This window comes from Clostridium liquoris (assembly GCF_002995785.1).
GTDB classification, from domain to species: domain Bacteria; phylum Bacillota; class Clostridia; order Clostridiales; family Clostridiaceae; genus Clostridium_AO; species Clostridium_AO liquoris.
The window spans coordinates 1-57671 of the sequence record NZ_PVXO01000008.1 but is presented as its reverse complement, the minus strand read 5'-3'; the positions used below and the strand labels follow the sequence as shown (position 1 = coordinate 57671).

Annotated in this window: 58 protein-coding genes (1 of these 58 running past the window's edge); 56 read left to right on the top strand and 2 right to left on the bottom strand. The window is 30.5% G+C overall.

What is annotated here, in order from left to right; genetic code table 11:
* The 14 genes from CLLI_RS02260 to CLLI_RS02195 all read left to right on the top strand — a co-directional run.
* Window positions 1-627 carry the 3' portion of an elongator complex protein 3 gene (locus CLLI_RS02260; RefSeq protein WP_106062630.1) on the top strand. The gene continues 462 nt to the left of window position 1, outside the view, so the window shows 627 of its 1089 coding nt (coding positions 463-1089); its start codon lies beyond the left edge, outside the window; it ends in the stop codon at window positions 625-627.
* Between the two features lie 96 nt (window positions 628-723).
* Window positions 724-984 carry a stage V sporulation protein S gene (locus CLLI_RS02255; RefSeq protein ID WP_106062629.1) on the top strand — a complete coding sequence of 87 codons (261 nt, stop codon included), beginning with the start codon at window positions 724-726 and terminating at the stop codon, window positions 982-984.
* A 252-nt stretch (window positions 985-1236) separates the two neighbouring features.
* On the top strand, window positions 1237-4797 hold the full coding sequence (gene smc / locus CLLI_RS02250; protein ID WP_106062628.1) for a chromosome segregation protein SMC: 3561 nt from the start codon (window positions 1237-1239) through the stop codon (window positions 4795-4797).
* 12 nt (window positions 4798-4809) lie between these two features.
* Window positions 4810-5721, top strand: coding sequence for a signal recognition particle-docking protein FtsY (ftsY, locus tag CLLI_RS02245; RefSeq protein ID WP_106062627.1), 912 nt, complete (start codon window positions 4810-4812; stop codon window positions 5719-5721).
* Window positions 5722-5836: 115 nt separating this feature from the next.
* Window positions 5837-6184, top strand: coding sequence for a putative DNA-binding protein (locus tag CLLI_RS02240; RefSeq protein WP_106062626.1), 348 nt, complete (start codon window positions 5837-5839; stop codon window positions 6182-6184).
* A gap of 10 nt (window positions 6185-6194) precedes the next feature.
* Complete coding sequence (gene ffh, locus CLLI_RS02235; RefSeq protein ID WP_106062625.1) at window positions 6195-7550, top strand: signal recognition particle protein; 1356 nt, start codon at window positions 6195-6197, stop codon at window positions 7548-7550.
* Window positions 7551-7580: 30 nt separating this feature from the next.
* Complete coding sequence (gene rpsP / locus CLLI_RS02230) at window positions 7581-7838, top strand: 30S ribosomal protein S16 (RefSeq protein WP_106062624.1); 258 nt, start codon at window positions 7581-7583, stop codon at window positions 7836-7838.
* Window positions 7839-7854: 16 nt separating this feature from the next.
* Window positions 7855-8082, top strand: coding sequence for a KH domain-containing protein (locus CLLI_RS02225; protein WP_106062623.1), 228 nt, complete (start codon window positions 7855-7857; stop codon window positions 8080-8082).
* Window positions 8083-8131: 49 nt separating this feature from the next.
* Entirely contained in the window at window positions 8132-8626 is a 495-nt protein-coding gene (gene rimM / locus CLLI_RS02220; protein WP_106062622.1) for a ribosome maturation factor RimM, read from the top strand.
* On the top strand, window positions 8611-9339 hold the full coding sequence (trmD, locus tag CLLI_RS02215) for a tRNA (guanosine(37)-N1)-methyltransferase TrmD (protein ID WP_106062621.1): 729 nt from the start codon (window positions 8611-8613) through the stop codon (window positions 9337-9339). Before rimM ends, trmD begins: the two co-directional genes overlap by 16 nt.
* 118 nt (window positions 9340-9457) lie before the next feature.
* Window positions 9458-9805, top strand: a complete 348-nt coding sequence (rplS, locus tag CLLI_RS02210) for a 50S ribosomal protein L19 (protein ID WP_106062620.1) — start codon at window positions 9458-9460, stop codon at window positions 9803-9805.
* A 49-nt stretch (window positions 9806-9854) separates the two neighbouring features.
* Window positions 9855-10385, top strand: coding sequence for a signal peptidase I (gene lepB / locus CLLI_RS02205; RefSeq protein WP_106062619.1), 531 nt, complete (start codon window positions 9855-9857; stop codon window positions 10383-10385).
* Window positions 10386-10407: 22 nt separating this feature from the next.
* Window positions 10408-11271, top strand: a complete 864-nt coding sequence (gene ylqF / locus CLLI_RS02200; RefSeq protein WP_106062618.1) for a ribosome biogenesis GTPase YlqF — start codon at window positions 10408-10410, stop codon at window positions 11269-11271.
* Between the two features lie 19 nt (window positions 11272-11290).
* Window positions 11291-12121, top strand: a complete 831-nt coding sequence (locus CLLI_RS02195) for a ribonuclease HII (RefSeq protein WP_106062635.1) — start codon at window positions 11291-11293, stop codon at window positions 12119-12121.
* A gap of 3 nt (window positions 12122-12124) precedes the next feature.
* Here the strand turns inward: CLLI_RS02195 and CLLI_RS02190 are convergent, their stop codons facing one another.
* Complete coding sequence (locus CLLI_RS02190) at window positions 12125-12493, bottom strand: YraN family protein (protein WP_106062617.1); 369 nt, start codon at window positions 12491-12493, stop codon at window positions 12125-12127.
* A gap of 158 nt (window positions 12494-12651) precedes the next feature.
* Here CLLI_RS02190 and CLLI_RS02185 point away from each other — a divergent pair, with 158 nt between their 5' ends.
* The 40 genes from CLLI_RS02185 to CLLI_RS01990 all read left to right on the top strand — a co-directional run bounded on the left by CLLI_RS02185 (window position 12652) and on the right by CLLI_RS01990 (window position 54069).
* Window positions 12652-14157, top strand: coding sequence for a YifB family Mg chelatase-like AAA ATPase (locus tag CLLI_RS02185; RefSeq protein ID WP_106062616.1), 1506 nt, complete (start codon window positions 12652-12654; stop codon window positions 14155-14157).
* Between the two features lie 11 nt (window positions 14158-14168).
* A complete protein-coding gene (gene dprA / locus CLLI_RS02180) occupies window positions 14169-15257 on the top strand; it encodes a DNA-processing protein DprA (RefSeq protein ID WP_106062615.1) in 1089 nt (362 codons plus the stop codon).
* An 84-nt stretch (window positions 15258-15341) separates the two neighbouring features.
* Entirely contained in the window at window positions 15342-17444 is a 2103-nt protein-coding gene (gene topA, locus CLLI_RS02175; RefSeq protein ID WP_106062614.1) for a type I DNA topoisomerase, read from the top strand.
* Between the two features lie 325 nt (window positions 17445-17769).
* Entirely contained in the window at window positions 17770-18549 is a 780-nt protein-coding gene (codY, locus tag CLLI_RS02170; RefSeq protein ID WP_106062613.1) for a GTP-sensing pleiotropic transcriptional regulator CodY, read from the top strand.
* Window positions 18550-18796: 247 nt separating this feature from the next.
* A complete protein-coding gene (gene rpsB, locus CLLI_RS02165) occupies window positions 18797-19498 on the top strand; it encodes a 30S ribosomal protein S2 (protein WP_106062612.1) in 702 nt (233 codons plus the stop codon).
* A gap of 71 nt (window positions 19499-19569) precedes the next feature.
* Window positions 19570-20493 (top strand): translation elongation factor Ts, encoded by a 924-nt coding sequence (tsf, locus tag CLLI_RS02160; protein WP_106062611.1) that lies wholly within the window; start codon window positions 19570-19572, stop codon window positions 20491-20493.
* Window positions 20494-20592: 99 nt separating this feature from the next.
* Window positions 20593-21306, top strand: a complete 714-nt coding sequence (gene pyrH / locus CLLI_RS02155; protein WP_106062610.1) for a UMP kinase — start codon at window positions 20593-20595, stop codon at window positions 21304-21306.
* A gap of 13 nt (window positions 21307-21319) precedes the next feature.
* A complete protein-coding gene (frr, locus tag CLLI_RS02150; RefSeq protein WP_106062609.1) occupies window positions 21320-21877 on the top strand; it encodes a ribosome recycling factor in 558 nt (185 codons plus the stop codon).
* A 72-nt stretch (window positions 21878-21949) separates the two neighbouring features.
* Window positions 21950-22711, top strand: a complete 762-nt coding sequence (locus CLLI_RS02145) for an isoprenyl transferase (protein WP_106062608.1) — start codon at window positions 21950-21952, stop codon at window positions 22709-22711.
* Between the two features lie 24 nt (window positions 22712-22735).
* Window positions 22736-23533, top strand: coding sequence for a phosphatidate cytidylyltransferase (locus CLLI_RS02140; RefSeq protein ID WP_106062607.1), 798 nt, complete (start codon window positions 22736-22738; stop codon window positions 23531-23533).
* A 269-nt stretch (window positions 23534-23802) separates the two neighbouring features.
* The gene (locus tag CLLI_RS02135) at window positions 23803-24771 is read left to right on the top strand and encodes an AI-2E family transporter (protein WP_106062606.1); all 969 of its coding nucleotides are present in this window, start codon (window positions 23803-23805) and stop codon (window positions 24769-24771) included.
* A 36-nt stretch (window positions 24772-24807) separates the two neighbouring features.
* Window positions 24808-25965 carry a 1-deoxy-D-xylulose-5-phosphate reductoisomerase gene (dxr, locus tag CLLI_RS02130; RefSeq protein ID WP_106062605.1) on the top strand — a complete coding sequence of 386 codons (1158 nt, stop codon included), beginning with the start codon at window positions 24808-24810 and terminating at the stop codon, window positions 25963-25965.
* A gap of 29 nt (window positions 25966-25994) precedes the next feature.
* Window positions 25995-27008 carry an RIP metalloprotease RseP gene (rseP, locus tag CLLI_RS02125; protein ID WP_106062634.1) on the top strand — a complete coding sequence of 338 codons (1014 nt, stop codon included), beginning with the start codon at window positions 25995-25997 and terminating at the stop codon, window positions 27006-27008.
* Between the two features lie 11 nt (window positions 27009-27019).
* Window positions 27020-28069 carry a flavodoxin-dependent (E)-4-hydroxy-3-methylbut-2-enyl-diphosphate synthase gene (gene ispG / locus CLLI_RS02120; protein WP_106062604.1) on the top strand — a complete coding sequence of 350 codons (1050 nt, stop codon included), beginning with the start codon at window positions 27020-27022 and terminating at the stop codon, window positions 28067-28069.
* Between the two features lie 275 nt (window positions 28070-28344).
* On the top strand, window positions 28345-28806 hold the full coding sequence (rimP, locus tag CLLI_RS02115) for a ribosome maturation factor RimP (protein WP_106062603.1): 462 nt from the start codon (window positions 28345-28347) through the stop codon (window positions 28804-28806).
* A gap of 18 nt (window positions 28807-28824) precedes the next feature.
* Window positions 28825-29874, top strand: coding sequence for a transcription termination factor NusA (gene nusA, locus CLLI_RS02110; protein ID WP_106062602.1), 1050 nt, complete (start codon window positions 28825-28827; stop codon window positions 29872-29874).
* Between the two features lie 29 nt (window positions 29875-29903).
* On the top strand, window positions 29904-30173 hold the full coding sequence (gene rnpM, locus CLLI_RS02105) for an RNase P modulator RnpM (RefSeq protein WP_106062601.1): 270 nt from the start codon (window positions 29904-29906) through the stop codon (window positions 30171-30173).
* Window positions 30163-30462, top strand: a complete 300-nt coding sequence (locus CLLI_RS02100; RefSeq protein WP_106062600.1) for a ribosomal L7Ae/L30e/S12e/Gadd45 family protein — start codon at window positions 30163-30165, stop codon at window positions 30460-30462. Before rnpM ends, CLLI_RS02100 begins: the two co-directional genes overlap by 11 nt.
* A gap of 30 nt (window positions 30463-30492) precedes the next feature.
* The gene (gene infB / locus CLLI_RS02095) at window positions 30493-32598 is read left to right on the top strand and encodes a translation initiation factor IF-2 (RefSeq protein WP_106062599.1); all 2106 of its coding nucleotides are present in this window, start codon (window positions 30493-30495) and stop codon (window positions 32596-32598) included.
* A gap of 16 nt (window positions 32599-32614) precedes the next feature.
* A complete protein-coding gene (rbfA, locus tag CLLI_RS02090; protein ID WP_106062598.1) occupies window positions 32615-32980 on the top strand; it encodes a 30S ribosome-binding factor RbfA in 366 nt (121 codons plus the stop codon).
* Window positions 32967-33929 carry a DHH family phosphoesterase gene (locus CLLI_RS02085; protein WP_106062597.1) on the top strand — a complete coding sequence of 321 codons (963 nt, stop codon included), beginning with the start codon at window positions 32967-32969 and terminating at the stop codon, window positions 33927-33929. Before rbfA ends, CLLI_RS02085 begins: the two co-directional genes overlap by 14 nt.
* Entirely contained in the window at window positions 33930-34796 is an 867-nt protein-coding gene (truB, locus tag CLLI_RS02080; RefSeq protein ID WP_106062596.1) for a tRNA pseudouridine(55) synthase TruB, read from the top strand.
* An 11-nt stretch (window positions 34797-34807) separates the two neighbouring features.
* Complete coding sequence (locus CLLI_RS02075) at window positions 34808-35758, top strand: bifunctional riboflavin kinase/FAD synthetase (protein WP_106062595.1); 951 nt, start codon at window positions 34808-34810, stop codon at window positions 35756-35758.
* A 103-nt stretch (window positions 35759-35861) separates the two neighbouring features.
* Window positions 35862-36125, top strand: coding sequence for a 30S ribosomal protein S15 (gene rpsO, locus CLLI_RS02070; RefSeq protein WP_106062594.1), 264 nt, complete (start codon window positions 35862-35864; stop codon window positions 36123-36125).
* A 125-nt stretch (window positions 36126-36250) separates the two neighbouring features.
* Window positions 36251-38371, top strand: coding sequence for a polyribonucleotide nucleotidyltransferase (locus CLLI_RS02065; protein WP_106062593.1), 2121 nt, complete (start codon window positions 36251-36253; stop codon window positions 38369-38371).
* Window positions 38372-38424: 53 nt separating this feature from the next.
* Window positions 38425-39723 carry a M16 family metallopeptidase gene (locus CLLI_RS02060; protein ID WP_106062592.1) on the top strand — a complete coding sequence of 433 codons (1299 nt, stop codon included), beginning with the start codon at window positions 38425-38427 and terminating at the stop codon, window positions 39721-39723.
* Window positions 39724-39789: 66 nt separating this feature from the next.
* Entirely contained in the window at window positions 39790-40065 is a 276-nt protein-coding gene (locus CLLI_RS02055; protein WP_106062591.1) for a YlmC/YmxH family sporulation protein, read from the top strand.
* Window positions 40066-40080: 15 nt separating this feature from the next.
* Window positions 40081-41289 (top strand): aspartate kinase, encoded by a 1209-nt coding sequence (dapG, locus tag CLLI_RS02050; protein WP_106062590.1) that lies wholly within the window; start codon window positions 40081-40083, stop codon window positions 41287-41289.
* A 65-nt stretch (window positions 41290-41354) separates the two neighbouring features.
* A complete protein-coding gene (locus CLLI_RS02045; protein ID WP_106062589.1) occupies window positions 41355-42053 on the top strand; it encodes a ClpP family protease in 699 nt (232 codons plus the stop codon).
* 88 nt (window positions 42054-42141) lie between these two features.
* Entirely contained in the window at window positions 42142-44376 is a 2235-nt protein-coding gene (locus CLLI_RS02040; protein ID WP_106062588.1) for an FtsK/SpoIIIE family DNA translocase, read from the top strand.
* Window positions 44377-44388: 12 nt separating this feature from the next.
* Window positions 44389-45723, top strand: a complete 1335-nt coding sequence (gene rimO, locus CLLI_RS02035) for a 30S ribosomal protein S12 methylthiotransferase RimO (RefSeq protein WP_106062587.1) — start codon at window positions 44389-44391, stop codon at window positions 45721-45723.
* Window positions 45707-46288: a CDP-diacylglycerol--glycerol-3-phosphate 3-phosphatidyltransferase gene (gene pgsA, locus CLLI_RS02030; protein WP_106062586.1), complete on the top strand. Its 582-nt coding sequence runs from the start codon at window positions 45707-45709 to the stop codon at window positions 46286-46288. Before rimO ends, pgsA begins: the two co-directional genes overlap by 17 nt.
* Window positions 46289-46460: 172 nt before the next feature.
* Entirely contained in the window at window positions 46461-47519 is a 1059-nt protein-coding gene (gene recA, locus CLLI_RS02025) for a recombinase RecA (RefSeq protein WP_106062585.1), read from the top strand.
* Between the two features lie 188 nt (window positions 47520-47707).
* A complete protein-coding gene (gene rny / locus CLLI_RS02020) occupies window positions 47708-49243 on the top strand; it encodes a ribonuclease Y (RefSeq protein ID WP_423236793.1) in 1536 nt (511 codons plus the stop codon).
* 135 nt (window positions 49244-49378) lie between these two features.
* The gene (locus CLLI_RS02015; protein ID WP_027623485.1) at window positions 49379-49639 is read left to right on the top strand and encodes a stage V sporulation protein S; all 261 of its coding nucleotides are present in this window, start codon (window positions 49379-49381) and stop codon (window positions 49637-49639) included.
* 131 nt (window positions 49640-49770) lie between these two features.
* Window positions 49771-50631 carry a decaprenyl-phosphate phosphoribosyltransferase gene (locus CLLI_RS02010; protein ID WP_106062583.1) on the top strand — a complete coding sequence of 287 codons (861 nt, stop codon included), beginning with the start codon at window positions 49771-49773 and terminating at the stop codon, window positions 50629-50631.
* A gap of 26 nt (window positions 50632-50657) precedes the next feature.
* Window positions 50658-51911 (top strand): glycosyltransferase family 39 protein, encoded by a 1254-nt coding sequence (locus tag CLLI_RS02005; RefSeq protein ID WP_106062633.1) that lies wholly within the window; start codon window positions 50658-50660, stop codon window positions 51909-51911.
* A complete protein-coding gene (locus CLLI_RS02000) occupies window positions 51911-52267 on the top strand; it encodes an SMR family transporter (protein ID WP_106062582.1) in 357 nt (118 codons plus the stop codon). Before CLLI_RS02005 ends, CLLI_RS02000 begins: the two co-directional genes overlap by 1 nt.
* A 245-nt stretch (window positions 52268-52512) precedes the next feature.
* A complete protein-coding gene (locus CLLI_RS01995; RefSeq protein ID WP_106062581.1) occupies window positions 52513-53706 on the top strand; it encodes a pyridoxal phosphate-dependent aminotransferase in 1194 nt (397 codons plus the stop codon).
* 105 nt (window positions 53707-53811) lie between these two features.
* A complete protein-coding gene (locus tag CLLI_RS01990) occupies window positions 53812-54069 on the top strand; it encodes an HPr family phosphocarrier protein (RefSeq protein ID WP_106062580.1) in 258 nt (85 codons plus the stop codon).
* Window positions 54070-54105: 36 nt separating this feature from the next.
* On the opposite strand, the gene CLLI_RS01985 is transcribed toward CLLI_RS01990, so the two are convergent.
* Complete coding sequence (locus tag CLLI_RS01985) at window positions 54106-54324, bottom strand: DUF378 domain-containing protein (protein WP_106062579.1); 219 nt, start codon at window positions 54322-54324, stop codon at window positions 54106-54108.
* A 170-nt stretch (window positions 54325-54494) separates the two neighbouring features.
* Here CLLI_RS01985 and purB point away from each other — a divergent pair, with 170 nt between their 5' ends.
* On the top strand, window positions 54495-55925 hold the full coding sequence (purB, locus tag CLLI_RS01980) for an adenylosuccinate lyase (protein ID WP_106062578.1): 1431 nt from the start codon (window positions 54495-54497) through the stop codon (window positions 55923-55925).
* Window positions 55926-56511: 586 nt separating this feature from the next.
* The gene (locus CLLI_RS01975; RefSeq protein WP_106062577.1) at window positions 56512-57516 is read left to right on the top strand and encodes a tyrosine recombinase XerC; all 1005 of its coding nucleotides are present in this window, start codon (window positions 56512-56514) and stop codon (window positions 57514-57516) included.
* The last annotated feature ends 155 nt before the right edge of the window (window positions 57517-57671 follow it).

The window sequence follows — 57671 nt, the reverse complement described above, 5'->3', positions numbered from 1 at the left end:
GGATTTACCCTAGGACACCAAATAATGCTGGGACTTCCTGGTGATACTTTTTTAAAGGATATTGAGACTACTGAAAAGATTATATCTATGGAACCAGATATATGTAGGATATATCCTGCTTTAGTGGTTAAAAACACTCCCATGGAAATTATGTATAAGCAAGGCATATATAGTCCATATTCATTAAAGGAAGCTGTGACTATTTGCAAAATAGTATATGGGATGCTTATAGCAAATGGTATTAAGGTAATAAGGGTAGGGCTGCAGCCTACAGAGGAAATAAATGTAGGAAGGGAAGTAGTGGCTGGCCCCTTTCATCCTGCCTTTAGAGAATTAGTAGACAGTAGTATATTAAATGATATGATATATGAATTTTTTAATAGAGAAAATGCAGATAACTTATATATTGAGATAAATAGTAGAGATATTTCAAAACTCTATGCCAATAAAAAAGAATTTTTTTATGACACTGTAGGAAGATTAAAGACAAATAAGATTAATGTTATTCAAAATAATGCAATTGAATTGGGAAATGTATTATTAAAGGCAGATAAAAAATGTAGTGAAATGTCGATAGGTGAATATACTAGAAAGAAGTATAAAGAAGGATATTTTAATTTAATATAGAATAAATATATTAACTGTTAACTAATTGGTAACATTTATTAAAAATAATACAATAATAAAAATTAATATTTATGGTGTTATGGGGAGGAGTTATTTATGGAAATGTTAAAAGTATCAGCACAATCAGAACCAAAATCTGTAGCAGGTGCATTAGCAGCAGCAATTAAGGAAAAAAGTATGGCGGAAATTCAAGCTGTAGGAGCAGGAGCTGTTAATCAAGCTGTAAAAGCCATTGCAATTACCAGGGGCTTTGTGGCTCCAAATGGTATTGATCTAATTGTGGTTCCAGCCTTTTCAGAAGTAAACATAGAAGGGGAAGAAAGAACAGCAATTAAATTTATTGTAGAACCTAGATAATTTATAATGAGATACAAAATAAAAACCATGCAGCTGCATGGCTTTTATTTTTACAATTGATATTTTTAGCTATATAATATAAACTATTATGTTGTTAATATTTAAAAAATTACGAAGTACTTTTTATGGAGGGACTTAAGTTGAAAAAAAGAAAAAAAGAAAAAATTATGAGAATAATGGTGGGTGCTATTCTTTTAGCATTTATAGTTAGTCTATTGCCTATGTTATTTATCAGATAGGGAGTTGTAATATATGTATTTGAAGACTATTGAAATAAGAGGCTTTAAGTCTTTTGCAAATAAGACAGAATTACATTTTAAAAATGGTATTACAGCTATTGTAGGACCCAATGGCAGTGGAAAGAGTAATATATCTGATGCTATAAGATGGGTGCTGGGAGAACAAAGTGTAAAAAGTTTAAGGGGAGGAAAAATGGAGGATGTAATATTTGCAGGTACTCAATTTAGGAAGCCTGTAAGTTTAGCCCAAGTTTCCCTAACCTTAGATAATAGCAATTCAGAGTTGCCCATAGAATATTCGGACGTTACCATATCCAGAAGAATTTATCGTTCTGGGGATAGTGAATATTATATAAATAACACTCAATGCAGACTTAAGGATATTCAAGAGTTATTTATGGATACTGGTATAGGAAAAGAGGGCTACTCAATTATAGGACAAGGTAAAATAGAAGCTATACTTAGTGGTAAGCCAGAAGAAAGAAGAAGTATTTTGGAAGAGGCAGCTGGTATAGTTAAATTTAAAAAAAGAAAAGAGGAAGCAGAGAAAAAATTAGATAATACGGAAGTAAATTTAACCAGATTAAATGATATCTTAAGTACCTATGAAGAAAGATTAGAACCTTTAAGAATAGAAAGTGAAAAAACTAAGGAATTTTTAAATTTAAGCAATGAGTTGAAGAATAAAGAAGTTAATATAATTGTTCATTCTATAGAAAACATAGATAAGAGTATAAAAGAAATTCAAAATAATAGGGAGAATTTAAAGAAAGAAATAGCTTTTATTGAAAAAGAAGGTTCAGATTATAAGGATAAACTTAATATGTGGAATAAAAGATTGGAGGAGTTAGAACTAAAGATTTCCTCTGATAAAAAGGATTACTATGAGAAAAAAGAAGAATATAATCATATGATTGGAGAAATAAATATTTTTCAAGAGAGAATAAGTAATTTTGATAATTATATAAAAGATACTGAAAAATCCATAGAAGAATTAAAAATAAAAATTAATACCTTAAAAGGCATAAAAGATGAAGAAGAAGAAAAATTAAAGGAACAACAACTTAACCAAAAGGAATTGAATAATTCTATCAGTGGCTATGAAAAAGATGTTATTGGGCTAAGCTCATATATAGAAGATGAACTTAGCAAAATTAAAAAATACAAAGAAGATCAAATGGATTACTTAGGTAATATTTCAAATTTAAAAAATGAATTATCTCTTCTTATGAATAATATTGATGTATTAAATAAAAAATTAGATAGTATAAAATCCTCTTGTGATAGTTGTATTAATTCAATGAAAACAAATTCAAATACATCAGATGCTATTGAGAAAGAAACAAAAAAGCTGAAATTTAAGGTAAAGGAATATGAAGAGAATATTAAAAAGAATAAAAAGGAAATAGGTAATACTAACTCCTCTTTATTCAAAAAGGAAAATAAACTTAAAGAATTGAATAGCCTTCAAAATAAATTAGAGGCCAATCATCAGCTTCTTCAAAATTTAGATAAGCAATATGAAGGCTACAACAAATCTGTAAAAACATTAATGCAGCATATTCATAATAATAAAATAGAGAAGGCCTATGGGAATGCCTTTGTATTAGGTGAGATTATAGAGGTTAAAAAGGAATTTGAGACTGCTATGGAAATAGCTTTAGGTGGAGCTATTTCTGATATTATTACTTCAAATGAAGATATAGCAAAATTTCTTATAGGCTATTTAAAGTCAAATAATTTAGGAAGAGCCACATTTCTGCCCATTAATATTATAAAGTCTAGAAAAATATCCATTAAAGAAGACATTAAGAACACTCCAGGATATATAGGAATTGGCAGTGATTTACTTGCATATGATTCTAAGTTTTCTAATGCTATAGATTATGTTTTAGGAAGAACTATAATATGTAAGGATATGGATAGTGCTCTTGTAATAGCTAAAAAAATAGATTACAGATATAAGATAGTCACTCTTTTAGGCGAGGTGGTAAATGCTGGAGGCTCATTAACAGGAGGAAGCATATTTCATGGTAAAAATACCAGTATCATAGGAAGAAAAAGAGAAATAGAAGAGATTAGTGAAAAAATATTAAGTCTAAATAAGAATATAGAAAATATTTCAAAATCTATAGTCCTTGACAAGGATAATATAAAAAAATTGGATGATGAGTGTTTAAACTTAAAAGATAAAATATACTATGAGAATATTGAAATTACAAAATTACAGGAGAAACTTGGAACTATACAGGATGAAAATTTAAAGCTTAAAAGCAAGCTAAATGTGTGGGATAAGGAAATAGAAAATGTAAAAGAAGATTTAAATAATAATTTAAAGGAAAGAGATAATAAGAATAATCAATTAAATAAATTAAAATTAAATGAGGAAGATAATTCAAATAATATAGTAAGCTTGGAGAGCTTACTTGAAGGTAAACAAAAGGAAATTGATGAGCTTAGAGATAAGCTTACTGCTCAGAAGATTAAAAAGGCTCAAGTAGACGAAGTGGCCTCAAATCAATTAAAGGATCTAATTAGAATTGATAAAGAAGTAGAAGAATTGAATAAAAAATATGAAGATATGACTCACAGCATCCGTAAATCAAAAGAGGAAAAAGAAAAATGTGAGAAAAGCATTGCAAATAACAATGAGAAATGTAGTGACATTAATAAACTAGTTGAAAAGCTAGGGGAAAATTTTAAAGAGGGAGAAATCCAGATAATAAAAAATAAAGATGCTATAAAGGAAAATAAGGATAGAGTAGATGAAAATTATCTGTTAAAAAACAAAAAGGATAATGAACTTCATAAATTAGAAGTAAGCTTAGCCAAATTTGAAGCTGAAAAAGAAGGCCTTTGTAATAAGTTAAATGATGATTATAATTTTACTTATGCAGAGGGTCTAGCTTTTAAAGAGAATATAAGTAATATGACAGAATATAAAAACCATATTTTTCAATTAAAATCAAAAATAGCTTCTTTAGGTACAGTGAATGTAGGATCTATTGAAGAGTATAAAGAAATAAAAGAAAAATACACTTTTATGAATGATCAAAAAGAAGATTTAATAATGGCTAAGGGAGAATTGTTGGATTTAATATCAGAAATGACTGATAAAATGAGGTTGATATTTAATGAAAATTTTAATAAGTTAAGAAAGCTGTTTGATGAAACTTTTAAAGAATTATTTAAAGGTGGCACTGCGGATTTAATACTTTCTTCAGGGGACGAATTAAATGGAAATATTGATATTACTGTTCAACCTCCAGGTAAAAAATTACAAAATATAAATCTAATGTCTGGTGGAGAAAAGGTTTTATCAGCTATAGCATTGCTTTTCTCTATATTAAAAATGAAGCCTACTCCTTTCTGCGTATTGGATGAAATTGAAGCCGCATTAGATGATGCTAATGTAGCTAGGTATGCGGAATTTTTAAAAAAATATTCTAGTAATGTACAATTTATTGTAATTACTCATAGAAAAGGAACTATGGAAGTTAGTGATGTATTATATGGTGTAACCATGGAAGAAAAAGGTGTATCAAAAATAATTTCAGTGGATTTAACAAGTTAAGGAGTGATATATATGTTTGATGTTTTTTTTGATAAGTTAAAACAAGGGCTGACAAAAACAAAAGGTAATTTTACAGATAAGATAAGTGAAATGCTGAATTTATATGTAAATATTGATGATGATCTTTATGAAGAATTGGAGGAAATATTAATAACCTCTGATATAGGTGTGGAAACATCTTTAGAGATAATTGAAAAATTAAAGGAAAAGATAAAAGAAAAAAAGGTGAAGGATGCTGCACAGGTTAAACCTTGCTTAAAAGAAGTACTAATAGATATGTTGGGAACAGAAAAAGGTTCTATAGCTCCTGAAAAAACACCAGAAATAATTTTAGTAGTGGGAGTAAATGGAGTGGGTAAAACCACATCCATAGGCAAAATCTCTGCAAAGTTAAAGAAGGATGGTTATAAGGTTTTGATGGCTGCAGCTGATACTTTTAGAGCAGCTGCAATAGATCAATTAGAAGTATGGAGCGAAAGAGCCAATGTGGATTTAATTAAACATCAAGAGGGATCTGATCCCGCAGCAGTAGTTTTTGATGCTATTCAGGCTGCAAAGGCCAGGGGAACAGATGTGCTTATTTGTGATACTGCAGGAAGATTACACAACAAAAAGAATTTAATGGATGAATTGGGCAAAATAAATAGAATAATAGAGAGAGAATATAGCGAAGCTACAAAGCATACTTATTTAGTGCTTGATGCTACCACAGGACAAAATGCAGTTCAGCAGGCAAAACAATTTATGGAAGTGTGCAAAGTGGATGGTATTATACTGACAAAGTTAGATGGCACTGCAAAGGGCGGGATTGTAATATCTATAAAGCATGGATTGAATATTCCTGTTAAGTTAGTAGGAGTAGGTGAAGGCATAGATGATCTTCAGGAGTTTGACCCTGAAGAATTTGTAGAGGCTCTTTTCTAAAAAATTAAGCTGTTAAGTAAAAATACTTGACAGCCCTTTATATATTTGATATTATATAATTCGTCAGTAGATAAAGAAAAGAGAGTGAGTATGCAGGAATTGTTCTGCAGATCCCATGGAAGAAAGAATTGAGATTTCAATATTATTGGATTTTTATGGAACACTTTTAACAGAAAAGCAAAAATATATAATGAATTTATATTATAATGAAGACTTTTCATTAGCGGAAATAGCTGAACATACTAATACTAGCAGGCAGGCAATTTATGACTTAACAAAAAGATGTAATAAACTGTTATTTGAGTATGAAGATAAGTTAAAGCTTATGGAAAAGAATAATAAGATACAAAAGTTTAAAGAATATGCATTAAATAAGATGCAGTGCTTAGAAGAAAGTTGTAAAGATGAAAATTGTTTAAATATAGTTAGTGATTTAAAAAATGAATTAATTAATAATTTTTAGGAGGATAACTATGGCTTTTGAAGGATTAACCTCTAAGCTGCAAGAAACCCTTAAAAAACTTAAAGGAAAAGGCAAACTTTCAGAAAAAGATATTAAAGAAGCTATGAGAGAAGTGAAACTGGCACTTTTAGAAGCTGATGTAAACTTTAAGATAGTTAAGGAGTTTATAAAAAATGTAAGTGAAAAGTGCACTGGTAAAGAGGTTCTAGAAAGTCTTACTCCAGCACAACAAGTTATTAAGATAGTTAATGAGGAACTTGTACAGTTAATGGGAAGTAAGGAAAGTGAAATAAATTTTGCTCAGAATGGCATAACAGTTATAATGTTAGTTGGCCTTCAGGGAGCAGGAAAAACAACCATGGCAGGAAAATTAGCCTTACAGCTTAGAAAGAAAAATAAAAGACCTTTACTTGTAGCCTGTGATGTTTACAGACCTGCTGCTATAAAGCAATTACAGGTAGTTGGGAATCAAATTGAAATACCTGTATTTAGTTTAGGTGATAAGGTAAATCCTGTGGATATTTCAAAGGCTGCTATTAAACATGCAAAGGATAATGACAATAATGTAGTAATAATAGATACAGCGGGAAGACTTCATATAGATGAAGAGCTGATGAATGAATTGATAAACATAAAAAATAGTGTAAATCCCAATGAAATACTGTTAGTTGTGGATTCTATGACAGGACAAGATGCAGTGAATGTGGCAGAAAGCTTCAATTCACAACTTGATATTACTGGAGTTATATTGACAAAATTAGACGGTGATACAAGGGGTGGAGCTGCATTATCAATAAAAGCTATGACTGGAAAGCCAATAAAGTTTGCCGGTATAGGGGAAAAGATGAATGATTTCGAAGTTTTCCATCCAGACAGAATGGCTTCTAGAATACTTGGCATGGGAGATGTGCTTACCCTTATAGAAAAAGCACAACAAGCCATTGATGAAAAGGAAGCAGAAAAACTTGGCTCCCGTATGATGAATCAAGAATTTAACTTTGAAGATTTCCTGGCAGCCATGCAGCAAATGAAAAAGTTAGGCCCATTAAATAAGGTTATGGAAATGCTTCCTGGAGTTAATTCAAAGGAGCTTCAAGGTGTTGATTTAAGTCAAAGTGAAAAAGAATTGGGAAGAATTGAAGCAATAATTAATTCCATGACATTAAAGGAACGAAAAAATTCAACTTTAGTAAGCAGCTCTCCTTCAAGAAAGAAGAGAATTGCTAATGGTTCAGGAACAAGCATACAGCAGGTTAACAAAGTTTTAAAAGATTTTGAAGCAATGAAAAAAATGATGAAACAGATGAAGGGTATGCAAAAGAACTTCTCAAAGAAAAAAGGTTTATTTGGTAAATTACCATTTTAATACACATGATTTTTAAAGGAGGTGAAAATAATGGCAGTAAAGATAAGATTAAGAAGAATGGGTGCTAAAAAAGCTCCTTTCTACAGAATAATAGTAGCAGATTCAAGATCTCCAAGAGACGGAAGATTCATTGATGAAATAGGTTACTACAACCCAACAACTGAACCAACTACAATTAAAATCGATGAAGAAAAGGCAGCTACTTGGGTAAAAAATGGTGCTCAACCTACAGATATAGTTAAAAAGCTTTTTGTAAAAACTGGATTAAATGAAAAGCTTGCTAAATAATTTGGGGGTGTAGTACATGAAAGAATTAGTGGAAATTATAGCTAAATCGCTAGTGGATAACCCAGATATGGTTCAAGTTAATGAAATTGCTGGGGAGCAATCCATTATACTTGAATTAAAGGTTGCGTCAGAAGACATGGGAAAAGTAATTGGAAAACAGGGAAGAATAGCAAAAGCTATCAGAACTGTAGTAAAGGCAGCAGCAATCAAAGAAAATAAGAGAGTTGTTGTGGAAATAATATAAGAGAAGAGTTAGGCTCAGCCTAACTCTTTTTTGAAAAGGAGAATTAATAATGAATGAATTTTTAACTATAGGACAGATTATTAATACCCATGGACTAAAAGGTGAACTTAAAATACATTCATTAACTGATGACATAAGAAGATTTAGACAACTAAAGAAGGTATATATTGATGGTGAGGAAAGAATTATTAGTTGGTGTAAACTCCAAAATGATAAAGTAATTCTTAAAATAGAAGGAATAGATTCCATAGAAGCAGCTATGAAATATAGAAATAAATATTTAGAGGTATCCAGAGAAGATGCGGTAAAACTTCCAGAAGGAAGATACTTTATAGCCGATTTAATAGGCTGTACGGTTTTTGACGAAACCGGTGAAGAAATAGGGAAACTGTATGATGTAATACAAACAAAAAATAATGATGTGTACTGTGTTAAGGGAGAAAAAGAGATATTAATTCCAGTATTAAAAACTATTGTAATCAGCGTTAATATAGAAGAAAGAAAAATAGTAATAAAGCCGGTAAAACAATGGATGTTAGAATAGATATTCTTACTCTTTTTCCCGAAATGTTTGATATATTTAACTACAGTATTATTGGCAGAGCTATAAAAAAGAATATAATACATATTAATACAGTTGATATTAGAGATTTTACCTTAGATAAACATAGGAAGGTAGATGACTATCCATATGGTGGAGGCGCTGGTATGGTAATGGCAGCCCAACCTATTGTAGATGCAATAGAACATGTTAAGAAGAATAACAATGGCAAGGTAATCTTTTTAGGACCTAGAGGAAAGACATTTAATCAAGAAATAGCTAAAGAACTGTCTAAAGAAGAACATCTAATTTTTTTATGTGGACATTATGAAGGAATAGATGAAAGAGCATATAAACAAATTGATTTAGAAATATCTTTAGGAGATTTTGTTCTAACTGGGGGAGAGATGGCCTGTATACCAGTTATAGATAGTATATGTAGGCTTATTCCTGGAGTTTTGGGGAAAAGTGAAAGTTTTATGGAAGAATCCTTTTATAAAGGAGTTTTAGAATATCCCCAATATACAAGGCCAGAAGATTTCAGGGGAGATAAAGTGCCAGAAGTACTTATATCTGGGCATCATGAAAACATAAGAAAGTGGAGAAGAATGCAATCTTTAAGCATCACCATGGAAAGACGACCAGATCTATTTCAAAGGTTAAATTTAAGCCAAGAAGATAAGAAATTATTGAAAGAAATTAATAAAAAATTGTAAGTTGTATATTGAAAAATATATATACATATGATAGAATTAATTTCGTGCTAGTACGCGCGTTCCTCTGTCACTGCTTATGGGGCATGAACGTGAAAAAAGATGAGGAGGGAATGCACAAATGTTAGATGTAATTAAAGCTATAGAAGCAGAACAAATTAGAACAGATTTACCAGATTTCAATGTTGGTGATACTCTTAAGGTTTATGTAAGAATCAAAGAAGGAACAAGAGAAAGAGTTCAGATGTTCGAAGGAGTAGTTATAAAAAGACAAAATGGCGGACTAAGAGAAACATTTACTGTAAGAAGAGTAGCTTTAGGTGTAGGTGTTGAAAGAACATTCCCAGTGAATGCTCCAACAATTGAAAAGATTGAGGTAGCAAGAAGAGGTAAAGTAAGAAGAGCTAAGTTATTCTATTTAAGAGATAGAGTAGGTAAAGCTGCAAAAGTTAAAGAAATATTAAGATAAAAATGGGGCTTTTATAGTCCCTTTTTTGTATATTGGGATGGTGATTATATTGGTAAAAGAATTAATAGAATTAGGTAAATCAATTCTTATTGCAATTGTAGCAGCATTTTTGATTATAACATTTGTTTTTGAAACTGTTAGTGTTGATGGACTTTCTATGTATCCAACACTTCACAATAAGGATAGATTAATTGTAGAAAAAGTTTCCTACTATTTTAGAAAACCAACTCCTGGAGAAATTGTAGTAATAAAATATCCTGCAGACCCTAGAGAAAAGTTTATAAAAAGGGTAATTGCTGTAGAAGGAGATAAGGTTAAAGTAGAAGATAATAAAGTATATGTTAACAATAAACCACTAGATGAAAATTATATATTTGAACAAAGGATGCAGGATTTTAATGAAGTAACAGTACCAGAGAATACTATATTTGTTATGGGAGATAATAGAAATAACAGTTTAGATAGTAGAGATCCGAGAGTAGGCTTTGTTAATTATAATATGGTAGTGGGAAGGGCTGCACTTAGAATATATCCATTTGATAGAGCAGGAAGACTTAATGCAGCATTACAAAATAGATAACCATTAGAAAGGGTAGATAATTATGGCAATAAATTGGTTTCCAGGTCACATGGCAAAAACAAGACGAGAGATAAAGGAAAACTTAAAGTTAGTAGATGCAGTAATAGAAATAAGAGATGCAAGAATTGTAAAGTCCAGTGCTAATCCAGAAATAGAAGAAATATGTGCTGGAAAACCAAGGATAATCTTATTGAATAAAAGTGATCTTAGTGAAAAACCCATTACCAATCAATGGATAAGGTATTTAACAAAGGAAAATATAAAGGTTTTATCTGTTAACTGTGTAAATGGTGATGGTATAAAAAACATAAAGCCAGTTTTAGATGAATTATTAAAAGAAAAACATGAAAGATTAAAAAATAAGGGATTAGTAAAAATTACTGATAGAGTGATGGTAGTTGGAATTCCTAATGTAGGAAAGTCATCTTTTATAAATAAAATGGCAAAAAATAATATTGCTAAAATTGGAGATAGGCCAGGAGTAACAAAGAGTAAACAATGGATAAAGACTAAAATAGGTATTGAGCTTATGGATACTCCTGGTGTGTTATGGCCTAAGTTTGAGGATGAAACTGTTGGATTAAATTTAGCCTTTACAGGAGCTATAAAGGATGAGATTATGGATATAGAGACTTTAGCTTTAAGGCTTATAGAAAGATTACAAAATGATTATGCTGAAAAATTAAAAGAAAGATATAAACTTACAGAACTAGATGAAAATCCACTTGTGAATATGGATAACATAGCCAGAAAAAGAGGCGCTGTAATATCAGGTGGAGAAATAGACTACAATAGGGTTGCTATTATGCTTATGGACGAATTTAGAGGGGGAAAGTTAGGTAAAATATCCCTTGAAAGGCCAATATCTATTAATGATGCTGAATAAAGAGAATGGAGCATTGCAAATGAGCTTAGAAATATTTAAGGATAATACACAATTATCTGATATGAAGTTTTCGGATATTAAGGATATTATTCTTGCCTTAGAAAAAGAATATTCTATTGAAAATAAGGATTATTTACTTAATATAGGAAGTATTTTAAAAAAAGATAAAAGAAAAACTGTGCAAAATTTATCAGATAGAATTTTAAGATTTATAAAAAAAAATGAAGAAGAAATAAATAGAGTTATGGATATGTATAATTTCGATAAATCCTTTGGGAAGTATACTTACATAGCTGGAGTAGATGAGGTAGGAAGAGGTCCTTTAGCTGGGCCTATAGTGGCTGCCTCTGTGGTGCTAAATTTAAATTATAATAGCGATAAGGATTTAATACTTGGAATAAAGGATTCAAAAAAACTTTCAGCTAAATCCAGGGAAGAATTATCAGAAATAATTAAGGATAGGGCCTTATATTATAATATTGCAGAGATAGATAATGATCTAATTGATTCTAGGGGCATAGGCTGGTGCAATAATGAAGTTTTAAAGATGGCTGCAATTGATTTGGCTATAAAGCCTGAAATAGTGTTATCCGATGGGTATGCTGTAAAAAATATAGGTTTGAAAAATGAGTTTATTATAAAAGGCGATAACAAAAGTGCCTCTATAGCAAGTGCTTCAATTATAGCAAAGGTATATAGAGATAAAAAAATGAAAGGATATTCAAAAAAATATCCTTATTATGGTTTCGAAAAAAATGTAGGTTATGGAACCCCAGAACACATAGATGGACTAAAAAAATATGGTCCATGCCCCTTACATAGATTTAGTTTTCTTAAAAATATACTTTAACAATTATATCTGAAAGGCATCCTTAATTAGTTTGATGGAGAAATCATCATTTTTATGATTTAATACTATCTCTATTACATCAAATCTAAAATTAAACTTATGAAGTTTCTTTTTTAAAATATACATTTCAGCAGTTTTATATATTTTATACTGTTTTACGAAGTTAACTGCTTCTCCAGGGGTGCCGTATAAATTCCCGTACCTAGATTTTACTTCTATAAAGCTTATATATTCTCCGTCTTTTCCTATAATATCTATTTCACCCTGCTTACATCTGAAGTTTTTATCTAGTATAATATAGCCATTTTGAATTAAATAACTTTCAGCTAAACTTTCACCTAGATTTCCTACTTCCTTTTTATAGGAATGCATAAATATTCCCCTCTCATTTTAAATAAATAATAGTTAGCATATATAGTATATACTATTACCTTGTAAAATAATAGTAAAACCATAAAAGTTTTACTATATTCTCCTTTTGTTCTTATAAAAAAAATTATTTTGTCAAGAATCTAAAGGAGGTGATTTTATTGGCTATTAAAATTAATACTGCTACCTTTACAGGAATAGAGGGTGTAATGGTGAATGTAGAGGTAGATATTAGTAGAGGGTTACCTTCCTTTAATATAGTTGGTATGGGTAATATTGCGGTAAAAGAATCAAAAGAAAGGGTAAGAGCAGCTATAATAAACTCAGGTTTTCAATTTCCCATTGGAAGAATTATTGTTAATTTAGCTCCTGCTGATTTGAAAAAAGAGGGATCTTTATTTGATTTACCTATAGCAATTGGCATATTATTAGATACAAATCAAATTGGGACTGATGATGTAGAAAAGTATATTTTTATGGGGGAACTTTCTTTACTTGGAGAACTGAGGAGAAGCAAAGGGGCTCTGCCTATAGTTTTGGAAGGAGTAAAAAGGGGAATATATGATTTTATAGTTCCAATAGATAACAAAGATGAATGTTCAATAATTAAAGAAGCAAACATATATCCATTAAGTAACTTAAAAGAGGTTGCCTGCTATTTGCAATATAGGGACTTGGCCCCTTATAAAAGTAAACAAAAAATAAATAATAAAAACAAATATGCTATGGACTTTTCTGAAATTATTAGTCAAGAAAGTGCTAAAAGAGCCGTAGAAGTTGCTGCAGCAGGAAATCACAATATAATATTATTTGGACCGCCAGGCACTGGTAAAACCATGATTGCTAAAAGAATCCCAACTATATTGCCAGATATAACCTATAAAGAGGCCTTGGAATGTACTAAGATATATAGTGTTTTTGGCACTTTAAAAGAAAAAGAAGGATTGATTACAAGCCGTCCATTTATAGATCCACACCATACTATATCGAAAATAGCCCTTGTAGGAGGAGGTATAAATTTAATACCTGGGGAAATAACTTTGGCTCATAATGGAGTATTATTTTTAGATGAGATACTAGAATTTAATAAAGGTGTTCTTGAAGCTTTAAGACAGCCTTTAGAAGATAGAAAGATAAAGATAAGTAAAGTTTCTGGTACCGTTGAATACCCATGCAATTTTATGTTGGTTGGTGCTTTAAATCCTTGTCATTGCAGCAAAATACCATGTGAATGCTCAGAACAGGACAAAAAAAGATATATTAATAAATTGTCAGGACCACTTTTAGATAGAATGGATATTTATACTTCTGTTGGAAAACTGGAGTATAACAATATAAAATCAAGTAAAAGGGGAGAAAGTTCTAAGAGTATAAAGAAAAGAATTAACTTTGCAAGAAACATTCAAAAGGAAAGATTTAAAGATTATCACATATTGACCAATGGTGAAATGAATGGAAGTATGATAATAAATTACTGTAAGTTAACAAGTAAAGCTACAGGGTTTATGGAGAAAGTTTATGATAAGTTTCATTTCAGCACTAGGGTTTATACAAGAATATTAAAGGTTTCAAGAACAATTGCAGATTTAGAGGGAAGAGAAGAAATAGAAGAAGCTGACTTAATTGAGGCTATTCAATATAGAAGGTTTCTGAATAATATAGTTTAAGGAGAATTGCTGTGAATAATTATGATATATGGTTTTCCATGGTAAAGCTTTCTTATAAAATAAAATTAGAGTTGTTAAAGAAATTAAAAAATACTGAGGCTATTTGGTATTATTCTATGACAAAAAGCACATATATTAATGAAGAAATAGGAGAAGATAAATTAAAAGCTTTATTAAAAAGTTTTTGGAATGTAGAAAAGATAAATAGTATAAAAAGCATAATGGAAAGGGAAAATATAGCTATGATAACCTACAATGATAAGTTATATCCTGAGAATCTTAGAAATTATGAGGATTCTCCTGCTATACTATTTTATAAAGGTAATTTAGAGAAGTTAAATAAAAATAAATCTGTAGCTATAGTAGGTTCTAGAGGTTACAGCTATTATGGTGAAAATGTTACAAGAATAGTGGCTGCCAAATTGGCAGAGAAAAATGTAAATGTAATAAGTGGCATGGCTAAAGGTATTGATTCATTTGCTCATACTACTTCATTAAAAGAAGGCGGTTACACCTGCGCTGTGCTAGGATCAGGGGTTGACGTTATATATCCTAAAAGCAATACTTCCCTTTACCATGAGATTACAAAAAATGGATGTATAATATCTGAATTTTTGCCTGGTACCCCGCCCTATGCATATAATTTTCCCTTAAGAAACAGAATAATAAGCGGAATTAGTGATTTAGTTATCATAGTGGAAGCTTCAAATAAAAGTGGCTCATTGATAACCGCCTCTTGTGCATTAGAACAGGGGAAAGAAGTAATGGCTGTGCCAGGATCTATATTTTCGGAAAACAGTAAGGGAACAAATAAATTAATAAAAGATGGGGCATATCCTTTAACTTCAGTTGAAGATATTTTCCATATTTTAAATATTTCATATGTTCACAAAAATGAAAGAAAATATTATTTTGGCAATGCAATGGAAGAAAAAATATTTAGCATTGTAAAGTATAGCCCTATACATATAGATGATATATTGAAAGGAACTAATATTGACATTAAACAATTGTATGAGGTATTATTTGAATTGCAACTTAAAAATCAAATAACTTGCCTTTCTGGCAATTATTATGTTAGAATTGCAAATAGTGTTTAATAGATTATCAGCAATGTTAATCAAAATAAAAAATAAACTATCATATAGGGGGTGTAACTCTGATATTTTTTATCGGAGAATAAGATGGGACAAAAACTTGTTATTGTGGAATCACCAGCAAAAGCAAAAACTATAGGAAAATATTTAGGTAAAAATTATGTAGTAGAAGCATCTATGGGTCATGTAAGAGATCTTCCTAAGAGTCAATTAGGTGTTGACATAGATAATAACTATACACCAAAGTATATTACTATAAGAGGTAAGGGAGAATTACTGGAAAAGATAAAAAAAGAAGCAAAGAAATGTGACGAAGTTTATCTGGCAACTGACCCTGATAGAGAGGGCGAAGCAATATCCTGGCATCTTTCCAAGGCATTGAAATTGGATGAAAAAAAGAAATGTAGAATAGAATTTCATGAAATAACTAAAAGTGCTATAAAAAGTGCTATAAAGGAGCCTAGAGAAATAGATATAGATTTAGTTAATGCCCAGCAAGCTAGAAGGGTATTAGATAGATTAGTTGGTTATGAGATAAGCCCTATATTGTGGAAAAAGGTAAAGTGGGGATTAAGTGCAGGAAGGGTTCAGTCTGTGGCTTTAAAAATGATATGCGATAGGGAAAGAGATATTGAGAAATTTATTCCTAAAGAATACTGGACTATAGAATGTAATCTTCATAAAGAAAGAAATAAGAGCAGTTTTCTTGTTAAATTATCATCTAAAGGAAAGAAAAAAATTGAAATAAATAGTAATGAGGAAAGTAATTCTATAATAGGGGAAATAGAAAAAGGGGAATTCATTGTAAAGAATGTGAAAAGATCACAGAAGACTAAAAACCCTCTACCTCCTTTTACCACAAGTACTTTACAACAGGATGCTTATAAAAAAATAAATTTTTCAACTAAAAGAACTATGTCCATAGCTCAACAATTATATGAGGGAGTTGATGTAAAGGGACATGGAACCATTGGATTAATAACTTATATGAGAACAGACTCTGTAAGAATCTCAAAAGAAGCTCAGGGAACTGCAGGCAAATTTTTAGCAGATAGATTTGGTGAACAGTATATTCCTAAAGTACCAAAGGAATTTAAAAGTAAGAAGAATATTCAAGATGCACATGAAGCAATTAGACCAACTAATGTGGAGATTACTCCAGAGGTAGCAAAGGAAAGCCTAAGCAATGAACAATATAAATTATATTCTTTAATATGGAAGAGATTTATGGCTAGCCAAATGTCACCTTGTGTATTAAATATTACTACCATAGAAATAATAAATGGTGAATATGGATTTAAAGCTACAGGTTCAGCTATAGACTTTGATGGATTTATGAAGGTATATGAATATTCTATAGAAGAAGAAAAAGAAGTTGTAAATTTGCCACAGTTAGAAATAGGTGAAAAATTAATTAAAAAATCCATAGAAGGGAAACAGCATTTTACACAGCCTCCAGCAAGATTTTCTGAAGCTTCATTAGTTAAAACCTTAGAAGAAAATGGTATAGGAAGGCCAAGTACTTATGCTCCTATAATTTCTACATTATTAGAAAGAAAATATATTGAGAGAGAAAAAAGGACATTAAAAACCACTGAATTAGGTTTTATAGTAAATGATATATTATCTGATTATTTTAAACCTATTGTAGATGTAGAATTTACTGCAGAAATGGAAAATAAATTAGATAGTGTAGAAGAGGGAAAAGAAAACTGGACTAATGTTGTGGATGAGTTTTTTAGCCCTCTTAAGGTTTTAATAGATAAAGCGGAAAAAGAAGTAGCTAAAGTAACCATAGAAGATAAAGTAACAGATGTAATCTGTGAAAAGTGTGGAAGAAATATGGTTATAAAACATGGTAGGTTTGGAGATTTTTTAGCATGCCCTGGCTATCCAGATTGTAAAAATACAAAACCTATTGTGGAAGAAATTGATGTTAAATGTCCAAAGTGCGGTGGGAACATATTAGTAAAGAAAAGTAAAAAGGGAAGAAAATTTTATGGCTGTAGTAATTACCCAAATTGTGATTTTGTAAGCTGGTTTGAACCGGTTAAAGATAAGTGTGCTTTATGCGGAAGTCATATGGTGAAAAAATATAACAAAGTAAAAGGAAATTACTTTGAGTGCGTAGATGCAGATTGTAAGAATAAGGTATATCAAAATGACACAAATTCATCGAGTGATTCTTAAAGAGGGTAGCCATGTGATAAAAATTAATATTGTTTAACAGAAATATAGTGTAGATAGCAATTAAAATATATTATTATGTCGAAATTATATAATAAAATAATAAATATAGCATAACATGGTTGTATTTTGTTATATGGTATGTTATTATTATTAATGTCAAAAGAACAATTCTAAATATTAAAAAAAATCACAATTATTTAACAAATACTATATAAAATATTATATTTATGATATAATAATATTAAAAATATGTGATAAACATTTTTGTAAATAGCTGCAGTTAAAATAATATAGTGGTTTATAAAATAGAGGAGGAATACATAAAATGTCATCACTTTTAAATAAGACAAGAAGATTAAATAAGATACTTCAGAAATCAGGAACAGAACCAGTTGTTTTTGACGATATATGCAAACTATTAAGCGATGTTTTAACATGCAATGTTTATATTTTAAGCAAAAAAGGTAAGATTCTTGGTTATGACTTTTCCACAGGATTTGAATGCGATGTAGTAAAAGAAAAAGTAATTCCAGAAATGAGATTTCCAGAGTTCTACAATAATAAGCTGCTAAATATTCATGAAACCTTAGCTAATTTAACTAACAATGGAAAATGTGTTTTTGAGGAAGATGGAGAAAAATGTGGAATAGACAATAAGCTTACCACAATTGTGCCTATAAATGGTAATAGGGAAAGATTAGGCACTTTATTAATTGCTAGGTTTGATGATCCTTTCACAGATGATGATATTGTACTAGGTGAGTATAGTGCTACTATTATTGGACTTGAAATTCTTAGAGCAAAACATGATGAAATAGAGGAAGAGGCAAGAAAGAAAGCAGTAGTACAACTTGCTATAGGAACTCTTTCATATTCTGAATTAGAAGCTGTTGAACATATATTTAGCGAATTAGATGGAAACGAAGGACTTTTAGTTGCTTCAAAAATAGCTGATAAGGTCGGAATAACAAGATCAGTAATTGTCAATGCTTTAAGAAAGTTTGAAAGTGCAGGAGTTATTGAATCTAGATCACTAGGCATGAAGGGTACTCATATAAAAATTCTTAATGATAAATTACTAGACGAATTAAAGAAAATAAAGTAATATAAAAAACAGGATGTGAAAGCATCCTGTTTTTTAATGAATAGCCAAGAAGAAATAGTGGATAATAAATAAAAGCTTTTTAGTTGAGTTATATAAAATTTAAAAATTATTATTGAACATGACAACTTCATGTGATATACTACTTGAGGTAAGAAAAATACACACATTGCCTAATTTGTAAATGGTGCCTTAGGGTAATTTATAAATATGAAGGTAATGGAGGTAAAAACCAAGGAGGTATAAATTTATGTCAGTTATTTCAATGAAACAATTATTAGAAGCAGGTGTTCACTTTGGACATCAAACAAGAAGATGGAATCCTAAAATGGCTCCATACATCTTTACAGAAAGAAATGGAATCTATATTATAGATTTACAGAAAACTGTAAAGAAAGTAGAAGAAGCTTATAACTTCATAAAAGAAGTTGCAGGAGAAGGAAAAGATATTCTTTTCGTAGGAACTAAAAAACAAGCTCAAGAAGCTATTAAAGAAGAAGCAGTAAGATGTAATATGTACTTTGTTAACAACAGATGGTTAGGTGGTATGTTAACAAATTTCCAAACTATAAAAGGAAGAATTAAGACATTAGAAGAATTAGAGCAAATGGAACAGGATGGAACTTTTGAAGTTCTCCCAAAGAAAGAAGTTATAAAGCTTAAGTTAGAAGAAGAAAAATTAGAAAAGAACTTAGGTGGAATAAAGAGCATGGATGCACACAATGTTGGAGCTATATTTGTAGTAGATCCAAGAAAAGAAAAGAATGCTATTTCAGAAGCTAAAATATTAGGTATACCTGTAGTAGCTATAGTAGATACTAATTGTGATCCAGATGAAGTTGATTATGTAATTCCAGGAAACGATGATGCTATAAGAGCAGTAAAATTAATAACTGGGAAAATAGCTGATGCTGTTATAGAAGCAAGACAGGGAGAACAATTATCTGAATAAAAATTAAAGGTAGATGAAGATTTTCTTCATTTACCTTTTAAAAAATCGTAAAGCACGGGAGGGTATAGATTATGATAACTGCGCAGATGGTAAAGGATTTAAGAGAAAGAACTGGAGCAGGTATGATGGACTGCAAAAAGGCCTTATCAGAAACTAATGGAGATGTAGAGAAGGCTATAGAACTTTTAAGAGAAAAAGGATTAGCTGCAGCAGCTAAAAAGGCTGGCAGAATAGCATCAGAAGGCTTAGTTAAAACATATATATCCGAAGATAAAAAATCAGGTTCTATAGTAGAAGTTAACTGTGAAACTGACTTCGTTGCAGCAAATGATGACTTTAAAACATTGGTTGCAAATGTTGCTAAGATGGCAGCAACTACTACAGAAACCACTACAGAAGGATTTATTGAAGAAAAATACATAACCGATGAAAATATATCAATTAAAGATGCTGTTACAGCATTAATTGCTAAACTTGGCGAAAATATGTCTGTAAGAAGATTCAGTAATTTCACAGTTGAGAATGGAGTAGTTGAAAGCTATATTCATGGTGGCGGAAGAATTGGAGTTTTAGTAAAAATTGAATGTGAAAAAGAAAGTGAAGTATTATCTGAAGTTGCTAAGGATATAGCAATGCAGGTTGCAGCTACAAATCCTCTATGCTTAAATAGAGATGAAATTGATACAGATGCTTTAAATAAAGAAAAAGAAATATACAGAGTACAGGCATTAAATGAAGGGAAACCAGAAAAAATCGTTGATAAAATAGTTGAAGGAAGGATTCAAAAATATTATAAGGAAAACTGCTTAATTGAACAGGTTTGGGTAAAGAATTCTGATTTAACTATAACAAAGTACCTTCAGGAAAAATCCAAGGAAGTTGGAGCAGAAATTAAGGTTACTGGATATGTAAGATATGAAAGAGGAGAAGGAATCGAAAAGAAACAAGAAGATTTTGCTGAAGAAGTTAGAAAACAAATGCAGCAAGGGAAATAACTTAAAAGAGAACACTGCGTGTTCTCTTTTTTTAAAATGAAAATTCGGTAAATTTTAAAATTACTATGTAATTTTTAACAATTTGGAGGTATAATATATATGAATAATATTAAATATAAAAGAATAATGTTGAAGCTTTCAGGAGAAGCTTTGTCAGGTAAAAATGGATATGGAATAGATTTTGAAGTAGTTAAAACAATATCAAAAGAAATAAAAGAACTTGTGGATATAGGAGTAGAAATTGGCGCAGTAGTTGGCGGAGGAAATATCTGGAGGGGTAGAAATGGTGAGGATATGGATAGAACCACCGCTGATTATATGGGTATGCTTGCTACTTGTATAAATGCATTGGCATTACAGGATTCTTTAGAGCAGTTAGGTGTTAACACAAGGGTTCAAACAGCCATAGAGATGAAAGAAATAGCAGAACCTTTTATAAGAAGACGTGCCATGAGACATTTAGAAAAGGGAAGAGTAGTAATTTTTGCTGCAGGAACTGGGAATCCATATTTTTCAACAGATACTACAGCAGCATTAAGAGCAGCTGAAATAGAAGCAGATGTAATACTGCTTGCCAAAAAGGTTGATGGAGTATATGACAAAGATCCACATAAATATTCAGATGCTAAAAAATTTGAAAAACTTTCATACATAGATGTATTAGATAGAGGTTTACAGGTTATGGATTCTACTGCTACTTCATTATGTATGGACAATAATATTCCTATATTAGTTTTTGGACTTGATTCTCCAGAGAATATCAAGAAAGCAGTTACTGGAGAAAAAATTGGAACTATAGTGTCTAAAGAATAAGGAGGTATTTTTAATGATAAAGGAAATAATATCTATAGCTGATGAGAAAATGGAAAAGACAATTAATGTGTTACAAAAGGAATTGGCTTCCATGAAGGCTGGAAGAGCTACCCCTGCTATGTTGGATAAAATAGAAGTTGAATACTATGGCTCTATAACTCCAATAAGTCAGATAGCTAGTATATCTGTACCAGAATCAAGAATTCTACAAATCCAACCTTGGGATAAAACTGCAATAAAAGCAATAGAAAAGGCTATATTAAAATCAGATTTAGGATTAAATCCAAATAACGATGGAACAGTTATTAGATTATTAATACCAGAACTTACTGAAGAAACAAGAAAAAATATAGTTAAAACCATAAAGAAAACTGGAGAAGAAACTAAAATAGCTATAAGATCTATAAGAAGAGATTGCAATGATAAGATAAAAGCTCTTAAAAAAGAATCAGATATATCAGAAGATGAAATTAAGAAGGCAGAAGAAGATATTCAAAAGAGAACTGATAACTTTATTAAGGAAGTTGACAAAATATTAGAGGTAAAAGAAAAAGAAGTTATGACTGTATAATAAATTTAATTTATAAACCTGCGGTTACGCAGGTTTTATTAGTAAAATAGAGATTGAAATGGAGAGAGCTGTATGTGGAAGTTTTTTAATGATAAAGCTAAGGATAAAAAGCCTTATATATCATTAGATATGAATAATATACCAAAACATATTGGAATAATAATGGATGGAAATGGCAGATGGGCAAAGGAAAGAAAACTTCCTAGAACCATGGGACATAGAGCTGGAGTTGAAGCTATCAGGGGAATAGTAAAGGAATGCGATAAAATAGGGGTTAAATATTTAACTTTGTATGCTTTTTCTACGGAGAATTGGAAAAGACCTAAAGATGAAATAAATGCTCTTATGAGGCTATTAGTTGAGTATTTAAAAAAGGAAATAGCAGAATTACATGAAAACAATGTAGTGGTAAATACTATTGGAGATATATCAAAATTGCCAAGGATATGCCAAAACGAATTAAAAAATGCCTATGAAAAAACAAAAAACAATAGTGGGCTTATATTAAATTTAGCTTTAAACTATGGCGGCAGAGATGAAATTGTAAGAGCTGTAAAATTATTATATAAGGATATTAAAGAGGGTAAGGTTTTGGAAGAGGATATAGATGAGGATACAATTTCTAATTATCTTTATACAGCAGGAATGCCGGATCCAGATTTAATAATTAGACCAAGTGGAGAAAAAAGGCTTAGTAATTTTCTCATATGGCAGTGTGCCTATTCAGAATTTTGGTATTCGGATATAAAATGGCCTGATTTTAACGGTGAGTGCTTACATGAAGCAATTTATGACTTTCAAAATAGGGATAGAAGATATGGCGGTATAAAATAAAAACAACATTTAGGAGCTGATAAAGTGAATAAGAGATATTTAGGAGCCATTATATTATCACCTCTTTTAATTTTTTTATTTATTGGAGGGGTATTCTTAAAATCTTTAGTTCTTATTCTTTCATTAGGTGGAATGTATGAATTCTATAAGGTATTAAAAGAAAAGAATATACATGCTTTTAGCATGGTTGGATATATATTATGTATAATATACTATTTAACCTTGGGGGAAAAAATAAATACGGATTTATTTTTTTATATAATTATTTTGTCAACTTTAATATGCTTAACTATACCAGTTATAAATATAAAATATACTTTTATTGATGTGGCTACTACTTTATTGGGATTTTTGTATATACCAGTATTTTTTAGCTTTATAGTATTAGTAAATAATAAAGATTATGGCAATTATCTAGTATGGCTTATATTCCTATCCTCCTGGGTATGCGATACTTCCGCTTACTATGCAGGAAAATACTTTGGTAAGCATAAGCTGTGCCCAAATGTAAGCCCTAAGAAAACTATTGAGGGATCTATAGGAGGATTTTTTGGAAGTACATTATCCTGCGGTTTATTTGGAGTGTTTATAGTTAATAAAGGTGTAAATATACCTATAATACATTTCTTTATACTAGGAGCATTATGTGGAATACTAGTTCAATTTGGAGATTTGGTGGCATCCTCCATAAAAAGATACACAGGAGTAAAAGACTATAGCAATTTAATTCCAGGTCACGGTGGAATATTAGACAGATTTGATAGTATACTATTTTCTTCAGTAGTGGTATTTTATTACTTAAGTTTTATAGTAGGAATTTAATAAATATATAAGTAAAACACCTAGAGTATATAAAAACTCTAGGTGTTTTACTTATTTTAAATAATAGATAAAAAATAATAAAGAATAAATAACGGAACCTTCCCATAAGGTAAGCTGAAATTTAATTTGAAATTTTTCGTAATGTTAATGGGGAAAAATTATCTGTAACTGTCAATTGTCAATTATAAAAGTGCATTGCACTTTTATATTAATATATACATATATTTCAGAATATAATATTATATAGTATTTGTGTGGAGAAATGATATTTGTTATATAGTAAAAATAGAAATAAGAAACTAATATATTGTTTTTTTGCCCTTGTGATATTTGTAATGCTGACTTTATTTATAAAAATATATTTTAAACCTTTTTTTATAATTATGTTTTTGCTTTTCCTTTGCAGTCCAATATACAACCTTTTAAATGAATTGCACATAATTAATAAAAAAGCTATGGGAATTATAAGCATAGTATTTGTGAATATACTTTTATTAATTTTTATAATTTATATTGGCAATTGGATATATAGCGTTAAGGATATAATTATTGACAGTATAGTAAAGGTAGTAAATAGTTTAGATAAATTGAGTAAGAGCTTAAACATAAATTTTGCAGGACTAAATAAGGAATTGGAAAAATATTATTATAACATTCTTAATAGTAATTTTTTAAGAAAAGGGGCAGTTTATACTACAGATAGCATAGTAAATTATTTTGTAGGTAATATAGTTGCTTACTTTATTTTGGTAGATAAATATGTTATATTTAACTGGGTTAAAAATTTTATTCCACCAAAACAAGTAAATTTCATAGAAGAGAAATTTAAAGATATTAAAAATATATTTAAGGTAGAAATACTTTTAATTTTAGTAACTATGATAGAAACAATATTTGGCTTCATGGCTTTGAATATAGAAAACTATATTATATTAGGTATAATCTGTGGTACACTGGATTTATTGCCTTATGTTGGAACAATAATTGTATTTATGCCTTTAATATTTTATAAGATTTCCACAGGGGATTTTATTATTGCCTTTGGATTGATTTGTCTTTATATAATGCTGTTTATTATTAGGCAGATTATGGAGGCGAAATTCATGAGCAGTAAATTAGAGGTGCATCCCATATTTACCATACTAGCCTTGTATATTGGACTAAAGGTCTTTGGTATAATTGGAATTATCACTGCACCACTATACATAATAGTATGTAAAAGTATATTGGAAATGTAACTTTACTAAAGCTAAGCCGATAAAGGAGATGTTATATTGAAAAATATATGTATACTTGGGGCCACAGGCTCTATAGGAACCCAAGCTTTAGATGTGATTAGAAGAGAAAGAGATAGTTTTTCATTGAGTGCTATTTCTGCAAATAAAAGCTGGAAAAAGATAATTGATATTATTAATGAATTCAATCCAAGGTTTGCAACTTTAATGGATAGCATTGCTTACGAAAAAGTAAAGATTTATTGTAAAGAAAATAATAAAAATACGGAAGTACTTTTAGGAATAGAGGGTTTAAATACTATAGCGTCATTAGATGAGGTAGATATGGTTTTAACTTCTGTAGTTGGAATGATAGGATTATATCCAACTCTAAAAGCTATACAGTCAGGAAAGGACATAGCCTTAGCTAATAAAGAAACTTTAGTTGTGGCAGGAGAAATAATAATGGAAGAAGCCCTTAAGAACAATGTTAAAATACTTCCGGTTGACTCTGAGCATGGGGCTATATTTCAGTGTCTAAGAGGAAATTCTTATAAGGATGTAAATAAGATACTATTGACTGCTTCAGGAGGCCCTTTTAGGGGAAAGAGTAGGGAGGAGCTAAAAAATGTAACTGTAGATGAAGCGTTAAAGCATCCAAAATGGAATATGGGTAAAAAGATATCTATAGATTCAGCTACTCTTATGAACAAAGGATTAGAGGTTATTGAAGCTCATTTTCTATTTGATGTAGATTACGATGATATTCAAGTGGTTGTGCATCCAGAAAGTATAGTACATTCCATGGTAGAGTATAAGGACGGAAGTATTATTGCTCAGCTGGCTGCTGCAGATATGAGACTGCCTATTCAATATGCTTTTAATTATCCAGAAAGAAAAGAAGCTATTATAGAAAAGCTAGATTTTTATACTATAAAAAGTCTAACCTTTGAGAAACCAGATATGAAGACCTTTAGACCATTAAAGCTTGCCTATGAGGCAGGTAAAGCAAAAGGATTAATGCCTGCAATTTTAAATGCAGCTAATGAAGCAGCGGTAGAACTATTTTTAAATAAAAGAATAAAATTTCTCACTATAGGAGATATTTTAGAAGATGCTATGGAAAAATTCTGCTCAAAAGAGAAATTTACTATAGAAGAAATAATAGAAACAGATAAAAGGGTAAAAGAATATGTAAACAGTAAGTATTTAACATAAATATTTAAGGAGGAATATATGTGAATATAATAAATATAATTGGTGCAATCTTCGCCTTTGGCTTATTGGTAATTGTTCATGAACTTGGGCATTTTACTTTATCAAAACTAAATGGAGTTAAAGTAGAGGAATTTTCTATAGGTATGGGGCCTAAATTATTTGGTTTAAAAAAGGGAGAGACTCAGTATAATGTTAAAGCATTGCCAATAGGTGGATATGTAAGAATGTTAGGCGAGGATGGAGAAACAACCAATGATGAAGGAGCATTTTCTAATAAATCTTCATTACAAAAATTAAGTATAGTTGCGGCAGGTCCTTTTATGAATTTAATATTAGCAATAGTATTATTTGCAATTATTGCAGCTAATAGAGGATATATGGCTCCTATAGTGGATAAGGTAGAACCTAATAATCCAGCACAAATTGCAGGTATGCAAAAGGGAGATAAAATATTAAAGGTAAATGATAAGAAAATACTTACTTGGGAGGATTTTGTAACGGAGGTTTACACTAATAATGGTAATTCTTTAAACATTACTTACAAAAGAGCTAATGAAACAAAATCTGTAAAATTAACTCCAGTAAAGAATGAAAAAGAAAACAGATATATGGTAGGTATTTATCCATCGATTATAAAGAATCCAACTATGAGTGAATCCATTTCTTATGGTTTCGTGGAAACAAATTCCCTCATATCACAAACCTTTGGATTTTTAGGCACTATTTTTAAGGGAAAGGTTTCTCTAAATGATTTTGGAGGACCTATAACTATTATAAAGGTATCAGGAGAAGCAGCTAAGGCAGGACTTTTCAGCTTATTATCCTTTGCAGCATATTTAAGCGTACAATTAGCTATATTTAACATAATTCCATTTCCAGCTTTAGATGGAGGTTGGATTATTTTATTCTTAGTAGAAATCATAACCAAGAGAAAGTTTGACAGCAATAAAGTTGGAATTATAAACTACATTGGCTTTGCTTTACTTATGACATTAATGGTGTTAGTCACTATAAAAGATATACTATACCCCGTTAAGTTCTAGGAGATGATTAAATGGAAAGAGTAAGAACAAAAAAAGTAAAAGTGGGAAACCTGTATGTGGGAGGAGATGCCCCAATATCCCTTCAATCAATGACAAATACTGATACTAGAAATGTAGATGCAACAGTAGAACAAATTTTAGAATTAGAAAGTGCTGGCTGTGAAATAATAAGATGTGCAGTGCCTGATGAACAGGCTGCTGATGCAATAAAACATATAGTAAAAAGAATAAATATACCTTTAGTAGCAGATATTCATTTTGACTATAGATTAGCTTTAAAGTCTATAGAAAATGGAGTATCAGCTCTTAGAATTAATCCTGGGAATATTGGAAATCAAAATAGAGTAAAGGAAGTAGCAGAGCGGGCTAAGGAGAAAAATATTCCAATAAGGATAGGGGTGAATTCTGGGTCTTTGGATAAAGAATTGCTGAGAAAATATGGAGGTGTGAGCTCAGAAGCCTTAGTGGAGAGTGCCTTACAGCATGTAAAAATATTAGAACAGGTTAATTTTTCTGATATAGTAATATCTATTAAATCTTCTAATGTTATGCAGATGATAGATAGTTATAGATTGATTTCTGGGAAAGTAGATTATCCACTTCATCTTGGAGTAACAGAAGCCGGGACTTTATGGAGAGGAGCTATAAAGTCAAGTATTGGTATAGGCACACTTTTAGCTGAAGGCATAGGTGATACCATAAGGGTATCTCTTACTGGAGACCCAATAGAAGAAATTAAAACTGGTAAGGAAATATTAAAGTCTTTAGGGCTTTCCCATAAGGGACTAGAATTTATATCTTGTCCTACCTGTGGCAGAACTGAAATAAATCTAATAAAGATCGCCCAAGAAGTGGAAAAAGGATTAGAAGGAATGAATAAAAATATTAAAGTTGCTGTAATGGGCTGTGTAGTAAATGGACCAGGTGAGGCAAGGGAAGCCGATATAGGAATTGCTGGAGGTAAAGGAGAGGGACTTATATTTAAAAAAGGCAAGATAATTAAAAAGGTTAAGGAAAATGAACTTGTAGAAGAATTATTAAAAGAAATAAAAGATATGTAAGGTAAAAAATAAAAGTATGTATCTGGTCAATTATTGCTGTTTAATTTATAATAAATGGATATACTATAAATATAAATGTTAACTTTTTCTTGAAATAACCTATTCGTTATGTTACAATTAAAACTAGTAAGATTACTGATAATTATTTGACGGAGAAGAGTGGGTATAAGCCCGCTCTTTCTATTTGTATAAAACGCAACTTTTGTTGCGTTTTTAAATTAATGTGGTATGTAAGTTATAATTTGCTGCAAAATAATAAATAAGGAGGGATTGCTATGATGAATGAAGATTTAATCAAAAAACTTATTATATTAATAGAGCCTATAGTTACTAAGTTAAATTATGAATTATATCATTTAGAATTTGTAAAAGAAAGCGGAGAAAATTATTTAAGAGTATATATAGATAATGAAGCTGGAGTAAAACTTGACGATTGCGAAAAAGTAAGCAGAGCTGTAAGCGAAATGTTAGATGAAGTTGATCCAATAGAAAAGAGTTATTATCTAGAAGTATCATCGCCAGGAATTGAGAGGGAATTACACAACGATAAACATTTTGAAAGATATTTAAATAGCTATGTTACTATAAAATTATCATCCATATTCAATGGAAGTAGGAAATATGAAGGTAAATTAATAGGCTTCGATAGTGCTTGTATAAAGATAGAAGATGCAGGAAAAGAGATAGATATCCCAAGAGAAAAATTGCATAAAGTTAAATTGAAAGTAGAATTTTAAAAGGAGGTTTAGTAAAAGATGAATGAGGAGTTTGTAGAAGCACTTAAGGAAATTGTTAAAGAAAAGGGAGTTAGTGAAGATTTAATATTTAGCACTTTAGAAGATGCTTTAGTTGCGGCATATAAAAAGAATTATGCAAAACAAGGTGCTACAACACAAAATGTAGTAGTTAATATGAATAGGGAAACTGGAGAGATACATGTTTATTCAAGAAAAACTGTTGTAGAAGAAGTTTTAGATGAAGTAAATGAAATATCTATTGAAGATGCAAAAGAAATAGATCCAAGATATGAATTAGGAGAAGTAGTAAATGTTGAAGTAACTCCTAAGAAGTTTGGAAGAGTAGCTGCTCAAGCAGCAAAGCAAGTAGTTATTCAAAGGATAAAAGAGGAAGAAAGAAGAATTGTCTATAATGAGTTCATGGAAAAAGAATGTGATATAATAAGTGGTACTGTTATAAGAAAGGATAAATCTAATGTATTTGTAGATTTGGGGAAAATAGAAGCTGTACTTGGACCTAATGAGCAGATGCAAGGAGAAACATATAGCTTTAATGAAAGATTAAAGTTATATATAGTTGAAGTAAAGAATACTACAAAAGGTGCCCAGGTTATAGTATCAAGAACTCATCCCGGCTTAGTTAAGAGATTATTTGAACTTGAAGTACCAGAAATATATAATGGTATTGTAGAAATAAAAAGTATAGCTAGAGAAGCAGGTTCTAGAACTAAAATATCTGTTTATTCCAATGATGAAAATGTTGATGCTATGGGAGCTTGCGTAGGACCTAAGGGTATAAGAGTTCAGAATATAGTAAATGAACTTAAAAATGAAAAAATAGATATAATAAAATGGAGCAAACTTCCAGAAGAATATATTGCAAATGCTTTAAGTCCAGCTAAGGTTTTAGATGTTCACGTCGATGAAGATAATAAATCGGCAAGGGTAATAGTAGAAGATAATCAACTTTCATTAGCTATAGGCAAGGAAGGTCAAAATGTAAGACTTGCTGCAAAACTTACAGGCTGGAAGATTGACATAAAAAGTTCTTCTCAGGTTTCTGATTAATAAGGCTTTAGAAGGAAGGTGGTTAATCTATGAAAGTTAAAAAGATACCTCAAAGAATGTGCACTGGCTGTGCAGAAATGAAACCCAAAAAAGACCTTATAAGAGTAGTTAAGAATAAAGAAGGAGAGGTTTCTATAGACTTAACTGGTAAAAAGCCTGGAAGAGGTGCTTATATCTGTAAAAGTGTAAGTTGTCTTCAAAAAGCCTTTAAAAGTAAGAAATTAGAGAGAAATCTCGAAACCACCATAAGTGAAGAGATTTACAGTAAATTAAAGGAAGAGATTGAGAATGAAGGATAAGTTTATTTCCTTTCTAGGAATATCTAAAAAAGCTGGTAAGTGTATAGAGGGATATAATAAATGTGAAGAAGCTTTAAGAGGTGGTAAATGTTATTTAATAATTGTATCAGCAGAAGTTTCTGAAAATACCAGGGAAAAGTTTGAAAGAATGGCCCATAGTAGAAATATCCCTATTATCAGTGGGTGTAGCGGAGAAGATTTATCTCACATATTGGGAAGGGATAAAATAAATGTAGTTGGGATATCAGATACGTCTATGGCTGCGAAATTGTTAGAACTATGGAAATAGAAAATGAAAATAGTTTCGGGGGTGAATGTTTTGTCAAAAATAAGAGTATATGAATTAGCTAAAGAACTAGGAATATCCAGCAAGAACTTAATAAGTTTGTTAAAAGATGAGTTTAATATAGAAGTAAAAAATCATATGAGTGTAATAGAAGACGAAGATGCTCAATTGATAAAAGAATTGTATGCAGAGGCTCCAAAAGATGACACAGCTATGGATATTTCAAAAGATAACAAAGATAACATTGAAGAAAAGTATGGAGAATTACAAGAAGAAGTTATAAAAAATAAAACTAAAACTAAAAAAATTAAAGGAAAGAATGAGGATGAAGAAATAGAAACTTATAATGAGCAAACAGAAGAAAAAGCCAAACCAGATATATTAATAGAAATGAATGAAACTATAACCGTTAAAGAATTTGCAGATAAACTTGGAAAACCTTATACAGAAGTAATCAAACAGCTTATATTCATGGGAGTTATGGCAGGAATGAATCAGGAAATTGATTTTCAAACTGCAAAAAAATTAGGTGAAAAATTTGAAGCTGTTGTGGTAAAAAAGGAGCAAAATTTAGAGCTAGAAGTAGTAGAAGCGGAAGAAGAAGATGAAGATAATGACAAAGGCAGCGTAAAAAGACCTCCAGTAGTAACTGTTATGGGTCACGTTGACCATGGTAAGACTTCTCTTTTAGATGCTATAAGAAAGTCCAAAGTAGCTTCAACTGAAGCTGGTGGAATAACTCAGCACATAGGTGCTTATACAGTAAATATAAATGGTGAAAAAATAACATTTTTAGATACACCTGGTCATGAAGCTTTCACATCTATGAGAGCAAGAGGAGCACAGATAACGGATATAGTTGTATTAGTAGTAGCAGCAGATGATGGCATTATGCCACAGACAGAAGAGGCTATAAATCACTGTAGAGCAGCTAATGTTCCTATGATAGTTGCAATAAATAAGATGGATAGACCTGGTGCAAATCCTGATAGAGTAAAGCAGCAGTTATCTGAAAAAGGACTTATAGCTGAAGACTGGGGTGGAGATACTATAGTAGTTCCAGTATCAGCTCATACTAGAGAAGGAATAGATTCCTTACTTGAAATGATACTTTTAACAGCAGAAATGGAAGAGCTTAAAGCAAATCCTAAAAGAAAAGCAAAGGGTACTGTAATAGAAGCAAAACTTGATAAAGGAAGAGGTTCTGTAGCCTCATTACTTGTACAGAATGGTACTTTACGTGTAGGGGATTCTATAATAGTAGGATCAACTTATGGCAGAATAAGAGCCATGTTTGATGATAAAGGAAAGAAAATTAAATCAGCAGGTCCATCAATTCCTGTGGAGATATTAGGATTATCGGAAGTACCTTCAGCAGGAGATAGATTCCATGTAGTTAAAGATGAAAAAACTGCAAGGGATATGGCAGATAAGAGAAAAGATAAGGAAAGAAGTGAGTATTTGCAATCAACTCACAAGGTATCCTTGGAAGACTTATATAGTCAAATTAAAGAAGGTAAAATAAAAGAATTAAACATCATTGTGAAAGCCGATGTACAGGGATCTGTAGAAGCCGTAAGACAGTCCCTTGAAAAACTTTCAACAGAAGAGATAAAGGTAAGAGTTATTCATGGTGGAGTGGGCGCTATTACTGAGACAGATGTTACTTTAGCCAATGCTTCTAATGCAATAATAATAGGTTTTAATGTAAGACCAGATACAAATGCCATTGCTGCTGCTGAAAAAGAAAATGTAGATGTAAAAACTTATAGAGTTATATACAATGCTATAGAGGATATCAAAGCAGCTATGATAGGTATGCTTGAACCAGATTATAAAGAAGTAATATTAGGAAGAGCAGAAGTTAGGAAAACTTATAAAATTTCCAACGTGGGAACAGTAGCAGGCTGTTATGTTTTAGATGGAAAAATTACAAGAAATTCTAGTGTAAGAGTTATAAGGGATGGAATAGTAATAAATGAATCTATTTTATCATCTTTAAAGAGATTTAAGGATGATATTAAGGAAGCTGCTGCAGGATATGAATGTGGAATAATGATTGAAAAGTTTAACGATATTAAAGAAGGCGACATAATAGAAGCTTATACTATGGAAGAAATAAAAAAAGTTAAGCTATGATTAGGAGTGAGTTTTTATGGCTAAGTATAGAGGTGGAAGAATAAACGAAGAAGTAAAAAAAGAAGTCTCAAATATAATTCAACATGAAATTAAAGATCCAAGAATGAGTGCCATGGTAAGTGTAACTAAGGTAGATGTTACCAAGGACTTAAGATATGCTAAAGTCTATGTAAGCATTTTTGGCAATGAAGAGACAAAGAACAATACATTGGCTGTCTTAAAAAATTCCAGCGGATTTATTAGAAGAGAAATTGGTCATAGGATAAATTTAAGATATACACCAGAAATAATTATAGAATTGGATGAAACCATAGAACATGGTATGCATATAGACGCTCTGCTTGCCGAAATAAAGGAGAGAGAAAGCCATGATAATGAATAAAATTTTAGACCATATAAAGGAAAGTGATACAATAGGTATAACCTTCCATACTTCTGCAGATGGTGACTCTATTGGCAGTTCCTTAAGTCTTTTACAGGGAATTAGAAAGCTTAATAAAAATGTATATATAATCTGTAAAGAAAGTATGCCTAAAAATTTCAGCTTTTTACCTTTTGGTGAAGAAATAGATGGAAATACATCAGAAGTTAAAGAAGGAACAAATTGCGTAATTGTTTTAGATTGTGGCAATTTTGAAAGAGTAAATGCAAATATAGATTTGAATAATAAAAATTATACCCTAATTAATATAGATCATCATATTTCCAATAATTTATATGGAGATTTAAATTTTGTAGATGCTAATGCATCTTGTATGGCGGAAATAGTATATCAAATGCTGAGATCTTTAGGTGTAACTGTTGATAAAAATATGGCTTCTTGCCTGTATACATCAATATTGACAGATACAGGCTCCTTTAGACACTCAAATACCACATCTATTACCCATAGCATTGCCGGAGATTTAATAAATACAGGCATTGATTTTAGTAGCATACACAGAAAGGTATTTGATAATAAAGAATTTAATAGATTTAAATTATATGGATTAGTATTTGATAAAATGGAATTAATTGATGGAAATATATGCCTTATGAAAGTCACTGATGAGATGTTCCAAAAATTAAATATAGATCCTAATACAGATACTTCTGACGTAGTTTCCTTTGGTAATAGCATTGATACCGTAGAAGTAACATTGCTATTAAAAGAAAAAGATGGAGAAGTAAAGATAAGCCTAAGATCTAAATCCAAGGTAGACGTTAGAAAAATTGCAGAATCATTTGGAGGCGGAGGACATATAAGAGCAGCAGGAGCAGCTATAAAGGATAAATCACTAGAGGAAGTTCAGCACATTCTATTACAGCTGATAAAAAAAGAGTTAATATAAATGAATGGAGTATTAAATGTTTATAAACCTTGTGGTATGACTTCTTTTGATGTAGTAAGAAGAGTTAAAAAAATATGCAAAATCAAAAGGGTTGGTCACACTGGTACATTGGATCCTTTAGCTTCTGGTGTGTTGCCTATATGTATAGGTAATTCTACAAAAATAGTTGATTATATAATGAATGAAAATAAGATATATATAGCTACTATGAAACTTGGAATAGTAACTGATACCTATGATAGAGAAGGCAAAGTTATTCATGAAAATCCAGTAAATATAGATGAAAATTCTGTCATTAACTGCATTAAGTCCTTCCATGGAGAAATTGATCAGATTCCTCCTATGTATTCAGCACTTAAAGTCAATGGGAAAAGGCTTTATGAATTGGCCAGAGAAGGAATAGAAGTGGAAAGAAAAAGTAGAAAAGTCCATATATATTCCATGGATATTCTAGACATTAATATGCCTTTTGTAACTTTTAAAGTAGAATGCTCAAAGGGAACTTATATAAGAAGTCTTTGCTATGATATGGGTAAGAACTTAGGAGTAGGGGGAAGTATGTGGTCTCTTGAAAGAACTAAGACAGGTATCTTTGCCATTGAAAATTCTGTTAATATAGAAGATTTAAATGAGGACAATGTACAAGATTATATAATTCCTATGGATAAGGCTTTATTTAAATATAATGCTATAAATATGGATAAAAGATATGAAATACTATTATTAAATGGGGCAACTCTTACTAATAAATATGTATTACAAAATATAGATGAAAATATTATTCTTAGGGTATACATAGAAAATAGATTCATTGGTTTAGGCAAAAGAACTGCAGAAGGGTTTAAAATCTTGAAATTACTTGTATAGGAGTAATGATTATGGACATAATAGAAGAGAAAATAAGGCAAAATTTACAATATAATACTTATGTTGCACTTGGGAGTTTTGATGGCTTACATTTAGGACATATGCAATTGATAAAAAAGGTCATAGCTCTTGCCAAAAAAAATAATGGCAGGAGTATGGTATACACTTTTAAAAATCATCCTTTATCTATTATTAACAAAGAAATTATGCCAAAACTTTTAATGGATAAAGAAACAAAAATAAAAATTTTAGAAAATAAAGGGATAGATATATTAAGGTTGGATACCTTTACCAAGGAGTTTATGCAACTTTCTCCTGAGGAGTTTGTATTAAATATTGTGAAAAATTACAATGCCAAGGGTGTTGTAGTTGGATTCAATTATAGATTTGGTTACAAAAACTTAGGAGATGTGGAGCTGTTAAAGGAATTAAGTAAAAAATATGATTTTCAATTATTTGTGGTAGATCCAATAAAGTATAAAAAGGAAATAGTATCTAGTTCTAATATCAGACATATAATTTCAGATACTGGTGATATGGATAAAGCACGTGCAATGCTTACAAGACCTTTTTCTCTTTCAGGAATGGTTATAAAGGGAAGGCAAATTGGCAGGGTTATTGGTTTCCCTACAATAAATTTGGATTATAACAAAGAATTTGTAATACCACGAGGTGGGGTATATTTTACCATAGTAAAATACAATGGAAATTATTTTAAGGGAGTAACCAACGTGGGATATAATCCTACAGTAGAAAATGAGAAATTAAGCATAGAAACTCATATATTGAATTTTAATAAAGAAATATATGATGAAAAAATAAGATTATATTTTATAAGCAGAATAAGGGATGAAAAGAAATTTAAATCATTAGATGAATTATCAGAAAGAATTAAAAAAGATAAAGATTACGTGGAAAAGCAAAATTTAGGATTAATTATAAAAAGAGATTTACAATCTTAAGGTTCTTTGCTATAATTAGTTTCGTGAACCTTAATCTAAGATTTCCGTGTTGCCGTCGGTATTCTTGGACTAAGGGGATATAACAATTGGAGGTGTTGGATAAATGGATAAGGCATTAAAAAATGAAATTTTAAAAAAACATGCAAGACACGAAGGAGACACTGGTTCTCCAGAAGTTCAGATTGCACTATTAACAGAAAGAATTAATCATCTAAATGATCATTTAAAGGTTCATAAGAAGGATTTCCATTCAAGAAGAGGTCTTTTAATGATGGTTGGTAAGAGAAGAGGTCTTCTTAACTACTTAGAAAAGAAAGATATCAACAGATATCGTGCAATCATTAAGGAATTAGGCTTAAGAAAATAAGAAAATCTACTAGAGCGGCTTCCACCGCTCTATTATTTTGAAATTAGCTTATTTATATTTATATTTGTATAAAAAAATTAATAAAATAGGATAATAATAGTGTATAAATTGAAGGGAGGTAAATTATGAGTCATGTACTTGAAACTACTGTAGCTGGTAGAAAGTTTAAGATGGAATCTGGGAAAGTAGGTGCTCTTTCAGATTGTGCTATACTTGTAAGTTACGGAGATACAGTAGTATTAGTAAATGCAAATGCATCTAAAGAACCTAGGGAGGGTATAGATTTCTTCCCATTAAGTGTTGAATATGAGGAAAGGTTATATGCTGTGGGTAAGATACCTGGTGGCTTTATAAAAAGAGAGGGCAGGCCTTCAGAGAAGGCTATACTTCATGCTAGAGCTATAGACAGACCATTAAGACCATTATTTCCTAAGGGATACAGAAATGATGTGCAAATAGTTTGCACGGTCTTATCTGTAGAACAGGATAATGCACCAGATATTTTAGCTATGAATGCAGCATCTTTAGCTTTATGCCTATCTAGTATTCCTTTCACTACACCAGTTGCCACTGTTTCTGTGGGCTTAATTGATGGAGAATTTATATTAAACCCTACACAGGCTGAAAGAGAAAAAACAAAATTAACTCTTACAGTTTGTGCTACCAAAGAAAGGGTTATGATGATTGAAGCAGGGGCTGATGAAGTAGATGAAGACACAATGTACAATGCTATAAATTTTGCTTTTGATAAGTGTCAGCCAATAGTTAAGTTCCAAGAAGAAGCAATGAGTAAATTTGGAAAAGAAAAGGTAGAACCAGTAATATATAAAGTAGATGAAGATATGGAAAAGGAAGTAAGAGATTTTTCATTTGATTTAATAAAAGAAGCTATGTATATTACAGATAGAGATAAAAGAAATGCTGCTATGGATGCAGCTAAGGAAAAGATTGATGAAGAATTTAGTGAAAAATATCCTGATGGTAAAGCAGATATAGGGGATATAGAATATAGAATACAAAAGGAAATAGTAAGAAATATGATTCTTAATGAGAAGAGAAGACCAGATGGAAGAGCTTTTGATGAAATAAGACCTATCAGTTGTGAAGTAGGATTACTTCCAAGAACTCATGGTACTGGATTATTCACAAGGGGATTAACTCAGGTAATGACTGTAGCTACTATAGGTCCATTAGGAGATGTACAAATACTTGATGGCATTGGTGATGAGGAATCTAAAAGATATATGCATCATTATAATTTCCCATCCTACAGTACTGGTGAAGTAAGACCACTTAGAGGACCAGGAAGAAGAGAAATTGGCCATGGTGCTTTAGCAGAAAAAGCTTTAGAACCACTAATTCCTTCGGAAGATGAATTCCCATATGCAATTAGACTTGTATCTGAAGTTTTAAGCTCTAATGGATCAACTTCACAAGCCAGTGTGTGTGGAAGTACTTTAGCACTGCTTGATGCTGGTGTTCCAATTAGAAGACCTGCTGCAGGAATAGCTATAGGACTTGTAACTAGTGAAGACTTATCAAAAGAGGAAGTTCTTACAGATATTCAAGGTATTGAAGATTTCTTTGGAGATATGGACTTTAAAGTAGCTGGAACTGCGGAAGGAATAACTGCTATTCAAGTTGATACAAAAATTCATGGATTATCAAAGAATTGCATAAAGATTACTTTAGAAAAAGCAAAAAAAGCTCGTTTATTTATATTAGAAAAAATAAAGAATTGTATTCCTGAAGCTAGAAAGGAACTTTCACCATATGCTCCAAGAGTCTATAAAATGTCTATTGATCCCGAAAAGATAAGAGATGTTATAGGCGCTGGCGGAAAGACAATTAATAAGATTATAGCTGAAACAGGCGTAAAAATTGACATAAAAGAGGATGGAAAGATATACATTATGTCAAATGATAGTGTAGGAGCAAATAGAGCATTAAAGATAATAGATGATTTAACAAAGGATGTAGAAGTAGGGGAAATATACTTAGGTAAAGTTACAAAGATAACTAACTTTGGGGCCTTTGTAGAAATTTTACCTGGTAAAGAAGGATTGGTTCATATATCAAAGCTTGATTTTACAAGAGTAAATAAAGTTGAAGATATAGTATCCTTAGGAGATGAAATTCTTGTAAAGGTAACAGATATTGATGAGCATGGAAGAATTAACCTCTCGAGAAGAGATGCCATTAAAAAAGAATCAGACGAGAAGGATGAAATAAAACAACAAAAATAGAAGGGCTTTGTGCCTTTTTATTTTTTAAACAATTATTTTATGGGAGGAACATAATGTATAATTTGATACAACTCAGTAATGGTTTAAGGGTAGTTTTAGAAAAAATAGACTATGTTAATTCTATAAGTGTAGGGTTATGGGTAAAGAATGGATCAAGAAATGAAAGCAAAGAAAATAATGGCATATCTCATTTTATAGAACATATGCTTTTTAAAGGTACTGATAACAGGAATTCTAAAGAAATAGCAGAATGTATTGAGGATGTAGGTGGACAGTTAAATGCTTTTACTGGTAAAGAAGCTACCTGTTATTATATAAAAATTCTAGATACTCATTTAGAGTTAGCCTTAGATGTAATATCTGATATGCTGTTCAACAGTAACTTTACTGAAGAAGATATAGAAAAAGAGAAAGGTGTAGTTATAGAAGAAATAAATATGGATGAAGACTCTCCAGAAGATGTGCTTGTAGATTTGCATAATGAAGCTATATGGGGAGAAGACCCTATAGCACTGCCTATATTAGGTACCATAGATACAGTTAAATCCTTTACTAGGCAGCAAATTATAGATTATGTGGATTCTCATTACATACCTGAAAATTGTGTTGTATCTATAGCAGGAAAATTTAATGAAAATGAAATAGTTAATTTAATAGAAAGTTATTTTGGAGAATGGAAAGTAAATAATAAGGAAATAACTCATTATTCAAAACCACCTATGTTAACTAATCATTTATTTAAAAAGAAAAAAATAGAACAACTTCATATAAGTCTTGGGCTGCCTGGAGTAGAAATAGGAAGTGAAGATGCTTATGCACTACTTTTATTGAATAATATTTTAGGAGGAGGAGCTTCTTCACTATTGTTTCAGAAAATACGAGAAGAAAAAGGAAGATGCTATTCTATATACTCTTATTTAAGTTCCTTCAATAATACTGGAGTGGTTACTATTTACACAGGATTAAATCCTAAATATGCCGTGGAAGTTATAAATCTGATAAAAGAAGAGATTATTAAATTTTCAAATAGTACTATTTCAAAGGAAAGGCTTATTAAGGGAAAAGAACAGCTAAAGGGAAGTTATATTTTGGGATTAGAAAGTACCAGCAGCAGAATGTTTAATAACGGGAAATCTGTATTGTTTTTGAATAGAATAAATAAACCAGGGGATATAATCAAAAAGATAGATAATATTGACAATGATAAAATTAAAAAAGTTATGGACATTACTTTTAAACAAGGTATAATTAATTCTGCATATGTAGGTCAAGATATAGATTTAGATTTGATAAAAATATTAGTTGAAAAGGATAGAATCCCATTTAACAATTCTTCAACAACCTTAATATAATATATTAGTAATAAATCTTTAATATATTTCATATTATTTTATGAAATATGTTAAGGAGGTATTGTTATGGAAGAGGATATAAAACTATATAGTGATATGGAAAAATACGAAATAATTAATATTAATGATGGAGATAAATATAACTACTTATCCAATAATGATATTATAATTGATGAAGAAGGCAATTTTAAATTACTAATTTTAAATGATCCTAAGACAAAGTTTACTATATTTGGGAAAAGTGAATTTATTGAGGTACCTTGGGAATTCGTTAAAAAAATTGGTTCAAGAACTATAATTATAGATGTAGACGAAAAATCACTAAAAAAGACCCGTGTATAGTTGTGGAGGAATAATATGAAAATCTTAGTTCAAAAATTTGGCGGTACATCTGTTTCCACTCATGAAAGAAGAAAAAGGGTTATAGAAAAGATTATAAAAGCAAGAAATGAAGGCTATGCTCCTGTAGTAGTAGTATCAGCAATGGGACGTAAAGGAGAACCTTATGCTACGGATACCCTTTTATCCTTAGTAAGTGAGAAGCTTAACCATGAGAATACTCTATCCATAGATTTGCTTATGAGTTGTGGAGAAATAATAAGTACAGTGGTAATTACAGATGAACTCTTAGAAAAAGGAATAAATGCTGTTCCTATGACTGGTGGACAGGCCGGTATATTTACTGATGATAATTATAATAATGCTGCTGTGGTAGATTTAAAGCCTAGTAAAATATTAGAAATTATAAAGCAAGGCAAGGTTCCAATAGTAGCAGGATTTCAGGGTATAAGTGAAAAGGGATTTGTTACAACTTTAGGAAGAGGAGGAAGCGACGTAACTGCTTCTTTACTTGGAGTTTCATTAAAAGCTGAACAGATAGAAATATATACAGATGTTGATGGCATAATGACTGCAGACCCAAGAATTGTTTCAGATGCTTCTTTAATAAAGGAAATAAGTTATAATGAAGTATTCCAGTTTGCAGATCAAGGAGCTAAAGTTATACATCCTAGAGCAGTAGAAATAGCTATGAAGGGAAATATCCCATTGGTAATAAAAAATACGCTAACTGACTGCAAAGGAACCATAATTAACAATACTGGAGATGTAAATTTAGATAATATTATAACTGGTATTACTCATATGAGTAATAGAATACAAATTAAAGTATGTAAAAATGAGAATATAAACAATGCTAATTATAATACATTATTAGGTATTTTGGCAGATAACTCTATTAGTATAGATTTAATAAATGTTTTTCCTGAAGAAAATATATTTACTATTGATGGGGAAAGCTTTGAAAAATTTGATAAAATAATGAGTAATATAAATTTAAATTATTCACATATAGATAATTGTAGTAAGATAGCCATTATTGGGAGCAGAATGAGAGGAATACCTGGAGTAATGGCAAAAATTCTTTCTTGTTTAAATTCAGAGAATATAAAAGTCCTTCAAACAGCAGACTCCCATACAACCATATGGTGTCTTGTAGAAGGCAATTGCACAGAAAAGGCTATAAATGCACTACATCATGGATTTAAGCTGGGAGATAATAAATAAAGAGCAAATAGGTGCATATTCTTTTCTCTTATGCGCAAAATAAAATTGTGCTAGGAGGGAAGAATATGTGTAATGAAAATGAAAAGGATGCTAGAAAAAATGAATTAGACAATATAAAAGAATTAGGGATTACAAATATTCCTAAGATGGATGAAAAAATATATGTTTTACCTATAATAGGTCAAATAGAAGGTCACATGGCAGTAACACCTCAAACAAAAAGTACAAAGTATGAGCATGTAATACCACAATTAGTAAATATAGAAATGAATGATACTGTTGAAGGAGTATTAGTCATATTAAATACTATTGGAGGAGATGTAGAAGCAGGGCTAGCCATTGCAGAAATGATAAAAAGTTTAAGCAAGCCAACAGTGTCTCTAGTAATAGGAGGAGGTCATTCTATAGGAGTTCCTCTTGCAACTTCATCGGATTATTCTTTTATATCTCCATCAGCTACTATGATAGTTCATCCTATAAGAATGAATGGTCTTATAATAGGAGTACCACAAACCTTTGAATATTTTAATAAGATGCAAGAAAGAATAATAGAATTTATTGTAAGAACATCTAAAATGTCTAGAGAGGATTTACAAGAATTGATGAAAAAAACAGATAATTTATTGAATGATATGGGTACCATACTAATAGGGGAACAGGCGGTTAAATGCGGTCTTATAGATGAGGTAGGCGGCATAAAAGAGGCCTTAAACAAGTTAAATGAATTAATAAGGGGAAAAGAAATGGAAAAGGAAAAGCCATAGGATATACCTATGGTTAATTTTTGTATGGACAAGCTTTAGCAGGATTATTAAAATAGTGTATAGAAATATAAAAATGAGGTGATAATCTATGGGAAGAAAAAAACGAAGACAGAATGATGATAATGATATAAAGGGAATAATATCAATTACATTAGGAATACTGATGCTGATAAGCGTATTTTCACCATCAGATTCCGGTTTAATAGGTAAGTTAATAAAAAAAGTGCTTATTGCTGTCTTTGGGTTAGGAGCTTTTATCTTTCCATTTTTAATAATCTTTGTTGGAGTTTGTTTTATATTGAAAAAGGGTAAAATAAGCTTCAATAAAAAATTCTATGGGATAGTTATTTTTTTATTAAATACCCTTTTGTGTATTCAAATGGCAGATATAGCTACTAATGATGGCAAACAAACTATCTTTGATGGGATTAAAGCTATATATAATTCTCAAAGTATAATACACGGTGGTATAATATGCTATGTTATAGATATACCTTTATACAAATTATTTGGTAAATTAGGCTCTTTTGTTATTTTTATAGCCTTATACATGATTTCATTTATTTTAATAAGTCAAATATCTCTTTATACTATAGTAGAAAAATTAAAACTTCATAGAAAAATAAGAAAAGAAAATCAAGATATTATTGCTGATGAAAAAGCAGAACAAAAGGATTTAGTAGCCTACGATAGTGAAAAGGAAAATGGAATTAAAAAAGATAATAAAATTAAAATAATAGATTTTATTAAAACTGCTACTGTAGAAAATGAAGATGAGAACCAACATCCACACACAGATGTTAAACTTAGCAGTGAAAATACAAAAGATAACTATAAGGGAGAAGATAAAAAGGATATAAGCAAAGAGCTGGAAGAGGAAATAAATAAAGGTAATACTAATTCAAATATAGAATATAGATTTCCTAACATTAATTTATTAAATCAAAATGTAGCATGTAAATTAAATAAGGAAGATAAAAAAGAATTATTAAATAATGCAAACAAGCTGGAAGAAACGCTGTCCAGCTTCGGTGTTGAGGCAAAGGTTATACAGGTTACAAAAGGTCCTTCTGTAACAAGATTTGAGCTTCAGCCTAGTGCAGGTGTAAAGGTAAGCAAGATTGTTAATTTAGCAGATGATATAGCTTTAAATTTAGCAGCTTCTGGAGTTAGAATAGAAGCTCCAATACCTGGTAAATCTGCTGTAGGTATAGAGGTGCCTAATAAGGAACTAAGCCCTGTATTTCTAAGAGAAGTATTAGAATCTGCAGAATTCTCTAATTTTAATAAAAGTTTAGCCTTTGCTCTAGGTAAAGACATTGGAGGCAATTGTGTAGTTTGGGATTTAGCAAAAATGCCTCATTTACTTATAGCTGGGGCAACAGGTTCGGGTAAAAGTGTTTGCATTAATACTCTTATAATAAGTTTACTATATAAGTATTCACCGGAAAATGTAAAGCTATTAATGATAGATCCTAAAGTAGTAGAACTTAATATATATAATGGTATACCTCATCTTTTAATCCCTGTAGTAACTGACCCTAAAAAAGCTGCTGGAGCTTTAAATTGGGCAGTAAATGAAATGACAAAACGATACAAGCTATTTGCTGAAAATAATGTAAGAAATATAGAAAGTTATAATGAATTATATGAAAGGGGTAAAATTGAAAATAAATTACCTTTAGTAGTTATAATTATTGACGAGTTAGCGGATTTAATGATGGTTTGTCCAAATGATATTGAAGACTATATTGGACGTTTAGCTCAAATGGCCAGAGCTGCAGGAATGCATTTAGTAATTGCTACTCAAAGGCCTTCTGTAGATGTAATTACTGGAGTTATAAAAGCTAACATTCCATCTAGAATATCTTTTGCTGTATCCAGCCAAATTGATTCAAGAACAATACTTGATATGGCAGGGGCTGAAAAACTATTAGGCAAGGGGGATATGCTGTTCTATCCTACAGGAGAGTCAAAACCTATGAGAATTCAAGGAGCTTTTATTTCAGAGGAAGAAGTAGAAAAAGTGGTGGAATACATAAAAACTCAAAAATGCCAAGTGGGATATGAAAATAGTATCATGGAAGAAATCAATACAGCCACAGCAGTAAACGAAGAGGATAAGGATGAATTGTTAGAAGAAGCAATAAAAATAGTAGTCCAAACGGATCAAGCGTCTACCTCTCTTTTACAGAGAAAACTTAGAGTTGGGTATAATAGAGCAGCTAGAATTATTGAGCAATTAGAAGAAAGAGGAATTATTTCGGGAAAAGATGGTAGTAAACCGAGGCAGGTACTTGTAAATAAAGATGAAATAGAGTAAGGAGGCTTGTATATGAATAAGTTAAAATTTGGAGTAATAAGTTTAGGTTGTGACAAAAATAGAATAGATGCTGAAATTATGATAAATAAAATTAGCAAAGATTATGAAATCACCAATGAACCAAGAGAGGCAGATGTAATAATAGTTAATACCTGCAGTTTCATAGAAGCTGCAAAACAGGAATCAATAGATACTATATTAGAGATGTCCAAATACAAAGAAGGAAATTGTAAGGTTCTTATTGTAACTGGCTGCTTAAGTCAAAGATACGGAAAAGAACTACAAGAATTGCTGCCAGAAGTTGATGTTATGATTGGTGTTAATGACTATGACAAATTAGAAGAAGCGGTAAAAAGAGTTATTGAAAAAAGAGAAAAAGTTTATTATTGTAATTATAGTGACAATGTAATTAATGAAGGAGAAAGGACATTAACTACTCTTAGTCATTATGCATATTTAAGAATTGGAGAAGGCTGTGATAATTTTTGTACTTATTGTGTAATACCACGTATTAGAGGTAGATACAGAAGCAGAAGTATGGAAAACATATTAAAAGAAGCAAAGAATCTAGCTAAAAAGGGTGTTAAAGAAATTATATTGGTAGCACAGGATACTACCAGATATGGTATAGATTTATACGGTAAAAAAATGCTGCCTGAACTTATAGAAAATATATCAAAGATAGAAGAAATAGAATGGATTAGGGTTTTATATTGTTATCCTGAAGAAATAGAACAGGATTTTATAGATACAATAGCTTCAAATCCAAAGGTATGCAAATACTTAGATATGCCTATACAGCATATAAGTGATGATATATTAAAACCAATGGGAAGAAGAGGCAGAAAAGAACAGATTTTAAATACTATAGATAAGTTAAGGAAAAGTATACCAAATATATCTTTAAGAACTTCCTTAATCGTAGGATTTCCTGGGGAAAATGAAGATAACTTTAATGAATTAAAAGAATTTGTTAAGGATATAAAATTTGAAAATTTAGGCGTATTTAAATATTCCAAAGAGGAAAATACTCCAGCTGCTCTTATGGAAAATCAGGTAGATGAAGATATTAAGGAAATTAGACAAAAGGAATTAATGATGTTACAACAAAATATATCCAATAGAGCTAATAAAGATAAAGTAGGTAAAATATACAATGTCATAGTGGATAACTTTAATGGAGAGTACTATATTGGTAGAAATTATGAAATGGCTCCTGAAATTGATGGTGCAATTTATTTTAAATGTGATAAAATATTAAATATAGGAGATATTGTTTCTGTAAAAATTGAGAGTAGCTCAGAATATGATTTAATAGGAGTTGTATATTATGAATTTAGCAAATAAACTCACATTAGTAAGAATGTTCCTAGTTCCTATTTTTTTAATTTTTATTGCGGTTAAAGGCATTCCTTACGGCAAAGAAATAGCCACCGCTATTTTTATTTTAGCTGCATTAACAGATAAATTAGATGGATACATAGCCAGAAGTAGAAATCAAATAACTAAATTTGGTAAGTTTATGGATCCTTTAGCTGATAAATTACTAGTAACATCAGCATTGGTATCTTTGGTGGAATTGCAGGTTATTCCTACTTGGGTTGCTATGATTATTATAGCTAGGGAATTTGCAGTAACTGGTCTTCGCGCTGTAGCAGCTGCAGAAGGAATAATTATTGCTGCTAGTGGATGGGGAAAAGCTAAAACTGTTACCCAAATTGTAGCAATTGTACTTGCCTTAATTAGTATTGATGAGGGAAGTGTAAATGCACCAGCTACTTTTATGATGATCCCATATAGCTATATAGTTATATTAGCTAAAATAGCTATGACTGCTGCAATTATAATTACAATTATATCTGGATTGGATTATTTTATTAAAAATAAAGGGGCTATTAATACAGATAAATAATTAGATGTTTAAAAATAATAATTATGTATATAATCAAAGATAGATAAAGTTTATAATAAAAAAAGTGCATTGCACTTTTTTTATACGTTGACCTAATTTGAAGTTTATTGTATAATGTAATAGAACAAGTGTTCGAACTATGAAAGGATGGTGAGCCCTTTTAAGGGATAGTATGGATAATGATAAGGCTAAAGCTATAGAAGCTGCTATGGGGCAGATTGAAAAACAATTTGGTAAAGGCTCAATAATGAAATTAGGGGAACATAGCGTATTAAATATAGATGCAATATCCACAGGTTGTTTAGGAATGGATATTGCGCTTGGTATAGGAGGAGTTCCTCGTGGCAGAATTATTGAAATTTATGGACCGGAATCTTCAGGTAAGACTACTGTGGCATTGCATATAGCAGCTGAAGCTCAAAAAACAGGCGGTGCAGCGGCATTTATAGATGCTGAGCATGCACTAGATCCATCATATGCTAAAAGGCTAGGAGTAGATATAGATAATCTAATAGTATCACAGCCTGACACTGGAGAACAGGCTTTAGAAATCGCTGAGGCTCTTGTAAGATCAAATGCTGTGGATGTAATAGTAGTGGATTCTGTAGCTGCATTGGTACCTAAAGCGGAAATAGAAGGGGAAATGGGAGATTCCCATGTAGGGCTGCAGGCAAGACTTATGTCTCAAGCTTTAAGAAAATTAGCAGGATCTATAAATAAATCTAAATGTGTAGCTGTATTTATAAATCAGTTAAGGGAAAAGGTTGGAGTAATGTTTGGTAATCCAGAAACTACTCCAGGAGGAAGAGCATTAAAATTCTATTCTAGTGTGAGAATAGATGTAAGAAGAATTGATTCAATAAAACAGGGCGATGAAATTTTAGGGAACAGAACAAGGGCTAAAATGACTAAAAACAAAGTTGCTCCTCCATTTAAAACTGCTGAGTTTGATATTATGTACAATGAAGGAATATCAAAGACCGGTGATGTTTTAGATTTAGGTGTTAAAGAAGACTTTGTGCAGAAAAGTGGAGCTTGGTTTTCTTATAAAGATGTAAGACTAGGACAGGGAAGAGAAAACGCAAAACAATTTTTAAGGGAAAATCCTGATTTATTATATGAAATTGAAAACTCAATAAGAAAAAAATATGACTTGCCAATTATGAAGAAACCAGAAGAGCCTAAAAATAGTGAAGTTAAAGCAGAAAATAAATCTACCGAAGCTAAATAACTATTAGGGTTTATGTAAATAATTAAGAATATATATAACTTGACATAATGACAAAATTAATATAAAATTAATACAAAATCTGGTTTAGCGAAATCATCCATTTGAATAATATGACACCTTTCTATGCTTTTATATTTACTGGGAATAGATTTTAAAAGAAAAAAAGCAAAGGAGGTGTTCATGTGAGACTGTTATATTATGTAATAATAACTGCAGTAGTAGCTGCTATCGCAATATATATTGATTTTTATATAAGAAAAAATGTATCAGCAGCTAAGATTTCTAATGCAGAAGAAGAAGCAAAAAAAATAGTTTGTGAGGCTGAAAAAACAGCTGAATCAAAGAAAAAGGAAGCTATACTTGAAGCTAAAGAAGAGGTTCATAAATTAAGAAATGACTTCGAAAAAGAGTCAAGAGATAGAAGAAATGAAATACAACGGTTGGAAAGAAGAATAATTCAGAGAGAAGAATCACTTGATAAAAAAAGTGACTTATTAGAAAAAAAAGAAGAAAATTTAAACAAAAAACAACAAGAACTTAGTGAATTAGAAGAAAATATTCAGGAATTGTACACTAAACAAAGAGAAGAGCTAGAAAGATTGTCAGGATTAACTTCTGAACAGGCAAAAGAAATACTTTTAGAAGAAGTTAATAAGGAAATTAAGCATGAAACTGCTATGATGATTAAAGAGGTTGAGGCAAAAGCTAAAGAGGAAGCTGATAAAAAGGCGAGAGAAATAATTACATACGCCATCCAAAGATGTGCTGCAGATCATGTAGCCGAAACAACTGTGTATGTAGTAAACCTTCCAAATGATGAAATGAAAGGTCGTATAATAGGTAGAGAAGGAAGAAATATTAGAACCCTTGAATCCTTAACTGGTGTAGATTTAATAATTGATGATACACCGGAAGCGGTAATTCTTTCGAGCTTTGACCCTATAAGAAGGGAAGTAGCAAGAATTGCATTGGAGAAGCTTATAGTGGATGGACGAATTCATCCAGCTAGAATCGAAGAAATGGTGGAGAAGGCTAAGAAAGAGGTTGAAAATGACATTAGAGAAGAGGGAGAACAGGCAACCTTTGAGACTGGTGTTCATGGACTTCATTCAGAATTAGTAAGATTATTAGGCAGATTGAAGTATAGAACTAGCTATGGTCAGAATGTTTTAAAACATTCTATAGAAGTTTCATATTTAGCTGGTTTAATGGCTTCTGAGCTAGGTATTGATCCTACAGTGGCTAAGAGAGCTGGACTACTCCATGATATAGGTAAAGCAGTAGACCATGAAGTTGAGGGACCTCATGCCGTAATTGGCGCAGAGGTAGCCAAAAAGTATCATGAATCTGCAGTAATAGTAAATGCAATAGCTTCTCATCATGGTGATGTAGAATCACAATCTCTTGAAGGGGTATTGGTTCAGGCTGCTGATGCTATTTCAGCTGCAAGACCAGGAGCAAGAAGAGAAACCTTAGAGGCCTATATAAAGAGATTGGAAAAATTAGAAGAAATAGCAAATTCATATGAAGGCGTAGAAAAGTCATATGCCATTCAAGCGGGTAGAGAAATAAGAATAATTGTTAAACCAGAAGAAATAGATGATGCTGGGTCAGTTGAAATGGCAAGGAATATTGTAAAGAAAATAGAAGGCGAATTAGAATATCCTGGTCAAATCAAGGTGAATGTTATAAGGGAGACTCGAGCAATAGAATACGCTAAATAAAATTATTTATAAAATAAATCCTTTAAATCTTGTAAATGCAATAAACTTTACAAAGTTTAAAGGATTTTTCCATTGTGTGTAGAATATTATAAATAGTATGTATAACAAATTAAGTTAAATTATAGGAGGTTTATTATGGAAGTATTAAAGGTTTCAGCAAAATCAAGTCCAAATAAGGTTGCAGGAGCACTAGCAGGAGTTTTAAGAGAAAAGGGAGGCGCTGAGATACAAGCAATAGGCGCTGGTGCATTAAACCAAGCAATAAAATCTGTTGCCATTGCAAGAGGTTTTGTAGCACCAAGTGGTATCGATTTAGTATGCATACCGGCTTTTACAGACATAGAAATTGATGGTGAGGAAAGAACTGCCATTAAGTTAATTGTACAACCAAGATAATTATTGAATGTAATTAAATAAAAATTTTTAAAAAAGGGCTTGAATTTATTCAAGTCCTTTTATTTATGATGAATATATGGTAAATTATAATTTGTGATAAATATATTATTGCAATAAAGGGAGGTATAATTTTGGACTTAAAAGCTTTAATTCAAATTATGAGGCCTAAACAGTGGATAAAAAACGCTTTTGTTTTTGCGGCCTTAGTTTTTTCAGGCAAATTTGTAGAAATACCTTTATTAATTATTAATATAAAAACATTTATATTATTTTGTCTTACTTCTTCAACTATTTACATATTGAATGATCTAGTGGATGTAGAAAAGGATAAACTTCATCCTGAAAAAAGAAATAGACCTTTACCTAGTGGGAGAATATCTAAAAAAACAGCTATTACCTTAGATATTTTAATATTTGTTATTGTAGTGTTGTTATCTATAAAAGATACAAAGCTATTTTTTATTCTTCTCACATATTTAGTTTTAAATGTATTATATTCATTTAAATTAAAAAATGTAGTTATTATTGATGTAATGATTATAACTTTTGGATTTGTATTAAGAGTAGAAGCAGGGAGCGTTTCTACAAATATTCCAATATCACCTTGGCTAATATTATGTACAATATTACTTTCTTTATTTTTAGCCTTAAATAAGCGAAAAAGTGAATTGATTACATTAAAAAATAAAAGTGGAAGTCATAGAAAAATATTAGAGGAATACTCTATTGAATTCATTGATAGTATGTTGACTATAGTTACACCATCTATACTTATGGCCTATTGTCTTTATACTTTTAGTTCAGTACAAAGTAAAAGTATGATGCTTACAATTCCTTTCGTGCTATACGGCATATTTAGATATCAGTATTTAATGTATAAAAAAAATATCGGTGGAAAACCAGAGGATATATTCACTAAAGATATTCCTTTTTTAATTAATATAGTACTTTGGATAATTAGTGTTTTAGTAATTATTTATTTTAAATTATAAGTGGGGGTGCAGTTGTGCTAACAAAGATGAATTACAATCACAGTAAAAAAAGCAGTAAATATTATTTTATTATTGGAGTAATAGGATTAACACTCAGTATAGTTTGGTGTAGTACTGTAAACCCTAAGCTATTTTCAGATTTTGAATACTACTATAACTTAGCTGTAGGAATATCACAGGGGAAACCTTGGGGGGACACTTATACCTCTGTGGGATATCCTATTATATTAGGCTTTATATTTAAGATATTTGGAGCTAGTACTTTGGTAGCAAAGGTATTTAATATAATACTTACCGTAATGAATTATTACTTAGTATATTCAATATTGGAAAAGATAGATATAGAGGAAAAGAGCAAAAAACTAATATATACGTTATTTGTTATTTTCCCATTAAACATATTTTACAATAACTTGGTTGCCACCGAGATATTATTTACAAATATATTTTTATTAGTTACAAATGTTTACTTAAGTAATTTTAGGCATAAATATATTATTATAGGCATATTAACAGCTGTTAATACTATGGTAAAACCATTTTTCATAGTATATTTCTTTGCCATATTTATTGTAGATATTATAAAATATAAGGACTTTAAAAATTCCATAAAAGGTAGTTTAACTGTATTATTTATATCTATATTATGTCTTTCTCCATGGTTTTATAGAAATACAAAGTTAACTGGTGAACTAACCTTTGTATCAAATAATGGTGGTATAGTTCTTTATATAAACAATAATTCTCAGAATAATATTGGAAGATGGATGGCTGCTGAGGATGTGGAAAATTCAATTGTAAAAACTGAAGAATATAAAAGTGCAAATATGACAAAAAAGAATATGATGTTAAAAACTGCAGCCAAGGAGTGGATAAAAGAACATCCAAAGGACTTTATAAAATTAGGCTTTCTAAGGCTAAAGAATACCTATTTTAATGCAGGAGACTTCTTCTATACTACCTATGGCAGTGATATTAGTGAAACTTATAGTAGCATAATTTATAATGTTGCTAATGTATTCAAAATAGCCATATTTTATTCAGCTATTGTTTTTACATTAATTTATAGTCTATATATATTAATATGTATATTTACCAATAGATTTGAATACATAGATAGTTTTGCCTTATATTCCCTGGTGATTTTCTATATGTTTAGTTGTGTATATTTTATAACAGAAGGTCAGCAAAGATATTCTTTTCCATTAATATTTACTACAATATATTGTTTTAATCATTTGTTAAATATGCTAAAAGAAAAAATTAAGGGGTTGTTTTAATGAAAGTTCAAATATTGATTTCTGTATTTTTAGGAGCCTTAGGACAAGTACTAGTAAAGTATGGTGCGGTAAATTTAGATTTGAATTTTTCTCCTGGACATTTAATAGGCAGCATAATCAGTATATTAAAAAACTTTTCTGTAATGAGTGGAATAATATCCTATGGAGTAAGTTTTTTATTATGGATTAAAGTGCTAAGCAAAGTGGAATTAAGCTATGCATATCCCATGGTGAGCTTGGGGTATGTTCTTGTTATGATATTTTCATACTTCTTATTTAAAGAAAATATTACCCCTTTAAGGATTGCAGGAGTGTTATTCATAATTCTAGGCGTTGTTTTAGTTGCAAGGAGTTAAAATATAATTATTCAATATGAAAATAAAATAATATGTAAAATATTCTTATAGGTATACCTTTACAATGGAATAATCGGGTTGGCAACATGTTTTTTCATTTTTAAATATGTATATAAAAATAAAAAAATGAAATAAATATAATTTTAAATTGCATTTTTAATAAAAATTAGGTATTATTAAACTATGCTTTTAATTTTGGCATAATAAATATAGAGAGATTAATATTATTTTTGGAGGTGTGCTATATGATGTTTTCTAAAAAAGCAGAACAAATACAACCATCAATAACTTTGGCAATAACTGCAAAAGCAAATGAAATGAAAAATAATGGAATAGATGTTATAGGTTTTGGGGCAGGAGAACCGGATTTTAATACACCAGAAAATATTCAAATTGCTGCTATTGAAGCAATGAAGAAAGGTTTAACAAAGTACACCCCAGCCTCAGGTATAAAAGAATTAAAGGATGCTATTGTAGAAAAATTTAAGAGGGAAAATAATTTAAGCTATAAACCTTCTCAAATAATAATATCTACAGGAGCAAAGCAGTGTTTAGCCAATGCCTTTTCTGCTATACTGAATCCAGGAGATGAAGTTATTATTCCTACACCTTACTGGGTAAGTTATCCTGAATTAGTCAAATTAGCTGATGGGGTGCCTGTGTTTGTTAAAACGGATGAAAACAATAGCTACAAGTATGATATAAATGAATTGGAGAAGTCTATAAATAGTAAAACTAAAGCTATTATTATAAATAGTCCTAATAACCCTACAGGAAGTGTATGCACAAAGGAAGAACTAATAAGGCTTGCAGATTTTGCAAGGGAACATAATCTTATTATTATTTCTGATGAAATATATGAAAAGCTTATATATGGAAAAGAAGAGCATATTAGCATAGCTAGTTTAAATGAGGATACATACAAAAGAACTATAGTTATAAATGGTGTATCAAAAACATATGCTATGACAGGCTGGAGAATAGGCTATGCAGCTGCTGATGAGAAAATAGTAAAACTTATGTCTAATATACAAAGCCATACTACATCAGGTCCCAATTCAATTGCTCAGTATGCTTCATTAGAAGCATTGGTTGGAGATCAAAGTTCTATCCATGTAATGATTGAAGAATTTAAGAAAAGAAGGAATTATGCGGTAGAAAGAATTAATCAAATAAATTCTATAAGCTGTATTGAACCTAAGGGAGCATTTTATGTATTTATTAATATATCTAATATAATTGGCAAAACCATAGATGGGAAAAAAATTAGTGGTTCTTTAGATTTTTGTGATAAGCTGTTAGAAAAGGGCAGAGTAGCTGTTGTGCCAGGTGCAGGTTTTGGAATGGATAATTTTATTAGGATTTCCTATGCTACATCAATGGATAACATTAAAAATGGTTTAGATAGAATGGAAGAATTCATAAATAAACTAAGCTGATGCCATAATAGCTCAGGTTTAAACTTTATATTTAAAATATGTTCAAATAATGATATAATAAACTAGAAATAATAAGCACAAGATTATTAGGGGTGATATTTAAAAATGGTATCTAGAGAAGTTGTTGTAAATAGCTCTACAGGGTTACATGCAAGACCTGCTACATTACTGGTAAAAAAGGCTTCCTCTTTTAAATCAGATATAAGCATTGAATTTAAAGGTAAAAAAGCAAATGTTAAAAGCTTAATTGGAGTCTTATCCTTAGCGGTAACTAGGGATTCAAAGGTAACTGTAATTGCTTCAGGAGATGATGAAGCTTTGGCAGTGGAAGAAATATCAAAATTAATAGAATCAATGGAATAAGTAAGATAAATAAAAGGCTCCTTTTGAGCCTTTTATTTATGCTCTTGAATGTTTTTTAATCCTTAATAGTAAGAAGATTAAATAAGCACCTGTTACTCCAATAAGTATGTAAATTAATCTAGAAATAAAGTTGGCAGGTTCTCCAAAAATTGTACCTACTAAGTTTAAATTAAATAAACCTAATAATCCCCAGTTAATAGCACCGATAATAACTAATAGTAAGGAAATCTTGTCAAATAGATTAAATTTATACATAATTGCCTCCCCGAAGTTTTAATTTTTACTTCTAATTAATTATATTAATTATGGATAAAATATAGAACATTCTTTATACGAACTTCAATATGTAAAATATAAAAAAGATATGATATAATATGAATAAATAAGTTGAAATTAAATATAATATACGTATGGAGGCTATAAATATGAGAGACTTTTATAATACACCTTTAAATACAAGATATGCATCAAAGGAAATGAGTTATTTATTTTCAGATGATATGAAATTTAAAACCTGGAGAAAACTATGGGTGGCTTTGGCCCAAAGTGAAATGGAGTTAGGATTAAATATTACAGAGGAACAAATTAATGAATTAAAAAACAATATGGAAAATATTAATTATGAAGTGGCGGAGGAAAAGGAAAAAGAAATAAGACATGACGTTATGAGTCATGTGTATGCTTATGGTCAGCAGTGTCCAAAGGCCAAGGGTATAATTCACTTAGGAGCTACCAGCTGTTATGTAGGAGATAATACGGACCTAATAATAACAAAGGAAGCTTTATACATAATAAAAAAGAAATTGATAAATGTAATTTGTGAGCTATCTAAGTTTGCATTAAAATATAAGGATGTACCAACACTAGGTTTTACACATCTTCAACCAGCACAATTAACCACTGTAGGTAAAAGAGCTACCTTATGGATACAGGATTTAACCCTTGACTTAGAAAATTTAAACCATATAATAGAAAACTTAAGATTTAGAGGAGTAAAAGGAACCACTGGAACCCAGGCAAGTTTTATGGAACTTTTCAATGGTGATGAAGAGAAGGTTAAAGCTTTAGATAAAATGGTAACAGAGAAGATGGGATTTAAAAAGCAGTTCATGGTAACTGGTCAAACTTATCCTAGAAAAGTAGATTCCATTGTATTAAATACTTTATCAGAAATAGCTCAAAGCGCATATAAGTTTAGTAATGATTTAAGAATATTACAGAGCATGAAAGAAATTGAAGAACCTTTTGAAAAAAATCAAGTTGGTTCATCAGCAATGGCTTACAAAAGGAATCCTATGAGGAGTGAAAGAATTGGAGCCTTAGCTAGATACATAATAGTAAATTCTTTAAATCCAGCTATAACAGCATCCACTCAATGGTTTGAGAGAACTCTTGATGATTCTGCTAATAAGAGAATAGCTATTCCTGAAGCATTCTTAGCCTTAGATGGAGTGCTTAATTTATATTTAAATATAAGCAGCAATATGGTGGTTTATGATAAGGTGATAAAATCACATGTTTTAAATGAATTACCTTTTATGGCTACAGAAAATATTCTAATGGAAGCAGTGAAAAAAGGCGGGGATAGACAAGAACTCCATGAAAGAATTAGGAAACACTCTATGGAAGCTGCAAGAAGAGTTAAAGTAGAAGGATTAGATAATAATTTAATAGAAAGAATAATAGAAGACAAAAGTTTCAATATGGATAAAGAAGAAATACTATCTTTAATAGATCCCATGAAATTTATTGGAAGAGCCCCAGGTCAAGTAGTGGATTTTATTAAGGAAGTGGTTAACCCAATTCTTGAAGGGAACAAAGAGATACTAGGAGTTAATGTATCAATAAATGTATAATATAATAATATAATTAGAGTTACAATAAAACCCCCGTGAGAAATCACGGGGGTTTTAAACAATTTGAAACAGCCTATAGGGCTGTTTTTTTCTTTTCTATAATTATTCACAAAGTTATTCCCAATTTGTGTAAGATTATCAAACTCATAATTATCAACTAAAATACTAACAGTTGTGACTTACATAAAATGGTATATTTATAAATTATTATTTCCTAAACTGTATCAATATAATTTCCAAAAACATGGATACAGAATATGGAAATATAATAAAGCAAATGATAAATATTATCAATTGAAATAGACCCAGGAAAGGGGTAAGGCAAATAAGGATTTTATTAGCTATATTTCTTACTATTCTACACAATATTATATATAACATAACATTCGATTTTTAGCAACAAAATAAATTTTAAAATTTATTTAAAGTACATTTCTAAGTCTAAATTACAATATTTTTTGATATTATATGCAAAACCAATAATAATTTATTGTAAAAAAGAAGGATTTTGGTCCCCTTTTATAGAATATATTATTCGCGAAATGTTTATTTCGCGAAATTGGATATAAATTTTAAGGAGGCAGCTATGAAATATAATTTAAAAAATGTATATGATCCATCATTACCCCATCAAATTAATGATTTTATAAATTATTTAGGTACTATTAAAGGAAAATCTACTAACACCATTGATGCCTATAAATTTGATTTGACCATGTTCTTTAGATTCTTAAAATTATACAGAGGCATGGTTGCCAATAATGTAGAATTTGAGAATATAGACATAAAGGACATAGATAATGACTTTATTAGAAGCATAACACTATCAGATTTATACGCTTTTTTAGCTTTTGTAGAAAACTACAGAGATAATGGCAATTATGCTAGAGCTAGAAAGGTTGCTACATTAAGATCCTTTTTCAAATATCTACAAGGTAAGGCGAAGATTATTGACGAAAATCCAACTTTGGAATTGGAATCTCCTAAAATAAATAAAAGAAATCCTATTTATCTTACCTTAGAAGAAAGCAAGAATTTGCTCAATGCCATAGATGGAAAAAATAAAGAGAGAGATTATTGCATAGTAACCTTATTTTTAAACTGCGGACTAAGATTATCAGAACTATGCGGAATTGATATTTCAAGAATTAAGGGGGATACTTTAACTGTAACAGGTAAAGGCAACAAAGAAAGAACTATATATTTAAACAAGGCCTGCATTAAGGCTATTGAGAGATATTTGAGAGTAAGAAATGCTAATGCTGATAAAATTAAAGATAAAGATGCTTTGTTCATAAGTAGAAACTACACCAGGATAAATAAAAGGACTGTAGAAATGCTGGTGAAAAAATATGTAGGTAAAGCTGGTTTGGATACGGATAAATACACACCACATAAGTTAAGACACACTGCAGCTACTCTCATGTATAAATATGGAGATGTGGATATAAGAAGCCTGCAACAAATTTTAGGCCACGAAAATGTATCAACTACACAGATATACACTCATGTAGATGATGAAAAGCTAAGGGAGGCTGTAAAATCTAATCCACTTAGCGGAGAATATGAAGAAGATACTACAAAAAAATAAGCTGTGGCACTAAGAAATTTACATACAAGAGAACGTCCATAGATTTGTGTAAATTATTATAGATGTGATTAGATTAACTGGAAATTACTATGGGGGACAAACTCCTGTAGTAATTTTTATTTTTTTGGGCATTACTAAATAATGAGATTTTGTGG

Coding starts and splice junctions, on each gene's coding strand:
- CLLI_RS02100 (WP_106062600.1), top strand. CDS start 30,163: ATGAAGGATAAGTTTATTTCCTTTCTAGGAATATCTAAAAAAGCTGGT.
- CLLI_RS02055 (WP_106062591.1), top strand. CDS start 39,790: ATGGAAGAGGATATAAAACTATATAGTGATATGGAAAAATACGAAATA.
- CLLI_RS02145 (WP_106062608.1), top strand. CDS start 21,950: ATGTGGAAGTTTTTTAATGATAAAGCTAAGGATAAAAAGCCTTATATA.
- CLLI_RS01985 (WP_106062579.1), bottom strand. CDS start 54,324: ATGTATAAATTTAATCTATTTGACAAGATTTCCTTACTATTAGTTATT.
- CLLI_RS02255 (WP_106062629.1), top strand. CDS start 724: ATGGAAATGTTAAAAGTATCAGCACAATCAGAACCAAAATCTGTAGCA.
- CLLI_RS02005 (WP_106062633.1), top strand. CDS start 50,658: ATGAATTACAATCACAGTAAAAAAAGCAGTAAATATTATTTTATTATT.
- CLLI_RS02075 (WP_106062595.1), top strand. CDS start 34,808: ATGGACATAATAGAAGAGAAAATAAGGCAAAATTTACAATATAATACT.
- truB (WP_106062596.1), top strand. CDS start 33,930: ATGAATGGAGTATTAAATGTTTATAAACCTTGTGGTATGACTTCTTTT.
- smc (WP_106062628.1), top strand. CDS start 1,237: ATGTATTTGAAGACTATTGAAATAAGAGGCTTTAAGTCTTTTGCAAAT.
- codY (WP_106062613.1), top strand. CDS start 17,770: ATGTCATCACTTTTAAATAAGACAAGAAGATTAAATAAGATACTTCAG.
- CLLI_RS02190 (WP_106062617.1), bottom strand. CDS start 12,493: ATGCATTCCTATAAAAAGGAAGTAGGAAATCTAGGTGAAAGTTTAGCT.
- tsf (WP_106062611.1), top strand. CDS start 19,570: ATGATAACTGCGCAGATGGTAAAGGATTTAAGAGAAAGAACTGGAGCA.
- rbfA (WP_106062598.1), top strand. CDS start 32,615: ATGGCTAAGTATAGAGGTGGAAGAATAAACGAAGAAGTAAAAAAAGAA.
- pgsA (WP_106062586.1), top strand. CDS start 45,707: ATGAATTTAGCAAATAAACTCACATTAGTAAGAATGTTCCTAGTTCCT.
- purB (WP_106062578.1), top strand. CDS start 54,495: ATGAGAGACTTTTATAATACACCTTTAAATACAAGATATGCATCAAAG.
- rplS (WP_106062620.1), top strand. CDS start 9,458: ATGTTAGATGTAATTAAAGCTATAGAAGCAGAACAAATTAGAACAGAT.
- CLLI_RS02060 (WP_106062592.1), top strand. CDS start 38,425: ATGTATAATTTGATACAACTCAGTAATGGTTTAAGGGTAGTTTTAGAA.
- rpsB (WP_106062612.1), top strand. CDS start 18,797: ATGTCAGTTATTTCAATGAAACAATTATTAGAAGCAGGTGTTCACTTT.
- rimP (WP_106062603.1), top strand. CDS start 28,345: ATGATGAATGAAGATTTAATCAAAAAACTTATTATATTAATAGAGCCT.
- rimM (WP_106062622.1), top strand. CDS start 8,132: ATGAATGAATTTTTAACTATAGGACAGATTATTAATACCCATGGACTA.
- rimO (WP_106062587.1), top strand. CDS start 44,389: ATGAATAAGTTAAAATTTGGAGTAATAAGTTTAGGTTGTGACAAAAAT.
- CLLI_RS02040 (WP_106062588.1), top strand. CDS start 42,142: ATGGGAAGAAAAAAACGAAGACAGAATGATGATAATGATATAAAGGGA.
- rpsP (WP_106062624.1), top strand. CDS start 7,581: ATGGCAGTAAAGATAAGATTAAGAAGAATGGGTGCTAAAAAAGCTCCT.
- pyrH (WP_106062610.1), top strand. CDS start 20,593: ATGAATAATATTAAATATAAAAGAATAATGTTGAAGCTTTCAGGAGAA.
- CLLI_RS02240 (WP_106062626.1), top strand. CDS start 5,837: ATGGAAGAAAGAATTGAGATTTCAATATTATTGGATTTTTATGGAACA.
- trmD (WP_106062621.1), top strand. CDS start 8,611: ATGGATGTTAGAATAGATATTCTTACTCTTTTTCCCGAAATGTTTGAT.
- rnpM (WP_106062601.1), top strand. CDS start 29,904: ATGAAAGTTAAAAAGATACCTCAAAGAATGTGCACTGGCTGTGCAGAA.
- CLLI_RS02015 (WP_027623485.1), top strand. CDS start 49,379: ATGGAAGTATTAAAGGTTTCAGCAAAATCAAGTCCAAATAAGGTTGCA.
- CLLI_RS01995 (WP_106062581.1), top strand. CDS start 52,513: ATGATGTTTTCTAAAAAAGCAGAACAAATACAACCATCAATAACTTTG.
- CLLI_RS02065 (WP_106062593.1), top strand. CDS start 36,251: ATGAGTCATGTACTTGAAACTACTGTAGCTGGTAGAAAGTTTAAGATG.
- ftsY (WP_106062627.1), top strand. CDS start 4,810: ATGTTTGATGTTTTTTTTGATAAGTTAAAACAAGGGCTGACAAAAACA.
- CLLI_RS02195 (WP_106062635.1), top strand. CDS start 11,291: ATGAGCTTAGAAATATTTAAGGATAATACACAATTATCTGATATGAAG.
- ispG (WP_106062604.1), top strand. CDS start 27,020: ATGGAAAGAGTAAGAACAAAAAAAGTAAAAGTGGGAAACCTGTATGTG.
- CLLI_RS01990 (WP_106062580.1), top strand. CDS start 53,812: ATGGTATCTAGAGAAGTTGTTGTAAATAGCTCTACAGGGTTACATGCA.
- dapG (WP_106062590.1), top strand. CDS start 40,081: ATGAAAATCTTAGTTCAAAAATTTGGCGGTACATCTGTTTCCACTCAT.
- ylqF (WP_106062618.1), top strand. CDS start 10,408: ATGGCAATAAATTGGTTTCCAGGTCACATGGCAAAAACAAGACGAGAG.
- rpsO (WP_106062594.1), top strand. CDS start 35,862: ATGGATAAGGCATTAAAAAATGAAATTTTAAAAAAACATGCAAGACAC.
- topA (WP_106062614.1), top strand. CDS start 15,342: ATGGGACAAAAACTTGTTATTGTGGAATCACCAGCAAAAGCAAAAACT.
- nusA (WP_106062602.1), top strand. CDS start 28,825: ATGAATGAGGAGTTTGTAGAAGCACTTAAGGAAATTGTTAAAGAAAAG.
- CLLI_RS02000 (WP_106062582.1), top strand. CDS start 51,911: ATGAAAGTTCAAATATTGATTTCTGTATTTTTAGGAGCCTTAGGACAA.
- CLLI_RS02045 (WP_106062589.1), top strand. CDS start 41,355: ATGTGTAATGAAAATGAAAAGGATGCTAGAAAAAATGAATTAGACAAT.
- ffh (WP_106062625.1), top strand. CDS start 6,195: ATGGCTTTTGAAGGATTAACCTCTAAGCTGCAAGAAACCCTTAAAAAA.
- CLLI_RS02225 (WP_106062623.1), top strand. CDS start 7,855: ATGAAAGAATTAGTGGAAATTATAGCTAAATCGCTAGTGGATAACCCA.
- CLLI_RS02085 (WP_106062597.1), top strand. CDS start 32,967: ATGATAATGAATAAAATTTTAGACCATATAAAGGAAAGTGATACAATA.
- frr (WP_106062609.1), top strand. CDS start 21,320: ATGATAAAGGAAATAATATCTATAGCTGATGAGAAAATGGAAAAGACA.
- CLLI_RS01975 (WP_106062577.1), top strand. CDS start 56,512: ATGAAATATAATTTAAAAAATGTATATGATCCATCATTACCCCATCAA.
- recA (WP_106062585.1), top strand. CDS start 46,461: ATGGATAATGATAAGGCTAAAGCTATAGAAGCTGCTATGGGGCAGATT.